The organism is Streptomyces sp. NBC_00259, from assembly GCF_036181745.1.
Classification (GTDB): Bacteria; Actinomycetota; Actinomycetes; order Streptomycetales; family Streptomycetaceae; genus Streptomyces; species Streptomyces pratisoli.
On sequence record NZ_CP108080.1, the window covers coordinates 3433815 to 3490268 of the forward strand.

General features: G+C 72.1%; 52 protein-coding genes and 2 pseudogenes (2 of these 54 running past the window's edge). 26 read left to right on the forward strand and 28 right to left on the reverse strand.

Features of this window, described 5'->3' with window-relative positions; translation table 11 throughout:
• Together OG766_RS15230 and OG766_RS15235 are read left to right on the forward strand one after the other, a co-directional pair.
• Positions 1–80, forward strand: the 3' portion of a protein-coding gene (locus OG766_RS15230; RefSeq protein ID WP_328725569.1) for a class I adenylate-forming enzyme family protein. Its footprint begins 1441 nt before the window's first position; only the last 80 of its 1521 coding nucleotides appear in the window; its start codon lies beyond the left edge, outside the window; the stop codon is at positions 78–80.
• A 65-nt stretch (positions 81–145) separates the two neighbouring features.
• Positions 146–568 carry a TOBE domain-containing protein gene (locus tag OG766_RS15235; protein WP_328727480.1) on the forward strand — a complete coding sequence of 141 codons (423 nt, stop codon included), beginning with the start codon at positions 146–148 and terminating at the stop codon, positions 566–568.
• Positions 569–634: 66 nt separating this feature from the next.
• On the opposite strand, the gene OG766_RS15240 is transcribed toward OG766_RS15235, so the two are convergent.
• Together OG766_RS15240 and OG766_RS15245 are read right to left on the reverse strand one after the other, a co-directional pair.
• Positions 635–1879, reverse strand: coding sequence for a maleylpyruvate isomerase N-terminal domain-containing protein (locus OG766_RS15240; protein WP_328725570.1), 1245 nt, complete (start codon positions 1877–1879; stop codon positions 635–637).
• On the reverse strand, positions 1876–2457 hold the full coding sequence (locus OG766_RS15245; RefSeq protein ID WP_266379247.1) for a sigma-70 family RNA polymerase sigma factor: 582 nt from the start codon (positions 2455–2457) through the stop codon (positions 1876–1878). Before OG766_RS15245 ends, OG766_RS15240 begins: the two co-directional genes overlap by 4 nt.
• Before the next feature lie 268 nt (positions 2458–2725).
• Between OG766_RS15245 and OG766_RS15250 the strand changes: the two genes are divergently transcribed.
• Together OG766_RS15250 and OG766_RS15255 are read left to right on the forward strand one after the other, a co-directional pair.
• Complete coding sequence (locus OG766_RS15250; protein WP_266379249.1) at positions 2726–3127, forward strand: STAS domain-containing protein; 402 nt, start codon at positions 2726–2728, stop codon at positions 3125–3127.
• Between the two features lie 38 nt (positions 3128–3165).
• Entirely contained in the window at positions 3166–3687 is a 522-nt protein-coding gene (locus tag OG766_RS15255; RefSeq protein ID WP_328725571.1) for an EF-hand domain-containing protein, read from the forward strand.
• A 151-nt stretch (positions 3688–3838) separates the two neighbouring features.
• Here OG766_RS15255 and OG766_RS15260 read toward each other — a convergent pair whose 3' ends face one another.
• Positions 3839–5116 carry an ABC transporter substrate-binding protein gene (locus tag OG766_RS15260; RefSeq protein WP_266379256.1) on the reverse strand — a complete coding sequence of 426 codons (1278 nt, stop codon included), beginning with the start codon at positions 5114–5116 and terminating at the stop codon, positions 3839–3841.
• A gap of 173 nt (positions 5117–5289) precedes the next feature.
• On the opposite strand from OG766_RS15260, the gene OG766_RS15265 reads away from it, so the two are divergent.
• A complete protein-coding gene (locus OG766_RS15265) occupies positions 5290–5736 on the forward strand; it encodes an SCO4402 family protein (protein WP_266384168.1) in 447 nt (148 codons plus the stop codon).
• Between the two features lie 46 nt (positions 5737–5782).
• Entirely contained in the window at positions 5783–6634 is an 852-nt protein-coding gene (gene purU / locus OG766_RS15270) for a formyltetrahydrofolate deformylase (protein WP_266379259.1), read from the forward strand.
• 91 nt (positions 6635–6725) lie between these two features.
• Here the strand turns inward: purU and OG766_RS15275 are convergent, their stop codons facing one another.
• Positions 6726–8183 (reverse strand): hypothetical protein, encoded by a 1458-nt coding sequence (locus OG766_RS15275; protein ID WP_328725572.1) that lies wholly within the window; start codon positions 8181–8183, stop codon positions 6726–6728.
• A gap of 151 nt (positions 8184–8334) precedes the next feature.
• Positions 8335–9717 carry a transcriptional regulator gene (locus OG766_RS15280; RefSeq protein WP_328725573.1) on the reverse strand — a complete coding sequence of 461 codons (1383 nt, stop codon included), beginning with the start codon at positions 9715–9717 and terminating at the stop codon, positions 8335–8337.
• Positions 9718–9983: 266 nt separating this feature from the next.
• Here OG766_RS15280 and OG766_RS15285 point away from each other — a divergent pair, with 266 nt between their 5' ends.
• The 5 genes from OG766_RS15285 (at position 9984) to OG766_RS15305 (ending at position 15060) form a co-directional block, all read left to right on the forward strand.
• Complete coding sequence (locus tag OG766_RS15285) at positions 9984–10673, forward strand: bifunctional DNA primase/polymerase (protein ID WP_266379265.1); 690 nt, start codon at positions 9984–9986, stop codon at positions 10671–10673.
• Positions 10674–10713: 40 nt separating this feature from the next.
• The gene (locus OG766_RS15290) at positions 10714–11553 is read left to right on the forward strand and encodes an ABC transporter ATP-binding protein (protein WP_266379266.1); all 840 of its coding nucleotides are present in this window, start codon (positions 10714–10716) and stop codon (positions 11551–11553) included.
• On the forward strand, positions 11550–13199 hold the full coding sequence (locus tag OG766_RS15295; protein WP_328725574.1) for a transporter: 1650 nt from the start codon (positions 11550–11552) through the stop codon (positions 13197–13199). Before OG766_RS15290 ends, OG766_RS15295 begins: the two co-directional genes overlap by 4 nt.
• 86 nt (positions 13200–13285) lie before the next feature.
• A complete protein-coding gene (locus OG766_RS15300) occupies positions 13286–14179 on the forward strand; it encodes a hypothetical protein (protein WP_328725575.1) in 894 nt (297 codons plus the stop codon).
• 440 nt (positions 14180–14619) lie between these two features.
• On the forward strand, positions 14620–15060 hold the full coding sequence (locus tag OG766_RS15305; protein WP_328725576.1) for a subtilase-type protease inhibitor: 441 nt from the start codon (positions 14620–14622) through the stop codon (positions 15058–15060).
• Positions 15061–15296: 236 nt separating this feature from the next.
• On the opposite strand, the gene OG766_RS15310 is transcribed toward OG766_RS15305, so the two are convergent.
• A complete protein-coding gene (locus OG766_RS15310; protein WP_266379276.1) occupies positions 15297–16160 on the reverse strand; it encodes an alpha/beta fold hydrolase in 864 nt (287 codons plus the stop codon).
• A 521-nt stretch (positions 16161–16681) separates the two neighbouring features.
• Positions 16682–17374, reverse strand: coding sequence for a metal-dependent transcriptional regulator (locus OG766_RS15315; RefSeq protein ID WP_266379278.1), 693 nt, complete (start codon positions 17372–17374; stop codon positions 16682–16684).
• A 151-nt stretch (positions 17375–17525) separates the two neighbouring features.
• Between OG766_RS15315 and OG766_RS15320 the strand changes: the two genes are divergently transcribed.
• The gene (locus OG766_RS15320) at positions 17526–18281 is read left to right on the forward strand and encodes an SIS domain-containing protein (RefSeq protein WP_266379281.1); all 756 of its coding nucleotides are present in this window, start codon (positions 17526–17528) and stop codon (positions 18279–18281) included.
• Positions 18282–18358: 77 nt separating this feature from the next.
• Here OG766_RS15320 and OG766_RS15325 read toward each other — a convergent pair whose 3' ends face one another.
• Complete coding sequence (locus tag OG766_RS15325; protein WP_328725577.1) at positions 18359–19720, reverse strand: PAS domain-containing protein; 1362 nt, start codon at positions 19718–19720, stop codon at positions 18359–18361.
• Positions 19721–20159: 439 nt separating this feature from the next.
• The gene (gene pdxH / locus OG766_RS15330; protein WP_266384171.1) at positions 20160–20792 is read right to left on the reverse strand and encodes a pyridoxamine 5'-phosphate oxidase; all 633 of its coding nucleotides are present in this window, start codon (positions 20790–20792) and stop codon (positions 20160–20162) included.
• A gap of 291 nt (positions 20793–21083) precedes the next feature.
• On the opposite strand from pdxH, the gene OG766_RS15335 reads away from it, so the two are divergent.
• Positions 21084–22187: a citrate synthase 2 gene (locus OG766_RS15335; RefSeq protein WP_266379287.1), complete on the forward strand. Its 1104-nt coding sequence runs from the start codon at positions 21084–21086 to the stop codon at positions 22185–22187.
• Between the two features lie 27 nt (positions 22188–22214).
• Here OG766_RS15335 and OG766_RS15340 read toward each other — a convergent pair whose 3' ends face one another.
• From OG766_RS15340 to OG766_RS15380, 9 genes are all read right to left on the reverse strand, one after another.
• Positions 22215–23246: an isopenicillin N synthase family dioxygenase gene (locus OG766_RS15340; RefSeq protein WP_266379289.1), complete on the reverse strand. Its 1032-nt coding sequence runs from the start codon at positions 23244–23246 to the stop codon at positions 22215–22217.
• 251 nt (positions 23247–23497) lie between these two features.
• A complete protein-coding gene (locus tag OG766_RS15345; protein WP_266379291.1) occupies positions 23498–24076 on the reverse strand; it encodes a TetR/AcrR family transcriptional regulator in 579 nt (192 codons plus the stop codon).
• Complete coding sequence (locus OG766_RS15350) at positions 24064–24792, reverse strand: enoyl-CoA hydratase family protein (RefSeq protein ID WP_423247183.1); 729 nt, start codon at positions 24790–24792, stop codon at positions 24064–24066. The genes OG766_RS15345 and OG766_RS15350 overlap by 13 nt, the downstream gene beginning before the upstream one ends.
• A gap of 2 nt (positions 24793–24794) precedes the next feature.
• Entirely contained in the window at positions 24795–26414 is a 1620-nt protein-coding gene (locus OG766_RS15355; RefSeq protein ID WP_328725579.1) for a 4-coumarate--CoA ligase family protein, read from the reverse strand.
• A 60-nt stretch (positions 26415–26474) separates the two neighbouring features.
• Complete coding sequence (locus tag OG766_RS15360) at positions 26475–27608, reverse strand: acyl-CoA dehydrogenase family protein (protein WP_266379300.1); 1134 nt, start codon at positions 27606–27608, stop codon at positions 26475–26477.
• Positions 27605–29554 carry an acetyl/propionyl/methylcrotonyl-CoA carboxylase subunit alpha gene (locus OG766_RS15365; protein ID WP_266379303.1) on the reverse strand — a complete coding sequence of 650 codons (1950 nt, stop codon included), beginning with the start codon at positions 29552–29554 and terminating at the stop codon, positions 27605–27607. The genes OG766_RS15360 and OG766_RS15365 overlap by 4 nt, the downstream gene beginning before the upstream one ends.
• A gap of 10 nt (positions 29555–29564) precedes the next feature.
• Complete coding sequence (locus OG766_RS15370; protein ID WP_266379305.1) at positions 29565–31166, reverse strand: acyl-CoA carboxylase subunit beta; 1602 nt, start codon at positions 31164–31166, stop codon at positions 29565–29567.
• Between the two features lie 183 nt (positions 31167–31349).
• Complete coding sequence (locus tag OG766_RS15375) at positions 31350–33029, reverse strand: acyclic terpene utilization AtuA family protein (RefSeq protein ID WP_328727481.1); 1680 nt, start codon at positions 33027–33029, stop codon at positions 31350–31352.
• Positions 33030–33031: 2 nt separating this feature from the next.
• Positions 33032–33820, reverse strand: a complete 789-nt coding sequence (locus OG766_RS15380) for a TIGR03084 family metal-binding protein (RefSeq protein ID WP_266379308.1) — start codon at positions 33818–33820, stop codon at positions 33032–33034.
• A 704-nt stretch (positions 33821–34524) separates the two neighbouring features.
• Here OG766_RS15380 and OG766_RS15385 point away from each other — a divergent pair.
• Positions 34525–35304 (forward strand): SDR family NAD(P)-dependent oxidoreductase, encoded by a 780-nt coding sequence (locus OG766_RS15385; RefSeq protein WP_328725580.1) that lies wholly within the window; start codon positions 34525–34527, stop codon positions 35302–35304.
• A gap of 59 nt (positions 35305–35363) precedes the next feature.
• Here the strand turns inward: OG766_RS15385 and OG766_RS15390 are convergent, their stop codons facing one another.
• Entirely contained in the window at positions 35364–36299 is a 936-nt protein-coding gene (locus OG766_RS15390) for an EamA family transporter (protein ID WP_328725581.1), read from the reverse strand.
• A gap of 234 nt (positions 36300–36533) precedes the next feature.
• Between OG766_RS15390 and OG766_RS15395 the strand changes: the two genes are divergently transcribed.
• The 3 genes from OG766_RS15395 (at position 36534) to OG766_RS15405 (ending at position 38951) form a co-directional block, all read left to right on the forward strand.
• Entirely contained in the window at positions 36534–37391 is an 858-nt protein-coding gene (locus tag OG766_RS15395; RefSeq protein WP_266379314.1) for a LysR family transcriptional regulator, read from the forward strand.
• A 63-nt stretch (positions 37392–37454) separates the two neighbouring features.
• A complete protein-coding gene (locus OG766_RS15400; RefSeq protein ID WP_266379317.1) occupies positions 37455–38264 on the forward strand; it encodes an HAD family hydrolase in 810 nt (269 codons plus the stop codon).
• 216 nt (positions 38265–38480) lie between these two features.
• Positions 38481–38951, forward strand: coding sequence for a hypothetical protein (locus OG766_RS15405; RefSeq protein WP_266379321.1), 471 nt, complete (start codon positions 38481–38483; stop codon positions 38949–38951).
• A gap of 70 nt (positions 38952–39021) precedes the next feature.
• Here the strand turns inward: OG766_RS15405 and OG766_RS15410 are convergent, their stop codons facing one another.
• From OG766_RS15410 to OG766_RS15420, 3 genes are all read right to left on the reverse strand, one after another.
• Entirely contained in the window at positions 39022–39621 is a 600-nt protein-coding gene (locus OG766_RS15410; RefSeq protein WP_328725582.1) for a Uma2 family endonuclease, read from the reverse strand.
• A 233-nt stretch (positions 39622–39854) separates the two neighbouring features.
• Positions 39855–40634 carry a GntR family transcriptional regulator gene (locus OG766_RS15415; protein ID WP_266379326.1) on the reverse strand — a complete coding sequence of 260 codons (780 nt, stop codon included), beginning with the start codon at positions 40632–40634 and terminating at the stop codon, positions 39855–39857.
• On the reverse strand, positions 40631–41173 hold the full coding sequence (locus OG766_RS15420; protein ID WP_266379330.1) for a GntR family transcriptional regulator: 543 nt from the start codon (positions 41171–41173) through the stop codon (positions 40631–40633). The genes OG766_RS15415 and OG766_RS15420 overlap by 4 nt, the downstream gene beginning before the upstream one ends.
• A 162-nt stretch (positions 41174–41335) precedes the next feature.
• Here OG766_RS15420 and OG766_RS15425 point away from each other — a divergent pair, with 162 nt between their 5' ends.
• A complete protein-coding gene (locus OG766_RS15425) occupies positions 41336–41830 on the forward strand; it encodes an ATP-binding protein (protein ID WP_323137285.1) in 495 nt (164 codons plus the stop codon).
• On the opposite strand, the pseudogene OG766_RS15430 reads toward OG766_RS15425, so the two are convergent.
• Positions 41722–42236: pseudogene (locus OG766_RS15430) on the reverse strand (HAD-IA family hydrolase); the annotation flags it as partial. The gene OG766_RS15425 and the pseudogene OG766_RS15430 overlap by 109 nt on opposite strands.
• 116 nt (positions 42237–42352) lie before the next feature.
• On the reverse strand, positions 42353–45235 hold the full coding sequence (locus OG766_RS15435) for an FAD-binding and (Fe-S)-binding domain-containing protein (protein WP_328725583.1): 2883 nt from the start codon (positions 45233–45235) through the stop codon (positions 42353–42355).
• 132 nt (positions 45236–45367) lie between these two features.
• Here OG766_RS15435 and serC point away from each other — a divergent pair, with 132 nt between their 5' ends.
• Together serC and OG766_RS15445 are read left to right on the forward strand one after the other, a co-directional pair.
• Entirely contained in the window at positions 45368–46486 is a 1119-nt protein-coding gene (gene serC / locus OG766_RS15440) for a phosphoserine transaminase (protein WP_266379336.1), read from the forward strand.
• Positions 46487–46850: 364 nt separating this feature from the next.
• Positions 46851–47513, forward strand: a complete 663-nt coding sequence (locus OG766_RS15445; protein WP_266379339.1) for a DUF4360 domain-containing protein — start codon at positions 46851–46853, stop codon at positions 47511–47513.
• A gap of 442 nt (positions 47514–47955) precedes the next feature.
• Here OG766_RS15445 and OG766_RS15450 read toward each other — a convergent pair whose 3' ends face one another.
• Both OG766_RS15450 and OG766_RS15455 read right to left on the reverse strand, forming a co-directional pair.
• The gene (locus OG766_RS15450) at positions 47956–49047 is read right to left on the reverse strand and encodes an IS630 family transposase (protein ID WP_328725084.1); all 1092 of its coding nucleotides are present in this window, start codon (positions 49045–49047) and stop codon (positions 47956–47958) included.
• Between the two features lie 43 nt (positions 49048–49090).
• Positions 49091–50119 carry a WD40 repeat domain-containing protein gene (locus tag OG766_RS15455; protein WP_328725584.1) on the reverse strand — a complete coding sequence of 343 codons (1029 nt, stop codon included), beginning with the start codon at positions 50117–50119 and terminating at the stop codon, positions 49091–49093.
• A 70-nt stretch (positions 50120–50189) separates the two neighbouring features.
• On the opposite strand from OG766_RS15455, the gene OG766_RS15460 reads away from it, so the two are divergent.
• The 6 genes and pseudogenes from OG766_RS15460 (at position 50190) to OG766_RS15485 (ending at position 55105) form a co-directional block, all read left to right on the forward strand.
• A complete protein-coding gene (locus tag OG766_RS15460; protein ID WP_266379344.1) occupies positions 50190–50876 on the forward strand; it encodes a GDSL-type esterase/lipase family protein in 687 nt (228 codons plus the stop codon).
• A 207-nt stretch (positions 50877–51083) separates the two neighbouring features.
• The gene (locus OG766_RS15465) at positions 51084–51287 is read left to right on the forward strand and encodes an antitoxin (RefSeq protein WP_266379345.1); all 204 of its coding nucleotides are present in this window, start codon (positions 51084–51086) and stop codon (positions 51285–51287) included.
• 53 nt (positions 51288–51340) lie between these two features.
• A complete protein-coding gene (locus tag OG766_RS15470) occupies positions 51341–51781 on the forward strand; it encodes a CBS domain-containing protein (protein WP_266379348.1) in 441 nt (146 codons plus the stop codon).
• Positions 51782–51911: 130 nt separating this feature from the next.
• Complete coding sequence (locus tag OG766_RS15475) at positions 51912–53513, forward strand: DUF1254 domain-containing protein (RefSeq protein WP_328725585.1); 1602 nt, start codon at positions 51912–51914, stop codon at positions 53511–53513.
• Between the two features lie 109 nt (positions 53514–53622).
• A pseudogene (locus tag OG766_RS15480) lies at positions 53623–54060 on the forward strand (NUDIX hydrolase); the annotation flags it as partial.
• 55 nt (positions 54061–54115) lie between these two features.
• On the forward strand, positions 54116–55105 hold the full coding sequence (locus OG766_RS15485) for an aldo/keto reductase (RefSeq protein WP_266379353.1): 990 nt from the start codon (positions 54116–54118) through the stop codon (positions 55103–55105).
• A gap of 283 nt (positions 55106–55388) precedes the next feature.
• Here OG766_RS15485 and thpR read toward each other — a convergent pair whose 3' ends face one another.
• Both thpR and OG766_RS15495 read right to left on the reverse strand, forming a co-directional pair.
• On the reverse strand, positions 55389–55964 hold the full coding sequence (gene thpR / locus OG766_RS15490; RefSeq protein ID WP_266379356.1) for an RNA 2',3'-cyclic phosphodiesterase: 576 nt from the start codon (positions 55962–55964) through the stop codon (positions 55389–55391).
• 241 nt (positions 55965–56205) lie between these two features.
• Positions 56206–56454, reverse strand: the 3' end of a protein-coding gene (locus OG766_RS15495; protein ID WP_328725586.1) for an MFS transporter. It continues 1131 nt past the right edge of the window; 249 of the gene's 1380 nt are visible here — the last part of the coding sequence; its start codon lies off the right edge, out of view; it ends in the stop codon at positions 56206–56208.

Sequence of the window (56454 nt, forward strand, 5' to 3'; positions counted from 1 at the left end):
GTAACGACACACTGCGCAAGGTGCTCAAGTACAAGCTGCGCGAACGGTTCACTGGGGCGGACACGACATCCATGGCGTGAACGCCGCCCATGACGGGAACGGTGCCCACGTCGTGACCGGCATCCCCGACATGAACGGCACGACCATGAGCCTCAGCATCCGCAACCAGCTGTCCGGCACCGTGATCGCGGTCTCCACCGGACCGGCCATGGCGACGGTGAAGATCCGCCTCGACAGCGGCCGGGAACTCACCGCGGCCGTGACCGCCGAAGCCGTCGCCGATCTGGGCATCTTCCCGGGCGGCACGGTGAACGCCCTGATGAAGGCCAGCGAGGTGGCGCTCGCCACCGCTCCCGTGGACGGCCTCAGCATCCGCAACCAGCTGCCCGGCACGGTGACATCGGTGACCCCGGGCGCCGCGATCGCGGTGGTCCGGGTCGCGATCGAGGGCGGCATCACCCTGACCTCCGCGATCACCAAGGAGGCGGTGGACGAACTCGGCCTCGCGGCGGGAAGTCCCGTGGTCGCCCTGATCAAGGCGACGGAGATCTCGCTGTCCACGTCGTGAGCCGCTCCCCCGGGAGCCGGTGGCCGTGCCCTCCCCGCGCGCCGCACACGGGGCCCCGGGGACGTGTCAGAGACGGGAGAGGGACGCCGCCGCGGAAAGGACGTCGCGGATGGCCTCGCGGTCGCCGTCCTGACCCGCGGCGGCTTCGGCCGGTGGGACGTGCCCGGCCACGAGCTGGCAGAACTCGACGCTGTCGAGGGCGACTTGGGCCACGGTGTGGTCGGGGTCGCCGACCGCCGCGGGCGAGTCCAGGGCGATGTACCAGTTGCCGCCGCCCGCGCCCTCGACCTCCAGGTGGAGCGTGCGGCCGGGCGAGCCCGCCGTGACCAGGTGGCGGGCCGGGGCCGCGAGACCCGCGCGGCGGCGGGCGGCCAGAGCGGCGGGGAGCAGCCGGGCCGCGAGGTCGATCATGTGGTGCAGATGGGACGCGCTCGGCGGATCGTACGGATAGGCCACCGCGTTCGCGATGTCGTCCGCGTGCACCCAGCACTCGAAGGCCCGGTCGAGCATCGAGTCCCGCAGCGGCAGCGCGAACTCCCCGTACGACACCGACAGCTCCGACACTCCACGCCCGGCGAACGACACGGTCCGCACGAGCGCATGGCTCTGCTGACGCCAGGGCTCGCGCACCCTCCGCGTCGGCGGCCGGTAGCCCGAGCGCCAGTAGCGTTCCGTGCGCTCGGCCGGGGACGTCGGCGCGTCGGAGCCCGCAGGATCGTCCAGGCCGAGGGCCGAGGCGACGAGCCCGTCCACGGTCATGAGGTGGCCGATCACTCCGGCGACCGTGGTCTTGCGGTTGACCGCCTCCTCGCCGGCGAACCACTTCAGCCGTACCGGCGCGTGCCACTCCGAGTCCCCGATGTCCCGCAGCAGCGCGTCGAGCCGGGCCGTCTCCGCGTCGTACGCGGTCGCCCAGGCGGGTACGGGGATACGGGCGGGCCGCCGGCCCAGACAGTTCTCCAGGACCCGGGACCGCAGCAGCGGATCCAGGTCGAGATCCCGGTCGGTGTGCAGCAGCGCGACCGCGTCACGCAGTCGCAGCGCCTCCTCCGCACAGGGTGCGCACCCGGTGAGATGGTCCTCCACGGCCGCCGTCTCCTCCGCGGAGCACGCGGCCAGCGCCCATGCGCCGAGCAGCGACTTCAGCACGCCGTGCGGCACGGGCTCGGCGGGCACGGGAGGCGGCGACGGCAGCACGTCCGGCGGCGCGAGGTCGTCCCCCGCCGCACGCGGTCCGGGTATGCGCGGTGCGGCGTCCGGCCTGTCGTCCGGTCCCTCCGGGCCGTGGCCGCCGCCCTGCGGCCCGTTCACCGGCCGCGCCGGGGTCCGGGCGGCGACGAGCCGTCGAGCGGGCGGGTGTTGGCCGTGGACAGCAGCTGCAGCCCGAGCCGCAGCCTGCGGCGGGCCTCGTCCTCGGTGACCCCGAGGTCGGCCGCGGTCTGCCGGTAGTCCCTGCGCTGGTGGTAGGCCAGCTCCAGCGCGGCGCGCAGCGGCGCCGGCATCGACGTCACGATGTAGTCGGCGCGGGCCGCGACCGAGGCGCGGCGCAGCTTCTGCTCCAGCTCCTCCGCGGTGCCCTCGCCGCTCTCAGCGGCCGCCGCCCGCTCCTGTTCGCGCAGCCGGTGCAGGGCCTGGCGGTTGGTGAGCCGGGCCATCCAGGAGCGCATCGAGCCGTCCTTCGGGTCGTAGGCGTCCGGGTTCTCCCAGACATAGCCGAACACCTCACGGGTGACCTGGTCGGCCGCGGAGTCGTCGTCCAGCACACGATGGGCCTGGCTGTGCACGAGCGAGGCGAACCGGTCGTACAGCTCACCGAGCGCGGCGGCCTCGCCCCTCGCCAACCGCTGCTGCATCCTGCGGTCCCAGCGAGGTGGTGTGTCCTTCGCCATCCGGCGGCCCCCAGCCTTCTGCCCGTCCCGTCGATCTCTGTCTGCTGTCTGCTGCCTACCCTGCCCGTCGTCCACTCGAATGTCATGCGATGCGGCCGAAACGCACGCCCCTTTGTGGCAAGTGCACCCCTGGGAAGCGCTGCGGTGGTAGTGGGTTTCATCGTGGTGGAGCGGGGCAGCAGCGGCGGAAGGAACGAGAAGTTCCGGTACTTCCGGGTCGGGAGACGACCACGTCCGGATCGGGACCGCTGCGACGAGAGGGCCGCGCGTGATGCTCAAGGTGGAACAGACCGAGCAGGCCGCCTGGACCATACTCCACATACGGGGCGAGCTGGATCTGGTCAGCTCCCCGGAAGTACGCCGTCGTGTCCATGACGCCGTCGCCACCGGCCGGCGCGACCTGGTGCTCGACCTCTCCGAAGTGGTCTTCTGCGACTCCAGCGGCGTGGGCGTGCTGATCGCGTCGCGCAGGCTGCTGCGCTCCTGCCGCGGACGGCTGAGACTGGTCCTGCCCGCCCGGGGCGAGGAGGCGGGCCCCGGGCGCCCCGGAGGCGCGGACGGCTCGCACGTGAACCGCGTACTGGCCGCCCTGGGAGTGCGTCGGCTGTTCGAGGTGTACGAGGACGCCGACGCCGCGACCGGGGACGAGGCCCGGCCCCTCTCCGCGTAACGGGCGCACGAACGGCTCCGACGTCGTACGCTCCCCGCATGGACAGCGCAGAATACGAGCGCAAGATCGCCCACCGATTCGCCGAGTTCGACCAGGACGGCAACGGTTACATCGATCGCGCGGACTTCAGCACGGCGGCCGCGACGCTCCTCGCCGAATTCGGCACGACCGCACGCTCCGACAAGGGGCAGGCCCTCTACTCGGGCGCGGAGGCGTTCTGGCAGGGCATGGCGGGAATCGCCGACGTGGACGGCGACCAGCGGGTCACGCGCCAGGAATTCATCACGGGCGCGGTGAAGCGGCTGCGCGACAACCCCCAACGCTTCGCGGAGATCGCCCGTCCCTTCCTCCACGCGGTCGTCGCCATCGCCGACGAGGACGGCGCCGGGGTCACCCAGGCCGGCGCCGCGCGGGTGCTCCGCGTCCTCGGCGTCGAGTCGGAGCGGTGCGCGATGGTGGCCGCCGCGCTGGACGCGGACGGCGACGACAGGATCAGCGAGGACGAGATCCTCGCCGCGTTCGCCGCGTACTACGTGACCGGGGAGCCCGACACCCCCTGACCCCCGATCTCCGGGCCCCGGTCGTGCGCTGTGAGTAAGGACACCCGGCGCGGGACCGGGGCCCCCGTCATGCCCCTCGTGCCCCTCGTGCCACCGGAGCCGGAGCCGGCGCCGCGCCATCGGGCCTCCCGTCGGGCCGTCGGGGCATCCGTCAGGCCATCGGGGCATCCGACATCGTGCGGGCCACGTCGACGAAGCCCGGCCGCTCGGCGACCAGGCGGCCGTCACGGACGACCTGGAACGTCACCTTGGGGTTGACGACCCGGGGGAAGCCCGGGACACCCAGCATGTCCTCGAAGCGCCAGCGGAGCGCGGGGGTGAGGCCGCCGGTGTCGACGCGGACACCGGTGTCGAGGGCGTGGGCGATCGCGCCGGGAGTGACCGAGTCGCGGTCCAGCGCCTCGATGACCTTCGTCAGCACGGTGTACGCGATCCACGTGGTCTGCACACCCGCGTCGGCCGGGTCGATCCGGTTGTCCCCGAACGCGTGGTTCCGGATCACCTCCCGCATCGTGCCCCAGCGGGCGTCGCCCGCCTCCGGGTACCAGCCGGTCATGAACGCGCCCTCGAAGGGCCCGCCCGCACCGCCCGTCCTGTCGATCAGCGGCTGGCCGACGGAGCTCAGGACGGAGGAGATCCGCACGTCGCTGTCGTCCTGGGGCAACCGGCGGAACGAGTCGAAGAAGTTCGCCGTGCGCTCGCCGAGCACCGCCGTGACGCAGCCCTTCTCCGAGCCGGCCTCGTCCCGCGCCTCGGCGGCCTCCTCCAGGTACTCGGAGGCGTCCTCCGCGGCCTTCACGTCGGTGGACGGCCGCCCCTTGCCCGACAGCAGACCGGTGTTGAGCAGCACCGGGAGATCATCGCCCGCGACCGTGTCGGGCCGCACCAGCGACACCTTGCGGCAGCCGGCCGCCAGCTGCCGGCCGTTGCCCGCGAGAAGCGCCGCCTGGCCGCCGTTGACGGGGTAGGAGAGATAGCTGGTGAACTCCTCCTCGGAGACGCCGTAGCCGCCGATGTACGGGATGCCCGCGGCCTCCAGCGGCGCCATGAAGGCACGGCCGTTCTGGCTGTACGAGCCGACGACCGCGGCGACCTCCTCCTTGACCGCGCGCCGGGCGCAGGCCGCGGCTCCCGCGGTCGTGTTGCGCTCGTTGCAGGTCAGGACGCGCAGCTCGTGGCCGTCGATGCCGCCCTTCTCGTTGACGTACTTGGCGTACGCCTGGGCCATGGCGGGCATACCGGGCATGTTCGTCGCGCGGGTCTCGTCGGGCGCGAAGGTCATCACCGTGACCGGCGCGCGGGAGCCCCCCGAATCGCCGGGGAGCATGCCGCAGCCGGCCAGCGAGGCCCCGACCGCCGCCATACACGCGGCGAGGACGGTCGCGGTTCGGTAGGGGCGGGGAGTGGAGGAGCGTCGCCAACCGGTCATGTCCCTGCACAATTCCGCCTCATGGGTAACGCTGGAATGGCCCTGGCTCAACAAAGAGTGACGGCAAGGTGAATTGCAGGGGGCGAAGATCCGCCAAATGTGGGGAACGTACGATCGACGCCGTGCAAGCAACGTCGATGAAGTCTTCCCGCCGCGGTGGTCGCTCCTCCACCATGGGCGACATGCCCCTGAACGACATGCCCTGGTGGCGCTGGCGCAGCAATGTGCGCTCGGCGCTGCACATGTTTTCCGATCCCGTCTTCCACCAGGAGATCTGGCTGGCGGGCCACGAGGGATACGGCGACATCACCGACGCCGTCTACCGGCTCGTCGAGGACACCTGGCTGGACAACTGGTCCGCCGAGAAGTACGTGGGAACGATCTTCCGCGACTCGGGAGAGGCCGCTCTCGTCGACGTGGCCGTCCTGCGGGTGCTGAGGATCATGCACCAGGTGGGCGCGGACGCACCGGTCTCGGCCTACATGGAGCACCACGGATGGCCCGAGGCGGTACGGGCCGCGCGCGACGCCCACGTACAGCTGGCGGCGAACGACGGGGAGGACCCGGACACGCCGCCGCGCACCCTCGAGGTACTGCGGATCATGACGCGGTCCGCCTGACGGACTCACCTCCGTGCGCACCCGTGGGGTGTGGCACCCTACGAAGATGACCGACCAGTACGTCCTCACGCTCTCCTGCCCGGACAAACAGGGCATCGTGCACGCCGTGTCCAGTTACCTCTTCATCACCGGCTGCAACATCGAGGACAGCCAGCAGTTCGGGGACCGGGACACGGGCCTGTTCTTCATGCGGGTGCACTTCTCGGCGGAGACGCCGGTGACCGTGGACAAGCTGCGGGCCAGCTTCGCCGCGGTGGGCGACTCGTTCGCGATGGACTGGCAGATCCATCTCGCCGAAGAGCGCATGCGGGTCGTGCTGATGGTCAGCAAATTCGGTCACTGCCTGAACGATCTGCTGTTCCGGTTCAGGATCGGGGCACTGCCGGTGGACATCGCGGCGGTGGTCTCCAACCACACGGACTTCGCGGAACTCGTCGCCTCCTACGACATTCCGTTCCGCCACATTCCGGTCACCAAGGACGGCAAGGCGGACGCGGAGGCGGAGCTGCTCGAGCTGGTTCGCGAGGAGGACGTCGAGCTCGTCGTGCTCGCGCGCTACATGCAGGTCCTCTCCGACGACCTGTGCAAGCAGCTGAGCGGCCGGATCATCAACATCCACCACTCCTTCCTGCCGAGCTTCAAGGGCGCGAAGCCCTACCACCAGGCGCATGCGCGCGGTGTGAAGCTGATCGGCGCGACGGCGCACTATGTGACGGCCGATCTCGACGAGGGCCCGATCATCGAGCAGGAGGTCGAGCGGGTGGGCCACGAGGTGACCCCCGAGCAACTGGTGGCGGTCGGCCGCGACGTGGAGTGCCAGGCCCTGGCCCGCGCGGTGAAGTGGCACGCGGAGCACCGGATCCTGCTGAACGGCCGCCGCACGGTGGTCTTCGCGTAGATAGGCCCGGTGCGGCCGGTCCCCCGGTACGCCCCGACCCGATGAGCTCCGACCCTGCGCGCACCGGGCGGCGCGCGCCAGGGCGGTCGGCTCAGAGTTGTTCCGCGCGGCGTTCCGTGAGGCCGTACTTGGTGGCGATCTTGTTCCAGAGACCGGACGCCTCGCGCTTCGCCTTCGTCGCCTCGCCGCTCTGGCGGTTGCCCTGCGCCGCCTGGCCCGTGTTGCGGGCCTTGCCACCGGGGCAGCCCTTCTTGTCCTTGACCTGGCCGGCCCACGCCGCGTAGTGGTCGTCGGCGGATGCCGAGGCCTCCCACGCCTTCTTCAGGGACGCCGTGAGCGCCTCGTTGTCCGGGAGCTTGTCCACGGACAGGCCGCCCAGACGCGTCACGAGACCGCGCCGCTGCTCCGCCGCGCCGCGCAGATCCGTCGCCGCCTGGTCCAGGTTCTTGCAGGACTTGATCGACTCCACGGAGCGGATCACCGCGGAACGGCTGTCGTTGCTGTCCGCGAGCAGCTTGTCGAGCTCCTCGGCCTGCGGCTTCGCCGGGTCCGCGGCCTCCGACGAGCCGGGCGCGGGCGAAGTCGCCGCCGCGACGCCCGTGTTGTCGTTCTCGCCCTTGTCGTCGTCACCGCCGAACATCAGCGCGCTCGCACCGAGTCCGACCACGGCGCAGCCGACGACGACCGCGGCGATCAGCGGGAGCCGCGAGGAACGGCGCGGCGCGGGGCCGGAGTCGTAGGACTGCGCAGGAGCGTCGTAGGACTGCTGCTGCGGCGTGAAGCCCTGCGCGGGACCGTACGACTGCTGCGGCGGAGCGCCGTACGGCTGCTGCTGCTGAGGGGCCCCGTACGCCTGCTGCTGCGGAGCGCCCTGATCCTGCACGGGCGGGAGGTACTGCGTCGCCTCCGCCGGGCCCTCGCTGCGGAAGAGGTTGTCGAACTCGGCCGGCGGCTGCCGGTCGCCCGGCGCGCCGGGCCTGATTCCGTACGGGGCACCGGGCGGCGGGGTGGGGACCTGCTGCTGCGGAGCGCTCTGCTGCTGCACCGGCGGGAGGTACTGCGTCGCGTCCGCCGCACCGGCCGGGTCGCCGGCGGCCCCCGGCCGGACCCCGAGGAACTGCGTCGACTCCGCGGGGTTCTCCGGCGGCAGCGCCCCGGCGGCGGGCGGGACGGGGGCGATGTACTGCGTGGCGTCGGCGTCGGGTCCCGCGCCGGCCGCCCCGGGGTACTGCCCCGGCTGCCCGTAGGTCTGCCCGTACGCCTGCGCTGGCATCTGCGGCTGGTGAGCGGCCTGCGGGTGCTGAGCCGCCCGCGGAGGCAGCGGCTGCGCGTACGCCCCCGCGCCCGGCACCTCCTCCTGCGGCAACGGCTGTGCGCCCTGCCCGGGCCCCCAGGGCGCACCCCACGGAGTCCCACCCGCCGGAGCGACCTGCTCACCGCTGACTCCGGGTATCCAGGGCTCACTGCCGTCCGCGGGCAGCACGACACCTTCGTGCGCGGGCCGCGCGGCGGGAAGCCGCGACTCGTCACCCTGTCCGCTGTGCGTCACCGGGACTCCTACGTCTGGACCTACGGAATCGTCGGCTCACGCTACCGGGTGTCTCAGGGCGTCCGCACACGCGTGTGGTACCCGTAACAAGAACGCACGCCAAGACGCTGTTTACGGACCAAGATCCCAAGTGGCCCGTGGCCAGGGACTTTCATGCCGCGTGCGTCTGCAGCCTCGCCCCGAACTCCCGTACCGCCGGCTCCGAACCGTACGGCTCCAGCCGCTGCTGCAGATCGTCGAGATACTCCACGCCCCGGCTCGAGCGCAGCGTCCCCAGCAGCTCCGCCGCCCGGGTGCCCGTCCGGCAGGCCGCCTCGACCTCGCGCTGCTGGACCTGGGCCGTCGCCAGCAGGACGAGGCCGATGGCGCGTCGCCTGGCGCGGGATTCGGGGTGGCCTTCGAGGGACTCGGTGGCGCGACGGGCCGCCTGCTCCGCCTGTCCCAGGTCGCGATGGCAGTGGGCCAGCTCGTCGGACAGATAGGCATGGTCGAAATGTGCGATCCAGTCGGGATCGTCCCCCGAGTCCGGATCGGCCCGGTCCAGCGCGCCGATCGCCCTGCCCATGGCCTCCTCACAGACACGGGCATCGCCCAGCAGCGCGTGCCCCCGGGCCTCCGCCGCGTGGAACATCGCCTCCGCCCGCGGGGTGACCTGCCCGCGCGCACCCTCCTGCGCGGCCCGCGCGAGCTGCGCGATCTCCCGCGGATTTCCCAGCTGCGCGGCGAGATGGCTCATCGAGGCGGCCAGGACATAGCCCCCGTACGCCCGGTCGCCCGCCGCCTGGGCGAGCCGCAGCGCCTGGATGTAGTAGCGCTGGGCGAGCCCGGGGTGTCCCGTGTCCACCGCCATGTAGCCCGCCAGCTCCGTCAGCCGCGCAGCGGCCGCGAAGAGCTGCCGGCCCACCGGCTCCCGGTACGAGCCGGAAAGCAGCCCGGACACCACGCTGTTGAGGTAGTGGACGACGACCGGCCGTACGTGCCCGGCACCGAAGCGGTGGTCGAGGCGCGTGAGCGCCTTCGTCATCGCCCGTACCGCCTCGACGTCCGACACCCCCACCCGCGCCCCCGCCTGCCGGGCCACCTGCGCGTCCGCGCCGGTGATCAACCAGTCGCGGCTGGGCTCGACGAGCGCCGACGCGGCGACCGTCGAGCCGGTCAGGAAGTCCCGCCTGCCCACGTCGCTGCGCCACAGCTCACAGACCTGCTCGATCGCGCCGAGCACGGTCGGCGCGAACTGCAGCCCGACGCCGGACGCCAGGTTCTTGCCGTTGGCCATGCCGATCTCGTCGATGCTGACCGTGCGCCCGAGCTTGCGGCCCAGCGCCTCGGCGATGATCCCGGGTGCCCGGCCGCGCGGCTGCTGCCCGCGCAGCCAGCGCGCCACCGACGTCTTGTCGTACCGCAGGTCCAGGCCGCGCTCCGCCCCGACCATGTTGACCCTCCGGGCCAGACCGGCGTTGGAACAGCCCGCCTCCTGGATGAGCCCCTGCAGCCTCTCGTTCGGCTGACGTGCGACGAGTGGCCTCGCTGCCATGACTACCCCCTGTAGCGGACCGCACCGGTCGCGATCTCCGTGGTGATCTTCAATTGATCACTTCCCGGCGTTATCCGGAGAATGCCGATGAGCTCGGACGATTACGGGTGAATGCCGCTCACCCGCAACTGGTTACCCGCCCATCGGGCCCGGCCCGCACGCGCGCCCCCGGCCGTGCACCCATGCGCCCCACGTGCGGGATCGATGCGCCACGGCCCGGTCCCGTGCGCCCGTAACCCGTGGTGGCGGCGGGAGTTGTGTTTATCGTGGAAGACACCATCGAAGAGTCGATCGGCCGCACGGAAGTCGCGAGGATCCCCGAGCAGCGCGGCGGACAACTGCTGGACAGCGCCCTGCGGTACGTGGAGGAGCGCCACTGGGACGTGTTCCCCGGCACCTGGCTGGAGGCCGCCGAAGGCTCCGAGCGGTGCTCCTGCGGCGCCTTCGGATGCGATGCGCCGGGGGCGCACGCCGCCCGGCCGGACTGGGCGAACCAGGCGACGGGCAGCGCCGTCGGCGCGCGCCGGCTGTGGGGCAAGCACCCGAAGGCCTCGATCCTGCTGCCCACGGGCCGGACGTTCGACGCGCTGGACGTCCCGGAGTCCGCCGGCTTCCTCGCGCTGGCCCGGATGGAGCGGATGGACATGGCGCTCGGTCCGGTGATCCGCACCCCGGGACGGCGCATGCTGTTCCTCGTCCTGCCGGGCGCGGCGCAGAAGACGCCCGATCTGGTGCGGAAGCTGGGCTGGATGCCCAGCTCGCTCGATCTGGTGGCGCGCGGCGAGGGCCACTACGTGGCGGCGCCGCCGACCCGCGTCGGCGGCCAGGGCGCGGTGCAGTGGGCGCGCAAGCCGACGCCCGCGAACCGCTGGCTCCCGGACGCGGAGGAGCTGATCAGCCCGCTCGCATACGCCTGCGGACGTGAGGCCGCCGACGAGCGGGCGCGCCGATCGTAGTGTTGGACCCGTACAACGGGGACGACGGAAGGCGGACGGCATGCCCGACCAGGCAGCGGACCGGACAGTGGAACAGACGGGGGACGGGACGGACGGCGCGCCGGGAGCGACGCCGCCCGCTGTCCGCGTGGAAGGGCTCTGGAAGCGGTTCGGCGAACAGATCGCGGTGGCGGGTGTCGATCTCACCCTGCCCGCGGGCAAGTTCATCGGGCTGGTCGGTCCGAACGGCGCGGGCAAGACGACGACGCTGTCGATGGTGACCGGACTGCTCCGCCCCGACCAGGGGCGGATCCAGGTCGCCGGTCACGACGTCTGGAAGGACCCGGTCGAGGTCAAGGCGAGGATCGGCGTCCTGCCCGAGGGCCTGCGGCTCTTCGAACGGCTCTCGGGGCGTGAACTCCTCGCGTACACCGGCCGGTTGCGCGGACTGCCGGGCGAAGAGGTCGACAAGCGGGCCGCGCAGCTCCTGGACGTCCTGGACCTGGCGGGCGCCCAGCACAAACTGGTCGTCGACTACTCGACGGGCATGCGCAAGAAGATCGGCCTGGCGGCGGCGCTGCTGCACAATCCGCAGGTGCTGTTCCTGGACGAGCCGTTCGAGGGCGTCGACCCGGTGTCGGCGCAGACCATCCGCGGCGTCCTGGAGCGGTACACGACGTCCGGCGCGACCGTCGTGTTCTCCAGCCATGTGATGGAGCTGGTGGAGTCGCTGTGCGACTGGGTCGCCGTGATGGCGGCCGGCCGGATCCGGGCCCAGGGCACGCTCGCGGAGGTACGGGGCTCGGCCTCGTCCCTGCAGAACGCCTTCCTGGAGCTGGTCGGCGCGAACGGCAGGGACACCGGGAACTCGCTGGACTGGCTCGGCGGCGGTTCGCGATGACGACCGCGACGACCTCCACGACCTCCGCGGCCGGGGCGCCCACGGCGACCGGCTCGGCCGGCTCCCTGACCCCCGTCTTCGTACGGCTGAAGCTGACGCTGCTGGCCAACGGGCTGCGGCAGTCATCGGGCCGTACCGCCGCGTTCGTCACCTCCGCGGTGCTGGCGCTGCTGCTCGCCGCGGGACAGCTCGTCGGCTTCGTCCTGCTGCGCGGCACGGAGCACGCGGCGCCGCTGGTGGTGCTGCTGACCGGGGTGCTGGCGCTGGGCTGGGCGTTCATGCCGCTGTTCTTCCCGAGCGGCGACGAGACGCTCGACCCGACCCGGCTGGTGATGCTGCCGCTGCGACCGGGGCCGCTGGTGTCGGCGCTGCTGGTGGCCTCGCTGGTGGGGCTCGGCCCGCTGTTCACGCTCTGTCTGGCGGTCGGCGGCGCGCTGGCACTGGCGCACGGGGCGGCGGCCGTGCTGGTCGCGGTGGTGGCCGTGCCGCTGGCCCTGCTGGTGTGCGTGGCGCTGGCCCGGGCGGTCGCGGCCGCCAACATCCGGCTGCTGACCAGTCGCAAGGGCCGCGACCTGGCCGTGCTGAGCGGTCTGGTGATCGCGGTGGGCATCCAGTTCGTCAACTTCGGCGTGCAGCGCCTCGGTCAGGCGGGCGGGCTCTCGGCGCTGGAGCCTGCCGCGTCGGTGGTCCGCTGGATCCCGCCGGCGTCGGCGATCGGCGCCGTCGACTCGGCGAGCACGGGCTCCTACGGGGCGGCCGTCGTCCAGCTCGCACTGTCCGCGGCGGCCCTGGCCGGGCTGCTGTACGCGTGGCAGCGCAGCCTCACGCGGCTGATGACGGCCCCGGACGGCTCGACGCTCGCGGCGGCCTCGGAGCCGACCCGCCGCGGGACGTCCACCGGTCTGCACCGGCTGCTGCCCGGAGGCCGTACGGGAACGGTCATGCAGCGCAGCCTGCGCTACGTCTGGCGCGATCCGAAGACGAAGACGGCGTGGGTGACGGCTCTGGTCATCGGCCTGATCGTGCCGCTGTTCAACGCGCTGCAGGGCAGCGGCTCGATCTACTTCGCCTGCTTCGCGTCGGGCATGCTCGGCATCCAGATGTACAACCAGTTCGGTCAGGACACCTCCGCGTTCTGGATGGTCGCGCAGACGATCGCGACGCCCCGGGACGCGTATCTCGAACTGCGGGCCCGCGCACTGGCGCTGCTGCTGATCACGCTTCCGTACACGGTGCTGGTCACGGTCGCCACGGCGGCGGTCCTCGGCGACTGGAGGGCACTTCCGGAAGCGCTCGGGATCGCCGTGGGGCTGCTGGGCGCGATGCTCGCGACGGGCGCGGTGGCGTCGGCGCGCTTCCCGTACTCGATCCCGCAGGACAGCGCGTACAAGAACGTCGCCCCGGGGCAGGGCGGTCTCGCCTGGATCTCCATCTTCGGCGGGATGATCGCCTCCGCGCTGCTGTGCGCCCCGCTGATAGCGCTCACGATCTGGCTGAATGCCACCAACTCGGAGTCCGCGCTGTGGAGTCTGCTGCCGCTGGGCGTCCTGTACGGCGGGGCGGTGGCCTGGGGCGGGCTGCGGGTGGCGGCTCCGCAGACGTCGGCGCGGCTGCCGGAGATCCTGACGGCGGTCAGCAAGGGGTGAGGGCCCGGGAGTTGAGCGGCGAGGGGTGAGGACCCCTGATCCGTACGGTGCGGGGCGCGTTCATGCCATGACGTACCGTACGGATCATGTCCACGCCTCCTCCGCCTCACGGGCACCCGCAGCACCAGGGATACCCGCCTCAACAGCCTTACGGTGCCCCGCCGCAGCCCTACGGTGCGCCGCAGGGACAGCCGGGCACGGGCCCCTACGGTGCGCCGCCGCAACAGCCGAACCCGTACGGCTCGCCGCAAGGGCAGCCGACCCCGTACGGTGCGCCGCAGGGGCAGCCGTGGCCGCAGCAGCAGGGCGGTTGGGGCGCGCCACCGCCGGTGCCGCCGAAGAAGTCGTTCTGGTCCGGCCCCAAGGCCGGGATCATCGGCGCGTCCATCGCCGTCGGGCTCCTGGCGCTCAGCTGGGCCGGGAACAACCTCGGCGGCGGTTCCGGGTCCTACCCGGAGGCGACGCACAAGGTCACGCTTCCGAAGACACTGCTGGACGGCAGGTACACGCTCGCGCAGGACCTGTCCGAGCAGGGCGAGTCCGCGCTCGCCGGGACCAGCGAGGCCGACATCCGCGACGCCAAGGCGGTCGTCGGCCAGTACACGTCCGTCGACGCGGACGGGGCCGGGGTGCTGGTCCTCTCGGGGATGTACGGGCGGATCAAGAACCCGGACTCGGTCCGGAACAGCATGCTGAAGGGCGCGGCAGAGGCCGACGGCGCGACGGTCGCGGTACCGCCGAAGGACATCGAGGTCGCCGGGTCCGACGTCACGGTCAGCTGCGAGGTGGTGACCACCGCGTCGGCCGGCGGCGAGAAGACCCCGTTCGCGATGTGCGCCTGGGCGGACGACAACACCGGGGTCTCCGTCGCCGAGGTGACGCCGAAGTCCGCGGCGCAGAGTCCGGAGTCGATCGACCTCGAAGCGGCGGCCGCGAACGCGCTGAAGGTGCGGGACGAGATCAGGAAGCCGATCGCCTGAGCCGGCAGCCCCCGCTTGTGGAGGCTGCGTGCAGACAGCCCGGCGAGAACAGCAGGGCCGGCACCGGAGCTGGATCACTCCGGTGCCGGCCCTTCGCTGTACACGAAGGCGTACAAGGGAAGTTGCACCGGGCCGGACGTGCCTCGCCGCGGCGAGGCACCGCTTTCCGGTCGAAGGGCCGTGCGAGCCAGTACTCAAAGGTGCAACCAGTTCCTGATCGTCGCAGGTCAGCGTTTGGTTTCGGGTTGGACCAATGATCGTTGTCCATATAGCGGACAGCACCTCACGCGCCTCCCGCACCCTTCCGAGCAGCCCGAACGACCATTCGATCGGCACGCCGTGAACGTATGCGGCCGGAAACAGGTGATGGATGTGCGATCACTGTACGCATCAGCAAGACTCCCGACCGCAACCGCACACACCGTAGAAGGGGTTCACCCATGCGTTACATCCTCAACACACTCGGCGCGACGGCCTCCGCGGCGGCGCTCGTCCTCGGCGGGACCGTCGCGGGCGTCGCACACGCCGACGCCGCACAGCCCACCGGGCTGTACGCGCCGTCCGCCCTGGTGCTGGCGGTCGCCAAGGGCGACGCGACGGCCACGGCGACGGTCGAGCGTGCGGTGACCCTGAGCTGTGCCCCGGCGCCGGGCGGCAGCCACCCCGCGCCCGGTGCGGCGTGCGAGGAAGTGTCCGCGGTGAACGGCGAGTTCGGCCGGCTGGCCGGTACCCCCACCCGTCCCTGTACCCGGCAGTGGGACCCCGTCACGATCACCGCCACCGGGGTGTGGCAGGGCAAGCACGTCGACTGGTCGGCCACGTACGGCAACGCGTGCGAGATGCGGGAGAGCCTGACCGGGGCCACGGTCTTCGACTTCTGAGCACATCGACTCCGAGTCCACCGCCTCTGAGCGGGTCACCTCTGAGCCGGTCTCCCGAGCCGGTCACCTCTGAGCCGGTCCCTCCCGAGCGGGTCTCCTCCCGGCCCGTCTCTTTCCCGCCCCTCAGCCGCGGCGGACCGGGGCGACACGACGGCGGTCCCGGTCCGCCGCATGGCCGGCCTCCTGCGCCGGCACCCCCTGGACCGGATGGCCACCTCCCCGGCCATCCGGTCCCGTCATGCCGTCAGCACGCCTTCCAGGAAGGGCTCGATGGCCGCGCGCCAGGCCTCCGGCCGGTCGTAGTGGACGAGATGACCGGCGTCGGCCACCTCCGCGTACTGACCGCGGGGGAGGACGCGGACCATCTCCTGCGCCTCCGCGCGGCCCAGCTCTCCGTCCAGGCCGCGCACGACGAGCGTGGGGCACCGGACCTGGGCGAGCGAGTCCCAGTGGGCGTCATGCACCCAGGTCTCACGGGACGTCAGCATCTGGCGGCGGGAGAAGGCCGGACGCCAGCCGTCCGCGCGCTCGGCCATCACCTCGGCGAAGAACTCACCGCGCGCGGGGTTGGGCCGCTCCACCCAGGGGTCGTCCTCGCCGAACCACTTGCGCACGTCCGCGAGGGTCGCGAAGGGGAGGGGCCAGGCACGGAACCAGTCCTCCCACTCCCGCTGGGAGGCCGCCCCGAGCGCGGAGGCCCGCATGTCGCAGATGACCAGGGCCTGGACGAGGTCGGGGCGCTCGGCGGCGAGCTGCCAGGCGGTGAGGGCGCCCATGGAGTGGCCGATGAGGATGGCGGGGGCCAGGCCCAGCTGTTCGACCGCGGCCGCGGCGTCCGACACATACGCCTCGCGGGTGAACGAGCCGTCGGCCGGCCTCTCGCTGCGGCCGTGGCCGCGCTGGTCGAGCGCGACCGCGCGGTGCCGCTCGGCGAGCCAGCGGGCCGTGGCAGCCCAGTGCGAGGCCCGGCCCATCAGCCCGTGGAGCAGTAACACGCCCGGAGCGCGGTCCGTCTCTCCACACCCTTTGGGCGGGTCCGCGAACTCCCAGGCAGCGAGGCGTACGCCGGCTGCTCCGGTCACGTCGATGCGCCGCACCATGGTCCAGGCACCCCCTTCTGTCCCCCGTGGATCTCCGAGCTCTCCTAGGCGGTCGAGCCCCGCCAGACTATCGAACCCCTATTCGAAAACTGGGGTCCGACGAGCAACACCCCTCGTTCGAGTGACCACTCTCAAGGATTGACGGCCGTCGCCGAGGGGAGATCTTCAGCGGGAGGCGGGCCGCTCGGGGAAACCGGTCCGAGGGGATTGACCCTGAGAGCTCGGGGCTCCGGGTCAGCAAAGGGGAGGACAGGCCCCGGCGCCCTTGGGCGCCGGGGCCCTCCGCGTTCGTCCGGCGCATGCTCCGCCCCCTCACCGATCCGGGTCATATGCCTCAGCCACAGCGTGGCACGCGAATCGCCCGGGCGCTGCCATTCCGGCCGGAAAGCGCGTACTGAAACGGCCCGGAGGCGAACGACGAAGCGCGCCCGTACCGCGAGTGCGGTACGGGCGCGCGAGGAAAGCTTCCGCGAGAAGATCCCGCGGTCGTCAGGTGTCGTCAGGTGTCGTCGGGTCAGGAGTCAGCGCTTCGCCACGAAGACGTGGGAGGCGACATCCGCCTCCAGCTCCGCGGCCTCGCCACTGCTGCCCACCAGCACACCGCCGGCCGACTCGGTCACGCTCACCACGGAGCCGGGCTGCACACCCGCGCGCCGCAGCGTGTACATCAGCTGGGCGTCCGTCTGGATGGGCTCGCCGATCCGCCGGACGACCACGGTCTTGCCCTCCGGGCCCGCGTCGAGGTCGGCGAGGCTGACCATGCTGTCGTCCAGGAACGCCTCGGCCTCCGCCTTCTCGCCCAGCTCCTCCAGGCCCGGGATCGGATTCCCGTACGGCGACTCGGTCGGGTGGCGCAGCAGCTCCAGCACGCGCCGCTCCACCGCCTCGCTCATCACGTGCTCCCAGCGGCAGGCCTCGGCGTGGACCTGCTCCCACTCCAGACCGATGACGTCGACGAGGAGGCACTCGGCGAGCCGGTGCTTGCGCATCACGCGCGTCGCCAGCCTGCGGCCCTCCTCCGTCAGCTCCAGATGACGGTCGCCCGCGACCGTGACCAGGCCGTCGCGCTCCATGCGCGCGACGGTCTGGCTGACCGTGGGACCGCTCTGGTCGAGCCGCTCCGCGATACGGGCGCGCATCGGGACAACGCCTTCCTCTTCCAGCTCGAGGATGGTGCGGAGATACATCTCCGTGGTGTCGATCAGTCCGGACATACGTGCCCCTCGAAGAAGTCGTGCGCTGGCCCTGACTCAATTCTGACGCATCGCGCCGACAACCGGGCCCCGCCGTCTCAAACCCCGTATTGACAGAGCAATGGTCCAGACCGCAACGTGATCCGCGACACGACGAGAAGGGGCGACCGCAATGGGCGAGAACAAGCTGGCGGGTCAGTTCTTCGACGCCGCGATCGGCCTGCTGGAGCGCGTACGCGACGAGGAAGCGGCGAACATCGCGGCGGCCGGCGCCGCCATCGCGGACACCGTCGCCGCGGGCGGCCGGCTCTTCGCGTTCGGGGCGGGCCACTCCTCGCTCGCCGCCCAGGACGTCGTCTACCGGGCGGGCGGGCTCGCACTGATGAACCTGCTCGCCGTGCCGGGTGTCGTCGGCGTCGACGTCATGCCGGCCACCCTCGGCTCCGCGCTGGAGCGCGTCGACGGCCTCGCGAGCGCCGTCCTGGACTCCAGCCCCGCCCGGGCCGGTGACGTACTGATCATCATCTCCCTCTCCGGCCGCAACGCCCTGCCCGTCGAGATGGCCATGAACGCACGGGCCCTCGGCCTGAAGGTCATCGGCGTCACGTCGGTGGCGTACGCGACGGAGACACGGTCCCGGCACGCCTCCGGCACCTACCTCAAGGACCACTGCGACATCGTCCTCGACTCCAAGATCGCGATCGGCGACGCGGAACTGACCGCCGAGGGCATCGAGGCGCCCTTCGCGCCGGCCTCGACCGTCGTCACCAGCGCGCTGATGCAGGCGACGGTCGCCGCGGCCGCGGGCGACCTCGCCGAACGCGGGATCGAGCCGCCGATGCTGCGGTCCGGCAACGTGGACGGCGGCCATGAATGGAACGGCCGTGTGATGACGGAGTACGCGGACCGCATCTTCTACCGCCGCTGACCCGTCCGGTCCGGTCGGATCCCGGTCCCGGTCCCGGTCGGATCCCAGTCCCGATCCCGGTTCCGTCCGCTACTCCCCTACTCCCCCTCCACCCCCGCCAGGTCCAGCGCCGACGCCACGCGGGTCGCGACGGTCTCCGCATAGGCCGCGTCCGGACGTTCGAACGCGGGCCGGTGCGAGGACCGCAGGAAGGTGAGGACGCCGAGGGTGCGGCCGCGGCTGCGGAGCACCGTGCAGAGGGCGTGGACCGTGCCCGCCGGCCACTGGCGCTCCGCGGCCCATGCGCCGCTGCCGCTCCTGGTGCCGCCCGCACTGGCGCGGACCGAGCCGACGCGATCCATCGCCTGCAGCGCGGGATGACCCTGGGGATACCGCAGCGGAATCCCCGTCCCGGCCACGCGTGCGACGGGCCCCGGCGCACCGGAGGGCGTCGCCGCCGCCCGCAGCAGCCGCTTGCCGCGCTCCGTGACCACGTCGACCAGCGCGTGGTCGGCGAATCCGGCCAGCGCGAAGTCCACCTGGGCCGTCGCCGCCTCCATCGGGTCCTCGCACTCGGCCGCCGCCCGTGCCGCCCGGTGCAGCTGGCTGAACCGGAACCGCAGCCGGTCCGCCTCCTGCTCCGCGAGCTTCGCCTCGGTCACGTCCTGGAAGAGCCAGCCGACACCCAGCGGCACCGGCTCCTCCGCCAGCGGCGACGCGAGCCGGAGGAACCCGCTGCGCCAGCATCTGCGCCGCTCGCCCTCGTCCGTCCGCACCGTCACCCACAGCTCGACGAGGGCGCCCGGAGCACCGTCCGCGAGCACGTGGTGCAGCGCGCCTTCCAGCTCCTGCACGCCCTGCACGATCAGCTCGCCGAGCGGCCGCCCGAGCAGCGTCGTCCGCCCGCCGGAGCCCAGCATCCGGGCCGCCTGCCCGTTGACGACGGCCGGCCGCAGATCCACGTCGACCATGACGACACCCCACGAGGCGTCCTCGAACAGCGCCTCGCTGAGCGCGATCGACCGCTCCAGGTCGATCTGCGCATGCACCTCGCTGAACGCGCAGTACACCCCGGCCGGCTTCCCGTCCGCCCCGCGCACCCCGGCCGACTGCGTACGTACGAGCACCCGCCCGCCGTCCTTGCGCAGCAGCGCGAACTCGTGCACCTGCCGTCCCGGGGCCCGCATGGCGGCCATCAGCCGCCCCCGCACCTCGTCCGCGTCGGCGGTCCGCACCGCCCACCCGGCGAACCCGCGCCGCCCGACGGCCTCCTCGGGCGACCAGCCGAGAATCCGCTCGGCCTCCCGGTTCCAGTGGGTGATCACCCCGTCCGCGTCGAACGCGCACAACGCGGCGTCCATCCCGTCCAGCAGCGCCGCGAGCAGATCCGAACCGGGTCCGTCCCGCTCCGGCTCGTCCGGACCCAGCGCGCTGGTGGTCTCGCTCCTGGAAGCACTCATCCTGGCACCCCCTGCAGGACGTGTCCTCGACCCGTGCCGCCCTCCGCGCGAGCGGCCCCCCGATCATTCAACTGGAACGTGATGCAGGACACACTGATTTCGCGGAAATCGTTGCGTGCGAAAAAAGGGGTTGAGCCCGCACGAAGAGGTTCCTAGTGTGTGACCCACGTTGGAAAGGAGGTGGTTCGGAAGTGATTTCTTACCGGACAGGCGAGGTGGCTGCGGGCTGACGGCCCGTCGTCGCACTCTGTGCGCCTCGGCAGGCCGTCTGCCGAAATCCAAGCAGTCACCGACCCGCGGGCTCGCCGGTACGTCCGGCCGGCTTCCTCCTCGGAGGAAACCAGAGCCCGCGGGTTTCTGCGTGTCCCGGACGGTTTCCGCGTGATCCGGCGGCGTGCTCCGGCAGCTTTCCGCGTACGTCGCAGGCCGACCGCCGCGGTCAGGGCGCCAGACGCTCGACCCGCCAGCCCGTGGGCTCCCCTGCCGTGCGCACGTACCGCAGCCGGTCGTGCAGCCGGTTCTCGTGGCCCTGCCAGAACTCGACCGTCTCCGGGGTGACCCGGTATCCGCCCCACTCCGGCGGCGCCGGCACCTGCTCGCCCGCCGGGTAGCGGGCGGCGAGTTCCTCGTAGCGGCGCAGCAGCTCCGCGCGGGAGGGGATGACGGAGGACTGGGGGCTGGCCCAGGCGCCGAGCTGGGAGCCGTGGGGACGGGTACGGAAGTAGCCGGCCGTCTCGTCGCGGCCCACGCGGGCCGCCGTGCCGGTGACGATGACCTGGCGGGTCAGCGGGTGCCAGGGGAAGAGCAGCGAGACATGGGGGTTGGCGTCGATCTCGCGGCCCTTGCGCGAGGCGTGGTTCGTGTAGAAGACGAAGCCGCGGTCGTCGAAGTGCTTGAGCAGCACGGTCCGGGACGAGGGGCGGCCGTCGGGCGTGGCCGTGGAGACGATCATGGCGTTCGGCTCGTGGAGGTGGCCGGCCGCGGCGTCCTTGAACCAGTGGACGAACTGCTCCATCGGCTCGGCGGGCAGGTCCGCCTCGTCGAGGGGCGTCGAGCGGTAGTACTCGCGCATGGCGGCGGGGTCGAGGGCGTCGGTCACGTGAGTCATCCTGCCCTAGCGGCAGTGTGACCGGTCGGCGAGTGTGCCCGGCACCGAGTGCCGCCAATCCTGTGCGACCGGATCGGCGGACTGTGCCGGATGTCACGCTTCCCCCGCATCATCGGAACCCGCCAAAATCGGCGCTGGGCCGCTGTGGCCTCCCTACGACGCGGAGAGGGTGACCTCCCTCCGCTCGGGGCATCACCGGAGTGGTGACCCACCCGGGCCGAAGCTTGTCTCGCACACATCATGAGGAGCCGCCTGATGTCCGACTTCGTACCCGGACTAGAGGGAGTCGTCGCGTTCGAGACCGAGATCGCCGAACCCGACAGGGAGGGCGGCGCGCTCCGCTACCGCGGCGTCGACATCGAGGATCTCGTCGGTCACGTCTCGTTCGGGAACGTGTGGGGCCTGCTGGTCGACGGGGCGTTCAACCCCGGCCTTCCGGCCGCCGAGCCGTTTCCGATCCCGGTCCACTCCGGTGACATCCGCGTCGACGTGCAGTCGGCGCTGGCGATGCTCGCCCCGGTGTGGGGCCTGAAGCCGCTCCTCGACATCGACGAGGCCCAGGCGCGCGACGATCTCGCGCGGGCCGCCGTGATGGCGCTGTCGTACGTGGCACAGAGTGCCCGCGGGCAGGGTCTGCCGATGGTGCCGCAGCGGGAGATCGACAAGGCGCAGTCGGTCGTGGAGCGGTTCATGATCCGCTGGCGTGGTGAGCCGGACCCGAAGCACGTGAAGGCCGTCGACGCGTACTGGACGTCGGCCGCGGAGCACGGCATGAACGCCTCGACGTTCACCGCCCGGGTCATCGCCTCGACCGGCGCCGACGTGGCGGCCGCGCTCTCCGGTGCCGTCGGCGCGATGTCCGGTCCGCTGCACGGCGGCGCACCGTCCCGGGTCCTCGGCATGATCGAGGAGATCGAGCGGACGGGTGACGCCGTCGCCTATGTGAAGAAGGCCCTGGACAAGGGCGAGCGGCTGATGGGCTTCGGCCACCGGGTGTACCGGGCCGAGGACCCGCGTGCCCGTGTGCTGCGGCGCACCGCGAAGGAGCTGGCCGCGCCGCGCTACGAGATCGCGGAGGCGCTGGAGACGGCCGCGCTGGAGGAGCTGCACAACCGCCGCCCGGACCGGGTCCTGGCGACGAACGTGGAGTTCTGGGCGGCGATCATGCTGGACTTCGCCGAGGTCCCGGCCCACATGTTCACGTCGATGTTCACGTGCGCCCGTACGGCCGGCTGGTCGGCGCACATCCTGGAGCAGAAGCGCACCGGGCGGCTGGTGCGTCCCTCCGCCCGCTACATCGGTCCCGGCTCGCGCGACCCGCGCGAGATCGAGGGGTACGCCGACATCACCGCCCGCTGAGGCGCCTCGCAGCGCCCCGGGTCCGGGTCAGGCCGCCCGCTCCACGAGTTCCGCGTGGTGGCGGGCGGCGACCTGCGGGTGGGCCCGCAGCTTGCCCTTGAGCTCGTTGCGCCCGTACTCCGCGAACAGCGGGTTGGCGGGGTCGGCGGTGACACCGGGCGCGCCCGCCGCGTACGGGAACGGCAGCGGGGCGACACGCGCGTCCAGACGCGGGTTGAAGAAGAACGGCACCGAATACCGCTCGGTGGCGCCGGGCGGGCTGACCACGCGGTGGTTGGTGGCGAGCAGATAGCCGTTGGTGGCGACTTCGAGGAGTTCGCCGAGGTTGACGACGAACGCGCCGGGCAGCGGCGGTACGTCGTGGAAGGCGCCGTCCTCGCGCTGCACCTGGAGGCCGCCGATCCGGTCCTGGTGGAGCAGGGTCAGGAAGCCGTAGTCCTTGTGGGCGCCGACTCCCTGGTCCGCGCCGTCCCCCGCGCTGCCGGGGTAGCGCACCAGTTTGAGGTGCAGATGCGCCCGGTCGCCGAAGATGTCGTCGTAGAAGTCCGGCGGGGCGCCGATCGCCGCGAGGAGTTCGTGGAGCAGCTTGTGGGCGACCGCGCTGAGCCGGTCGATCCAGTCGAGCGCGGCGGCGCGCAGCCCGGGAAGGGCTGCCGGCCACTGGTTGGGGCCCTCCAGCCACCAGTAGGCGGGCTGGCCGGGGCCCGGTATGTGCGCGGGCCGCTCGGCGCCGATGTCGAGCTGGTCGCGCCAGTCCCGGCTGCCGCCGGTGTGCTCGTCGCCGATGCGCGTGTAGCCACGGAAGTGCGGTGAGTTGATGTTGTCGATGGCGAGCCGGTCGGCCTCGGGCAGGGCGAAGAAGTCGCGCATCGCCGTCATGAGCGCATCGGTCTCGTCCTGGGACACACCGTGGCCGGTCAGCTGGAAGAAGCCGACGTCATGGGCGGCGCTGTGGAGCCGGGCGTGCAGCTCGCCGCGCGCGGCGGGGCCGCGGTCGGCGGCGGAGAGGTCGATGACCGGAAGCTGCGAGAAGTTCGAGTGAGACGTCGAGAGAGACATGGGTGCGTCCGCTGAGTCGTGCCCCGGTCGCCGGTCCCGGTGATGACCGGGTACGCGTGCTGTCGGCGTCCGCCGTGGTGGGGCGGGGGCCGGAGGACCGGGTGGGGGTGGAAGGGGGGCTTGCGTCGGGGGTCAGCGGTGAGCCCGACAGCCCATGCTCGTGACGCGGAGGAAGTCCACGTGGCGGCGTCGTACGAGCGGAAGCATGCGGCAAGAATACGCCGGGGGTGCGACGGACGGGGTGACCCGGGTCACCCCAGCACCTCGTGCAGCAGCCGCCCCCACTGCGCCACCACCCGTTTCCGTCGTGCCGCGTCGTCCGTCAGCAGGTTCGCCAGGCCCAGCCCCCGCGCCATGTCCAGCAGGCCCTGGACCGTTTCCCGTACCCCCGGCTCCGACTCGTCCGCTCCTAGGAGCTCCACCGCTATCCGGTGGGTCTCACGGCCGACGCGGCCCTCCAGTTCGGTGACGCGGGCCCGCAGCTGTTCCTCGTTGGAGGCGGCGACCCACAGATGGAGGGCGGCGCGGAAGAGGGGGCCGGTGTAGAGGTCGACGAGGGCCTCCAGCACGGCCGCCCGGTTCTGGACGGGGAGGGCGCGCAGGGCCGAGGAGCGTTCCTCGGCGACGTACTCGACCGCCGCGGTGAACAGGTCCTCCCGGGTCGGGAAGTGGTGCTGTGCCGCGCCCCGCGAGACCCCGGCCCGCTCGGCGACCACCGAGACGGTCGAGCCCGCCCAGCCGCGCTCGGCGAGGCAGGCCACCGCGGCCTGCAGGAGCCGCTGCCGGGTGGCCCGGCTGCGGTCCTGCTTCGGGGCGGTCACAACAGCCATGCAGGATCCCGTCGTTCGAGGAAGGCGGTCATCCCCTCGCGCGCCTCCGCCGAGGCGAAGAGCGACGCCGAGCGCTGCACGAGATCCTCCGCGTCGCGGTCGAAGGTCTCCCGCACCCTAGCCGTGAGCAGCTGTTTCGTCGCGTCCAGGGCCTGTGGTGAGGCCTTCCGGAACCCGTCGAGCACCGGCGCGAGGACCGCGTCCACGTCGTCGCCGACGGCCGTCACCAGTCCGATACGGGCGGCCTCCGCGGCGTCGAAGCGCTCCCCGCTCAGGTAGTAGCGGGCCGCGGCGCGCGGCTCCAGGCGGGGCAGCAGCGGCAGGGAGATGACGGCCGGGGCGACCCCGATCCGTACCTCCGTGAACGCGAAGTCGGACCCGGCCGAGGCGGCCGCGACGTCGCAGGCGCCGACGAGGCCGAGCCCGCCGGCCCGAGCGTGGCCCGTCACCCGCGCCACCACCGGCTTCGGCAGTTCGACGATCTGCCGGAGCAGCGCGACGAAGGTGTACGGGTTCGGCGGCTCCTTCAGGTCGGCGCCGGCGCTGAAGGTGCCGCCGGTGTGGGTGAGGACGACGGCCCGTACGGCCGGGTCCTTGCCGCACGCGGTCACCGCGTCGGCCAGCTCACCGACGAGCCGCGCCGACAGGGCGTTGCGGTTCGCCGGCGAGTCCAGGGTCAGCGTCGTGATGCCGCGCTCGGACGCCGTTTTGATCAGTGTCACGTGGTCTCCTTCTCCCGGTCCTCCCGGCCTGCCCGGTCCTCCCGGTCGCGCAGTTCGCGGCGCAGGATCTTCCCCGACGCCGCCCGTGGGACCCCGCCGATGAACTCGACGCGGCGGACCTTCTTGTACGGGGCGACGCGCTCGGCCACGTAGGCGAGGACGTCGTCGCCGGTCAGCCCGGTCGCCGCCGGCTGCCGTACGACGTACGCCTTCGGGACCTCGTTGCCGTCCTCGTCGTACACCCCGATCACCGCGGCGTCCGCGATGCCCTCGTGGGTGAGGAGCAGGGCCTCCAGCTCGGCCGGGGCGACCTGGAAGCCCTTGTACTTGATGAGTTCCTTGACCCGGTCGACGACGAACAGCCAGCCGTCCTCGTCGACGCGGCCGATGTCTCCGGTGTGCACCCATCCGTCGGCGTCGATCATGTCGGCGGTGGCCTCGGGGCGGCCGAGGTAGCCCTTCATCACCTGCGGCCCCCGGATGGCGATCTCGCCCTCCTCGCCCGGCGCCACGTCCTGGCCGGGGTCGTCGAGGGACAGGATCCGCATCTCGGTGTTCGGCAGCAGCTTGCCGACGGCCCCGGCGGGCGGGTTCGGCGCGGACAGCGGCACGACATGGGTGCCGGGCGACAGCTCGGTCATGCCGTACGCCTGCCGGACCGGCGGCAGCCCCAGCCGGGCCGAGCAGGCCCGGGCGAGCTGCGCGTCGAGCGGGGCGGCGGCGCTGACGATGTACTCCAGCGACGACAGGTCGTACTGCGCGACCGCCGGGTGCTTGGCGAGCGCGAGGACGATCGGCGGGGCGACGTACAGGCCGTTGATGCGGTGCTTCTCTATCGCCGCCAGGAACTGCTCCAGGTCGAACCGGGGCAGGACGACGACGGTGGCGCCCTTGCGCAGCGGGGCGTTCATCAGGGCGGTGAGGCCGTATATGTGGAAGAACGGCAGCACCGCGAGGATGCGGTCGCCCGGGCCCATCGGGATGAACGGCTCCAGCTGCGCCAGGTTGGTGGCGATGGACCGGTGGGTGAGCATGACGCCCTTGGGGATGCCCGTGGTCCCCGAGGAGTACGGGAGGGCGGCGACGTCCTCGTCCGGGTCGATGGCGAGCACGGGTTCCGGTGCGGCGGAGCCGAGCATGGTGCGGATCGAGCGGTGCCCGTCCGCCTCGTCGCAGACGAAGATCTCCTCGATGCCGCCCACGAGTTCCGCGGCGCGGCGGGCCGCCTCGAGGAGCGGGGAGACGGTGACGATCCAGCGGGCGGAGGAGTCCGAGAGCTGCTTGGCGAACTCCTCCGCCGTGGCGAGCGGATGGACGGTCGTGACCGACGCCCCGGCGCGCGTGGCGCCGTAGAAGACGGCCGGGTAGGCGACCGAGTTGGGGCTGTGCAGGGCGAGGACGTCGCCCTTGCGCACGCCGGTGTCGGCGAACGCGGCGGCGAGCCGGCGGTGGAACGTGTCGAGCTGCGCGTACGTGATCGTCGTGGCGCCGGTCCTGTCGGTCCCGTCGATCAGGGCGACGGCGTCGCCGTACTCGGCCGCCCCGCCCAGGACCGCGTCGTGGATGGGGACGGAGAGGGACGGGACATCCGCGTACTCGCTGTGGTGCATCACCATGACAGCCCCTTCACGGTCGAGTCGTGCTCGCCAGAGTCGTGCTCGCCAGAATCGCCCCTGTCAGTACGACTTGGGGAGACCCAGGGACTGGTGGGATACGAAGTTGAGGATCATCTCCCGGCTGACCGGGGCGATCCGGGCGACGCGGGCCGCGGTGATCAGCGAGGCCAGGCCGTACTCACGGGTGAGGCCGTTGCCGCCGAGCGTGTGGACGGCCTGGTCGACGGCCTTCACACAGGCCTCGCCGGCCGCGTACTTGGCCATGTTGGCGGCCTCCCCTGCGCCCAGGTCGTCGCCCGCGTCGTACAGCGCCGCGGCCTTCTGCATCATCAGCCGGGCGAGTTCCAGCTCTATGTGGGACTGCGCGAGAGGGTGGGCGATGGCCTGGTGGGCGCCGATGGGGGCCTTCCAGACCTGCCGTTCCTTCGCGTACTCCACGGCGCGGGCCAGCGCGTAGCGCCCCATGCCGATCGCGAAGGCCGCGGTCATGATCCGCTCCGGGTTCAGCCCGGCGAAGAGCTGGAGGAGGCCCGCGTCCTGGTCACCGACGAGCGCGTCCTCGGGCAGTTCCACGTCGTCGAGGACCAGCTCGAACTGCTTCTCCTGCGCCTGCAGTTCCATGTCGATGCCCGAGCGGGTGAAGCCGGGGGTGTCGCGCGGGACGATGAAGAGGCACGGCTTGAGCCTGCCGGTCCTGGCGTCCTCGGTGCGGCCGACGATGAGGGTCGCGTCGGCGATGTCGACGCCGGAGATGAAGACCTTGCGGCCCGTGAGGATCCAGCCGTCCCGCGTGCGCCGCGCGGTGGTGGTGATCCGGTGCGAATTCGAGCCGGCGTCGGGCTCGGTGATGCCGAAGGCCATGGTGCGGCTGCCGTCGGCGAGACCGGGCAGCCACGTCCGCCGCTGCTCCTCGGTGCCGAAGCGGGCGATGACGGTGCCGCAGATGGCGGGCGAGACGACCATCATGAGCAGCGGGCAGCCGGCGGCCCCGAGCTCCTCCAGGACGATGGACAGCTCGGCCATGCCGCCGCCTCCGCCGCCGTGCTCCTCCGGGAGGTTGACGCCGAGGTACCCCAGCTTGGCGGCCTCCGCCCACAGCGTCTCGCGGTCGTAGCCGCGGCCGTGCCGCTGCCCGAGCGCGGAGACGGCGGCGCGCAGTGCGGTGTGCTCTTCGCTCTCGATGATCGTGGTCATGATGCGGGCTCCTCCTGTACGGCGGCCTCTGCGGCTTGTACGGCTGGCACGGCTTGTACGACGGCGAGAAGGGCGCCGACCTCGACCTGGCGGCCGGGGGCGGCGTGGAGCGCGGTGAGCGTGCCGGAGGCGGGAGCGGAGATCCGGTGCTCCATCTTCATCGCCTCCAGCCAGATGAGGGGTTGTCCGGCGGTGACCGTCGCGCCGGGCGCCAGACCGTCGGCGACGCGGACGACGGTGCCGGGCATGGGCGCGAGCAGCGAGCCGGGTTCACGCTGGGCGGTGGGGTCGGGGAAGCGGGGCAGCACGGTCAGGGCGGTGTTCCCGACGTACACGCGGTCACCGTGGCGCGTGACGGGGAACTCGCGTTCCACACCGTCCACTTCGAGCCGTACGGCGTGCGGGGCGAACCGGACGACCCGTACAGCGGGAAGGTCCTCGACCTCCATGCCGCCGCCGCGGGTGGGCCGGTAGCGCACCTCGTACTCGCCGTCCCGGCCGGCGTAGCGCTTCACCTGCGGCTGCGAGGGGAGGTTGCGCCAGCCGCCGACGCCCGCGCCGGTGCGCGCCGCGGCGTCGGCGAGGGCGGCCGCGACCGCCGCGACGTCCTCGTCGCCCCCGGCGGCGGTCAGCTCCGGCAGATGCCGGTCGAAGAAGCCGGTGTCCATCCGCGCGGTGACGAACTCGGGGTGCCGCAGGGACCGTACGAGCAGCTCCCGGTTGGTCACGGGCCCGTGCACGCGCCCCCGCCCCAGATCCGCCGCGAGCCGCCGCACGGCCTCCTCCCGCGTGGGCGCCCATACGACGACCTTCGCGATCATCGCGTCGTAGTGCACCCCGATCCGGTCCCCCTCGGCGTACCCGGCGTCGACCCGGGTCCGGGGAACCCCGTCGCCCGCGTTCGACGGCGGGCCGGTGGGGAAGGACAGCGCGTGCAGCGGGCCCGTCTGGGGGGACCAGGCCCGTGCCGGGTCCTCGGCGTAGAGGCGCGCCTCCACGGCGTGGCCCCGGGCAGGCGGCGGGTCGCCTGGAAGGCGGGCTCCCTCGGCGACCTGGAGCTGGAGGGCCACGAGGTCGACGCCGAACACTTCCTCGGTGACGGGGTGCTCGACCTGGAGGCGGGTGTTCATCTCCAGGAAGTGGGCCCGCTCGCCGACGACCAGGAACTCGACCGTGCCCGCGCCGCGGTAGTCCGTCGCGCGGGCCGCGCGGACCGCCATCTCCTCCAGCGTGGCGGTGAGTTCCGGGCCGAGCCCCGGAGCCGGCGCCTCCTCGACGACCTTCTGGTGGCGGCGCTGAAGGGAGCAGTCGCGGGTGCCGAGCGCCCACACGGTGCCGTGCGCGTCGGCGAGGATCTGCACCTCGACATGGCGGCCGCCTTCGACGTACGGCTCGACGAAGACCTCACCGTCCCCGAAGGCGCTCAGCGCCTCGGCCCGCGCCGCCTCCACCTCCCCTTCCAGGTCGGCCAGTTCGCGTACGACGCGCATACCGCGCCCGCCGCCGCCCGCCGCCGCCTTGACCAGGACCGGCAGGTCGTCCTCGCCGAGCCCGTCCACGGCGAGCGGCGCGATCCCCATGAGTTCCTTGGCGCGCGTCTTGGACGCCATGGCCTCGATGGCCTCCGGGGGCGGGCCGATCCACACCAGGCCCGCGTCGATCACCTCGCGGGCGAAGCCGGCGTTCTCGGAGAGGAATCCGTAGCCGGGGTGGACGGCGTCCGCGCCCGCGGCGAGCGCCGCCTTCACGATCAGGTCGCCGCGCAGATACGTCTCGGCAGGGGTCGCGCCCGGAAGGCGTACGGCCGCGTCGGCCTCCCGTACGTGCAGCGCTCCCGCGTCCGGGTCCGAGTACACCGCGACGGTCGCGACGCCCAGCTCACGGCAGGTGCGGAAGACCCGGCAGGCGATCTCGCCCCGGTTCGCGACAAGAACTGACTGGATCACGATCAGGACCTCACATCCGGAAGACGCCGAAGCCGCCGCGCGCGCCCTCGACCGGTGCCGTGTGGATCGCCGACAGGCACAGCCCGAGGACGGTGCGGGTGTCGCGCGGGTCGATGACGCCGTCGTCGTAGAGCCGCCCGGAAAGGAACATCGGCAGCGACTCCGTCTCGATCTGCTGCTCGACCATCGCGCGCAGACCGGCGTCGGCCTCGTCGTCGTACGGCTGCCCCTTCGCCGCGGCGGACGCGCGGGCCACGATCGACAGCACCCCCGCGAGCTGCTGGGGTCCCATGACGGCGGACTTGGCGCTGGGCCAGGCGAAGAGGAAACGCGGGTCGTACGCCCGCCCGCACATGCCGTAGTGCCCGGCGCCGTACGACGCGCCCATGAGGACGGACAGGTGCGGGACCTTCGAGTTCGACACCGCGTTGATCATCATCGCGCCGTGCTTGATGATGCCGCCCTGCTCGTACTCCTTGCCGACCATGTAGCCGGTGGTGTTGTGGAGGAAGACCAGGGGGATGTCCCGCTGGTTGGCGAGCTGGATGAACTGCGCGGCCTTCTGCGACTCGGCGCTGAACAGCACGCCCTGCGCATTGGCGAGGACCCCGACGGGACGGCCGTGCAGCCGCGCCCAGCCGGTGACCAGGCTCGTCCCGTACAGCGGCTTGAACTCGTCGAAGTCCGAGCCGTCGACGATCCGGGCGATGACCTCGCGCGGGTCGAAGGGGGTCTTCAGGTCCTCGGGGACGATGCCGAGGAGCTCGTCCTCGTCGTACTTCGGGGCCTCGGCCGGGACGGACGGCCCGGGGTGCGCCTTGCGGTGGTTGAGCCGCGCGACGATACGGCGGGCGTGGCGGACGGCGTCGTGCTCGTCGACGGCGTAGTGGTCGGCGAGCCCGGACGTACGGGCGTGCATCTCGGCGCCGCCGAGGGACTCGTCGTCGCTCTCCTCGCCGGTGGCCATCTTCACCAGCGGCGGTCCGCCGAGGAAGACCTTCGACTGCTCCTTGATCATGACCGTGTGGTCCGACATGCCGGGGACGTACGCACCGCCGGCGGTGGAGTTGCCGAAGACGACGGCGATGGTCGGGATGCCGGCGGCGGAGAGCCGGGTGAGGTCGCGGAAGAGGGCCCCGCCCGGGATGAAGATCTCCTTCTGGGAGGGGAGGTCGGCGCCGCCGGACTCGACGAGGCTGATGACGGGGAGGCGGTTGGCGAACGCGATCTCGTTCGCGCGCAGCGCCTTCTTCAGGGTCCAGGGGTTGCTGGCTCCGCCGCGTACGGTCGGGTCGTTGGCCGTGATCAGGCACTCGACGCCCTCGACCGTGCCGATGCCGGTGACGAGGGAGGCCCCGACGGGATAGTCGCTCCCCCAGGCGGCGAGCGGCGACAGCTCCAGGAACGGTGTGTCCGGATCGAGAAGGAGCTCGATGCGCTCACGGGCGAGCAGCTTGCCCCGCTTCCGGTGCCGGGCCGTGTACTTCTCGCCGCCGCCGGCGAGTGCCTTGGCGTGCTCGGCGTCGAGCGCGTCCAGCTTGGCGAGCATCGCGGTGCGGTGGGCGGTGTAGTCGGGGGACGTGGTGTCGAGCGCTGTGGCGAGAACGGTCATGGGGCCGGGTCACCTCCGGTGCGGGTGCGGGGCGTGCGCGCGTACGGATGGGTGTGGGCGGTGGGCGCGTACGGATGGGCGCAGAGGGTGCGCGCGTACGGACGGGCGCGGAGGGTGCGCGCGTACGGACGGGCGCGAGGGGTGGCGCCCGTCGCGCGGGGCCTTCTCCCTCCCCCCGCGCCGTCACAGCAGCACCTCCGGCACATCCACGTACCGGGCGCGCAACCACTCGCCCACCGCCTTCGCCTGCGGGTCGAAGCGGGCCTGGGCGGCGACGCCCTCCCCCAGCAGTCCGTGGACGACGAAGTTCAGCGCCCGCAGATTGGGCAGCACGTGCCGTACGACACGCAAGTCCGCGGTCTCCGGGAGAAGTTCACGGAAGCGGTCCACCGTCAGCTCGTGCGCCAGCCACCGCCACGCCTCGTCCGTGCGCACCCACACGCCGACGTTCGCGTCGCCGCCCTTGTCACCGCTGCGGGCGCCCGCGACGAGGCCGAGCGGGACGCGGCGCACCTGACCGCCGCCGGGGAGCGGCTCGGGCAGGTCCGGGTCGGGAGCCGGCTCCAGGGCGCGGGTGTGCGCGGCCGCCGGTACCGTCTCGCGCCGCCCGTCCGGCAGCACGGCGACGTGCTCCACCGTGGTCGCGTCCACGTACTCCGTCCCGAAGACGCCGTACGGCGTTCCCTTCCCCGGCGGGGCGGTGACGTGGAAGCCCGGGTAGCTGCCGAGTGCCGCCTCGATCGCGGCGCCGCTGACGACGCGGCCCACGGCCTCCGCGTCCGGATCCCGCACCACCAGCCGCAGCAGCGCGCTCGCGGTCTCCTCGGTGTCCGCGTCGGGGCGGTCGGTACGGGCCAGGTCCCAGCGGACCTCCCCGGGCCGGGACTTGGCCCGGACGAAGGCGTCCTCGATCTGGTCGCGGACGAGCCGCGCCTTGGCGTCGATGTCGAGTCCGGTGAGGACGAACACGACTTCGTTGCGCCATCCGCCGAGACGGTTCAGGCCGGTCTTGAGGGTGGGCGGCGGGGCCTCGCCTCGTACGCCGTCGACACGGACGCGGTCGGGGCCGTCCTGGGTGAGGCGTACGGAGTCGAGGCGCGCGGTGACGTCGGGTCCCGCGTACCGGGCACCGCCCGTCTCGTACAGCAGCTGGGCGGTCACCGTACCGACGTCGACGACTCCGCCGGTGCCGTCGTGCTTGGTGATGACGCTGGAGCCGTCGGCGTGCAGTTCGGCGACGGGGAAGCCGGGGCGCCGCACGTCATGTCCGGTGAAGAAGGAGTAGTTGCCGCCCGTCGCCTGTGCCCCGCACTCCAGGACGTGCCCGGCGACGACCGCGCCGGCGAGCGCGTCGTGCTCCTCGGGCCCCCAGCCGAAGTGCCACTGCGCGGGCCCGGTGACGAGCGCGGCGTCCGTGACGCGTCCGGTGACGACGACGTCGGCCCCGGCGCGCAGGCACGCGGCGATGCCGGCGCCGCCGAGGTAGGCGTTCGCGGCGAGCGTGCCGGGGAAGCGGGCGGAGAGGTCGTCGCCCTCGACGTGTGCGACCCGTACGGGTACGCCGACACGGGCCGCGAGTTCGCGTACGGCGTCGGCGAGTCCGGCCGGGTTGAGTCCGCCGGCGTTGGCGACGATCCGCACGCCGCGCTCGTGGGCGAGCCCGAGGCTCTCCTCCAGCTGACGCAGGAAGGTCTTGGCGTAGCCCAGGCGCGGGTCCTTCATCCGGTCGCGGCCGAGGATGAGCATGGTGAGCTCGGCGAGATAGTCCCCGGTGAGGACGTCGAGTTCGCCGCCGGTGAGCATCTCGCTCATCGCGTCGAACCGGTCGCCGTAGAAGCCGGACGCGTTGCCGATGCGCAGCATGCTCACGCCTCCTTGGGCGGGCGCCCGGGACCGGCGGGGCCCGCGAATGCCTGGGCGATGTCCAGCCAGCGGTCGGCCTCGGCACCCTCGGCGCGTACGGCGAGGTCGTCGCGGTGCGCGCGCTGGGTCACCAGCAGACAGAAGTCCAGCGCGGGGCCGGTGACCCTCTCGGCCGCGTCCTCGGGCCCGTACGCCCACAGCTCGCCGTCGGGGCCGGTGAGTTCGACCCGGAACTCCTGCTTCGGCGGTTCGATCCCGCGCACGGTGTAGGCGTAGCCGCGGGCCCGTACACCGATGTGCGCGACGTGCCGCAGCCGGGCGGTCGGTTCCCGTACGACGCCGAGCGCGTCGGCGACGTCCTGGCCGTGCGCCCAGGTCTCCATGAGCCGGGCGGTGGCCATCGACGTGGCGCTCATGGGCGGCCCGTACCAGGGGAAACGGGACCCGGCGGGCGCGTCGCCCAGGGCCTGCCGGAGCCCGTCGCGACCGGCTCGCCAGTGGGCGAGCAGCTCGCGGGGCGGCCGGCGGGCGCCGGCCTCGGCGGCACGGTCGACGAACGTGTCGGGTGCGACGAGGGCCTTCTCGACCTCCTCGGCGAACGCTCCGGGGTTGGTGACGGCGAGCAGCGCGACCTCGTCGGTCCAGGCGAGATGGGCGATCTGGTGGGCGACGGTCCAGCCGGCCGCGGGTGTCGCGGTCTCCCACTGCTCGTCACTCAACTCGCCGACGAGGCGGTCGAGTTCCTCGCTCTCTGCGCGCAGGTCGTCAATGACGACCGCGGGGTCGGGCACGGTGCGCTCCCTCCGGGACACGGCGTGGTGCCCCGGAGCATGGCAGCGCGAACAGAAACAAGCAAGCGTGCTTGCTTTGGTTTTTGGGGTGAGGTGGGGAGGGGCGGGGTGCGGAGGGGGCGCGGAGGGCTGCGGAAGGGGGCGGGGCGGGGCGGGCTGCCGAAGGTGTCCGGGCGCCCTGCCGAAGGAGGCCGGGCGAGCCGCCGTCCGGCGTCGGGGTGCTCTGCCGAAGGTGTCCGGGGCGGTCTGCGAAGTGGGCGCGGCGCTCTGCCTCCGAGGTCCGGGCGCGCTGCCGAAGGTGTCCGCGCGGGCTGCCGTCCGGCGTCGGGGACCCGTTGCCCGAGCCCGGTCGCTGCGCCGAAGGTGTCCGGGCGCGCTGCCGTCCGGCGTCAAGCGCGATCGGCCGTCCGCCCTCGGGCGCGCGGACGCCAAGATCCGCGCGCACCGTCGTCAGGTGTCAGGCATCGCGGACACCAGGATCGGCGCACACCGTCCTCCGTCGCCCGGCATCGCGGACACCAGGATCGGCACACACCGGCGTCAGGCCAGTCCGCGGTGCGGCGTTGGGGCTCCGCCGTCCGGTCGACACACGGTCCGGACACGAGGAGGCTCCGCCGCCCGGCCGGCCCACGGCTCCCGCCCCGACGCCGCGCCCCCGGGGGCCGGGCGGGCTGACGCCGAGGTGCGGCGTCTAGGGTGCGGGCATGACATCGCAGGCATACCTCTCCGAGCTGTTCTCGCTGGACGGCCGGGTCGCCGTGGTGACCGGCGGCAGTTCCGGCATCGGACGGGCCATCGCCGGGGCCCTTGCCCGGGCCGGGGCGAGTGTCGTGATCGTGGCGCGCAAGGAGGCGCAACTGGCCGCCACGGTGGGCGAGCTGACCGCCGAGGGCTGCCGGGCGGCCTGGGTGAGCGGCGACCTGAGCACCCGCGACGGCGTGCGGGCGGCGGCCGAGGAGGCGGCCGGGGTGTTCGGGGAGCCCGACATCCTCGTCAACTGCGCCGGGGTCAATCTGCGGCCGCCGATGGGCGAGTTGGGCGAAGAGGTGTGGGACACCACGATGGCGGTGAACCTGGAGGCGCCCTACCTGCTGGGCCAGCGGTTCGGGCCCGGCATGGCCGAGCGCGGCTTCGGACGGATCATCCACATCACCTCCCAGCAGGCGCATCGCGCGTTCGTCCAGAGCGGCGCCTACGGGGTCTCCAAGGGAGCGCTGGAGTCACTGGCCCGTTCACAGGCCGAGGCGTGGTCGCCTCATGGCGTCACGTGCAACACGCTGGTGCCGGGGTTCGTGATGACGCCGCTCAACGAGCGGCTGTCCTCCGACGCCGAGAAGGTCGCGGCGCTGGCCGCGCGCACGCTGGTCGGCCGGAACGGACTGGCCGAGGACTTCGCGGGCGCGGCGGTCTTCCTCGCCGGCCGCGCCTCCGCCTACGTCACCGGACAGTCGATCTTCGTCGACGGCGGGTTCTCCGTCCACTGAGGCCGGGCGCCGCCCCTGTCGCGAGGTCCCACCCCCTACGGCCGGGGCTGCCGGCGAGGTCACTTGCGCCGGGCGCGGCCCACCTGTGTCCGTACCGCACCCATGCTCGCCGCCACGACCAGCGCGATCGCCAGCGCGTCGGCCGCGGAGAGCGCCTGGTGCAGCACGAGGAATCCGGCCGTCGCGGCGATCGCGGGCTCCAGGCTCATCAGCACGGCGAAGGTGGAGGCGGGCAGCCGGCGCAGGGCGAGCAGTTCCAGCGTGTACGGCAGCACGGACGACATCAGCGCGACCGCGAGGCCGAGTCCGATCGTGGACGGGACGAGCAGCTTGTCGCCCGCCTCGACGATGCCGAACGGCAGGCTGATCACCGCCCCCACCACCATGGCGAGGGCGAGGCCGTCGGCCTGCGGGAAGCGGCGGCCGGTACGCGCGCTGAAGACGATGTACGTGGCCCACATCGCGCCCGCGCCGAGGGCGAACGCCGCGCCGACGGGGTCGAGCCGGTCGAAGCTGCCGCCGCTGAGCAGGACGACACCGCCGAGGGCGAGGCCCGCCCAGACCACGTTGATCAGCCGTCGCGAGACGATCACGGAGAGCGCGAGCGGGCCGAGGACTTCGAGGGTGACGGCGGCGCCGAGCGGGATTCGGTCGGCGGCCTGGTAGAAGAGCATGTTCATTCCGGCCATGGCGGCGCCGAACGCGACGACGGTGCCCCAGTCGGCGCGGGAGTGGCCACGGAGCCGGGGCCGGCAGATCACCAGGAGCACGACGGCTGCGAGCACGAGCCGCAGGGTGACGACGCCGAGCGCTCCCGCGCGGGGCATCAGCAGCACGGCGACGGCGGCGCCGAACTGTACGGAGAGGCCGCCGGCGACGACCAGCGCGACGGGCCCGAGTGCGCCGCGCCCGCGACCGGCACCGGGGTCCAGGGCGCCTGCTGCTTCGGGCAGGGCGACGGCGGAGGCGGCCGCCTGCTCCGCGCCCGCGCTCACTCTCCCACCCACGTCCACACCCACACCCACACCCACACCCACACCCACACCAGCGCTCGCGTTCGCGTTCGCGCCACGGGTCCCGCCCACCGCTCCACCTTCGTTCACCCGAATGAACCTTCAGTTCAAAATACTGCACTGGAGGTCATCGGTCCACTTCCTTCCACCCTCCACGCTACGGAAGCCCGCGCCGTCCGTGAAATGCCTAGTGGGCTGCGGTTATGCTTCGAACGCATGAGCATCGAGCTGCGCCACCTCCGCTGCTTCCTCGCCATCGCGGAGGAACGGAGCCTGACCAGGGCCGCCGCCGCGCTGCACCTCACCCAGCCCGCCGTCTCCCGCTCGCTCGCCGCATTGGAACGCCACCTCGGCGTGCGTCTCGCCGACCGCTCCACCCACCACCTGGACCTCACCCCCGAGGGCCGGGCCTTCCGCGACCGGGCCGCGGCGGCCGTCGCCGCCTTCGACGACGCCCTCGACCCCGCCCGCCTGCACCACCGGCCCCTGCGGCTCGGGCACGCCTGGTCCGCCTTCGGCGCGTACACCACGCCCCTGCTCCGCCGCTGGCAGGAGGAGCATCCGGACACTCCGCTGGAGCTCCTCCGCATCGACGACCGCACGGCGGGCCTGGCGCGCGGCGAGGTCGACGCCGCCGTACTGCGCGGCACGGTCGACACTCCGGGCCTGGTGACCGCGCTCCTGTTCACGGAACCCCGCGTCGCGGCGGTCACCTCCGACGGCCCGCTGGCGGACCGCGCCGCCCTGACCCTCGACGACCTGGCCTCGGGCCCGATCGTCCTCAACACCGTCTCGGGCCTGACGACGCTCGACCTCTGGCCGCCGGGATCGCGCCCGGCGACGACACTCACCGTCGGCAACACCGACGACTGGCTCACGGCGATCGCCGCCGGCCGCGGCGCGGGGGCGTCCGCAGCCTCCACCGCGGAGATGCACCCCCACCCGGGCGTCACCTACCGCCTCCTGACCGACGCCCCGCCCGTCCCGGTCCTGCTCGCCTGGCGTGCGACAGCTCCCCACCCGGCGCTCGGCGCGCTGGTGGCGCTCGCGCGCGAACTCAGCGGCGGGGACTGACCCCACGACCGCGACCCGAGCCGCGCTCCTGGAACTGTCGGACCCGGGACCTAACATGTGCCGATGCAGCGCCCCCGGCTCATCGCCACCGACCTCGACGGGACCCTCCTGCGCAGGGACGGCACCCTCTCGGCCCGCACCGTGCGCGCCCTGCGGACCGCCGTCGACGCCGGCGCGGAAGTGGTCGTGGTCACCGCCCGTCCGCCGCGGTTCCTCGACGTGCTCGCCGCCGCGACCGGCCTGACCGGGACCGCGGTGTGCAGCAACGGCGCGCTGGTGTACGACATCGCGGCACGCACCGTCACCCGGTCCCTCGCCCTGCCGCTGTCCACCGCCCGCGAGGTGGCCACCGCGCTGTCGGCCGCCGCCCCGGGCCTGGGATTCGCCGTCGAGACGGGCCACACGTTCCTGTACGAGCCGTCCTACCGGCTGCTCCTGTCCGGCAACGCCCGCTCCGAGCTGGCCGTCGCGTCACTGACGGACCTGTGGCTCTCGGACGTGCCCATCGTGCAGTTGCTCGCCCACTCGGTCCGGTTCGAGGCGGACATGCTGCTCGCCCTCGCGGAGAACTCCGTCGGCGGGGCGGCGCAGTTCACCCACTCCGGCGGCCGCGGCCTGCTGGAGATCAGCGCACCGGGCGTCACCAAGGCCGCCACGCTCTCCGCCCTGTGCGCCGATCGCGGCATCACGGCCCAAGAGGTCGTCGCCTTCGGCGACATGCCCAACGACCTGACCATCCTGCGGTGGGCCGGCACCGCCTACGCCATGGGCAACGCCCACCCGTCCGTCCTGTCGGCCGTCCCCCACCACACGACCTCCAACGAGGACGACGGCGTGGCCCGCATCCTGGAGCGCCTCTTCGACGGCGACTGAGCCCGCCGACGGTATCGCGCCGCCGGCCGCCGATCCGACGGCGCCTCAGCCGCCGCCATCGGTACGGCGCTACGACCTCGTACGGCGCCCCGGGAACCACTTGTCGGACACCCGGCGTCTGCGGTACAAACGCGCGACACCAGGGACGAGATTCGGCCACTCCTGTGCCCGAACGTCCCTTGATTTGACGTGAACACAACTATGTGGGGGGTTGTCATGCAAGGACGCTGGGAGAAGCTGAAGCAGAGATCCGGCATCAGCCTGTTCATCATCGCCGTGGGGCTCGGGCTCTTCTTCTTCGTCGGGAGCGGCTCGCAGAAGCCGACCGGCTGGGGCGCCGCCTACGCGTTCGGCACGCCGGCCACCGTGGACCTGGCCAGTTCCTGCCGTATCGAGACCATCGGAGGCGGCAAGGGCACGGGCAAGTGCGAGGGCGTGAAGTGGACGGCCGGCGGGCGGTCGGGGACCGGCACGCTGTACGCGTTCGAGGACGACATCAAGCGCTCCGCGGACGGCGACCTCACCTTCGCCGGCGAGGCGAAGGCACTCGGTGACCGCGCCTACGGCCGCCCCGAGTCCTGGATGGTGGTCTTCCACCTGGCGGTACTCGGCGTGGCGTGCCTCGGCGTGCTCGCCCTGCTCGGCAGCCTCGTCGCGGCGGCCCTGCCGACGCGACGCCGGGCCTGACCCCTCCAACCGGCCCCGGCCACGGGTCCGGAGACAGTGGGGGCCGCCGACCGGAGCGGCCCCCACTCCCTCAGTCGCGGGGGAAGTCGGCGGTGTCGAGGGTGAGGCCGAGGGGTGTGGTGGTGAGGTCGACCGACCCGCCGAAGGCCACGGTCGTTTCGATGACGTAGTCGCCGTCCTTGGGCTGGGTATAGACGTGGCACTTGCCGACGTACGGGTCCGCGACCAGGTAGACCGGCACCTCGGCCCTGGCATAGGCGGTCTTCTTGGGGCCGTAGTCGTTCACGGCGGTACCCTTCGAGATCACCTCCGCGATGAACTCGACGTCCTGGTGGCCCCAGCGGCCCTCGCCGTTCCTCACCGCGCCGTCGCGAAACTTCGCCACGTCCGGGCACAGCCCGTTCAGTTGGCCGGGGAAGTCGATCCGTACGTCCGATGTGACCTTCGCACTCATGCCGAATCTGTCCTCCAGGGCCCGGACGATGCGGCGGATGATTTCCCAGTACGTGTCCCGCTGCGGCGACATGTAGACGGTCCCCTCGACGATCTCGACCCTGTATCCCTCGGGGACGGGCATCCGCTCAAGCGCCTCGAACATCGCGTCCAGGATTCGCTCGTTGTCGCTGTCAGCCATGGCCATGTCGATCCTGTCGGTCTCTACGACGGTCATCGTGGCGCTCCTCCCCGGCTGCCGGTCGTCGCACGCAGCCGCGCGGTACAACGATACGTACGGCCCCCACGAAACGCCCGCGGCGCGAGCGGTGCGAATATGCCCAAGGCACGGACCGTGCAGGGTGCGGGGCGGGTGCGCCACCCCCGCTCGCTCAAGCCCTCCTCCACCGCCTCCGCCGAGACGTCGGCCGGCGACGGGGCGGTCCAGCCGGGGCGGCACGATGACGTCCGTCAGCCGGGCGTGAACTCGTAGCGCAGCTCGTAGAGATGGCCGGCCTTGACCATGACCGTCGCCTCGATGGGGCGTTCATCGTCGCTGTACACAACGCGCAGCGTGCGAAGCACGGGAAGGTTCCCGGGCAGAGCGAGGGAAGCACGCTGTTCCTGGGTAGGGACTCGCGCCGAGACGTGGTCCACACTCATCCGCGGCGGAAAGCCGAGTTCGGCCAGGAGCACGGGACTTCCGCCCTGGATCCTGCGTCGATCCATGAGAGGCGTGCCCTGCGCGATACCCAGCGGGTAGTACGCGGCCACGAGTTCCGCGGGTTCGTCGTCGAGCGTGAGGAGTTGACGGCGAAGCACCGCTGTGGATCCGTCGTCGAGTCCGAGGGCCGCCCTCACATCCGCGGGCGGAACGATCTCGGCGACTTCGAGAAGCGTGCTGCGCGCCCGCACGCCGTTCCGCTGCGCCTCGGCAAGCCATCGGTACGGGTCGCCGGCGCGGGCGGGAGCCATGTACGCGGCCGGTCGCAGGGTCCGTTGCCGGTGTTCACGTACGGTCACGGCCGCCCCGGCGCGCCCCACGACCAGCCCCTCGTCCTTGAGGAGCTGGAGCGCCTTCTGAACCGTCGCACTGGACGCATCGAACCGCGCCTTGAGCTGGACGGTCGAAGGAAGGCCGGCGCCCGGCGCCAGGTCGCCGCCCATGATCTCGTCCCGCAGATCGGCGGCGATCCGCTCGTGCAGGGGACGTCGGTCGAACGCTTCGGCGTCGGTGCGAGGCACGGTCATCCGATCCTGATCTCGTAGCGCAGGCGCTGACGATGGGCGGGCATGGTCATCAGATCGGCCTGAATCGGTCGATCGTCCCCATCGAGCGTGAGCCGGGTCAGTTCCAGCACGGGCTCGTCCGAGGGGATGCCGAGCGTTTCGCACTCCTCGGCCCGGGGGACCCGGGCCGTCACGTCCTCACGTACACGAACACCGACGTGGCCGAGTTCGGCGAGCAGCGTGACCGCCCCGCCACGGATCTTGGCCGTCCCCGCCAGCCGGGTGCCGCGGGCGATCTCCGTCGGGTAGTACGTGTCCGTCAACTCGCACGGTTCACCATCCAGTTCGATGATGCGCCGACGCACGACCACAGGCGCCCCCTCGGTCGTCCCGAAGAGCTCCGCGATCACTTGCGGGGCAGGCACCTCCCCGGCGTGGACGATGCGTTGGGTCCCCCGTCGCCCCTGAGCCGCAGCCTCGTCACTCCACGCGTTACCCCGTCCCTGCACGCGCGGCGTGAGATAGGGCAGCGAGGTGCTGACCCAGTCGCTGCTGCTCATGACGTCCTCCAAGCCGGCCGGCGAACTTCGGGCTGTGCACTACTGCGTACCGCAGGCGACTCACTCTAAGTCCCGCCCCTGGGCGCACCTTGCTGCTTTTCGTGAATAGCAGTACGGTCCTCGCGATCGTACAACCCTGCTCGCACAAGGCGGTGGTTCCCTGTGTCCCTCTCACAGCAACGACGATTCCCGAGGTCCGCTCGATCCGTCGGTGCGGCCCGATCCTTCGCCCTCGACGTACTCGCGCAATGGGGCATCACAGACCGGCACGACGACGTACAGCTCTGCGTGTCCGAACTCGCCACCAACGCGCTGCAGCACGGGGTCCCAGCCGGGCGGGAGTTCTGCGTCGGAATCGAGGTCGATGGTGCTCTGTTACGCGTTCACGTACGCGACAGCGGTGACGGCCGGCCCGAAGTGCAGTCCCCCGGGTCGGACGAGTGCACCGGGCGTGGTCTGCGCATCGTCGCCGAACTGGCCGATGACTTCGGCGTCACGGAGCATGTCGTCGGCAAGACCGTTTGGCTGGAGTTGAAGATCGCGGCACCTCACGACCGACCCGCTGCCTCCAGCAGCTTCGGCAGTTCACGCATGTCGTCGAACACGACCGTGCCGGGCCCTTCCAGCCGGGACGCCGGGGGCAGGCCGCCGCAGTAGCCGAAGGAGCGCATTCCCGCGACGCGGGCCGCCTGAACGCCGCAACGGCTGTCCTCGACGACCGCGCACCGGGCCGGGTCCACACCCATGGAGCGTGCGGCGTGCAGGAAGAGGTCGGGTGCCGGCTTGCCGTTGCGCACGTCGGCGGCGCTGAAGACGCGGCCCTCGAAACGCTCGCTCAGCGCGGTGAGCTTCAGTTGTGCCGGATGCTTTCGTGCTCGCCGTTCGAGGCCACGCAGAACGGCGCGGTGAGACGGTCCAAAGCCTCGCTGATCCCGTCGACGGCGGTCAGTTCCGCGGTGAGCGCCTGCCGGTACAGGTGCTCGTAGTCCCGCTGCCAGTCCTTGTCCAGGCGCCGCCCGAGCCGCTCCTCCACGGGGCGACGGTCGTCCCTGGTCGACCGACCTTCCGGACGGCTCTGTTCGCACCCTGGGCTCGGCGCGCGCGGCCTGGGCGCCGTAGGCCCACGAGCCACGCTGAGGCGCGGCCCGAGGTGCCGCAGCCACGTCACGCGTCAGGATCTCAGTCACCCAGCCCCTCCGCCAGGACCTCCGCCAAGTGCCGCCCCCGTCGCCCCGTCAGCTGTTCCAGTTGCGTGCGGCAGGAGTACCCGTCGGCCAGCAGTACGGCGTCGTCGCCCGCCGCCCGTACCGATGGGAGCAGTTGGTCCTCCGCGCAGGCCACCGACACCTCGTAGTGGCCGCGTTCGAAGCCGAAGTTGCCCGCCAGGCCGCAGCAGCCGCCGCTCAGGGTGCCGGTCAGGCCGGCGCTTTCGCGCAGGCGGGCTTCCGCGGCATCGCCCAGCACCGCGTGCTGGTGGCAGTGGGTCTGGCCGGCGACGGGGCGGTCCAGCCGAGGCGGGCGCCAGTCCGGGGCGCACTGTTCGAGGCCCTGGGCGAAGGTGCGGACCGACGCCGACAGGCGGTCCGCGCGCGGGTCGTCGCCGAGGAGTTCGGGGAGGTCCGACTTCAGGGCCGCCGCACAGCTGGGTTCCAGGACGATCACGGGAACGCCCAGGTCCAGCAGCGGCTCCATCGTGTCCAGGGTGCGGCGCAGCACCGCGCGGGCCCGGTCGAGCTGGCCCGTCGAGACATACGTGAGGCCGCAGCAGACCCGGCCCTGCGGCAGCGCGATGCTCATTCCCGCCGCTTCCATCACCGTCACCGCCGCCACGCCGGCCTCGGGCGTGAGGTGGTCGGTGAAGGTGTCGGGCCACAGCACGGCCGTACGGTCCTTCGTGAAGACCTGCGTACGGGCGGCCATGTGCCGCCGCAGCCGGCGCCGCAACGTGACCGGCGCGATCCGCGGGACGTCCCGCTCGGGGGCGATGCCCGCCGCGCGCTTCGCGAGCCACGCCAACGGCCGGACCCGGGCGGCCGCGTTCAGCACCCCGGCGAGCGGCGCGGCCAGACGCAGCCACTGCGGCAGCCGGCCCATCGCGTAGTGGGACGCCGGCCGCATGCGCCCCGCGTAGTGGTGGTGCAGGAACTCCGCCTTGTACGTGGCCATGTCGACGCCGACCGGGCAGTCGCTGCGACAGCCCTTGCAGGACAGGCACAGGTCGAGTGCGTCGCGGACCTCCTCCGAGCGCCAGCCGTCGGTCACCACCTCGCCTGCCAGCATCTCGTGCAGCAGCCGGGCACGGCCGCGCGTCGAGTGCTGCTCCTCGCCGGTCGCGCGGAACGACGGACACATCACGCCCTGCCCGGAACTCGGTCCCTCCACCCGGCACTTGGCGACCCCGACACACCGCCGCACGGCCGCCGAGAAGTCCCCGCCGTCGTGCGGGTACCCGAAGGAGACGTCCACCGGCCGCCTCGGCAGCACCTCGAAGCGCAGGTTCTCGTCGAGCCGCGCCGGGCGGGCCAGTACACCCGGGTTCAGCCCACCCGCCGGGTCCCAGAGGTCCTTGAACCGGGCGAAGAGGGCGACCAGTTCGTCCCCGTACATCCTCGGCAGCAGCTCCGCCCGCGCCAGCCCGTCCCCGTGCTCGCCCGACAGCGAGCCGCCGTGCGCGACGACCAGCCCGGCGACCTCCTCCGAGAAGGAACGGAAGCGTCGTACGCCCGCCTCGCTCAGCAGGTCGAAGTCGATACGGACATGGATGCACCCGTCGCCGAAGTGCCCGTACGGCGTCCCGCGCAGCCCGTGCTCGGCGAGCAACGCCCGGAAGTCCCGCAGATACGCGCCGAGGCGCGCCGGGGGCACCGCGCAGTCCTCCCAGCCCGGCCAGGCCTCTCCCCCGGAGCCTGCGCCCTGGCCGGGGGGAGCACCCCCACCGTCCGGCATCCGGGTCGCGGTGCCGGCCGCGTCCTCCCGGATCCGCCACAGCGCCCGCTGCCCGGCCGGGTCGGTGACCACGGTCCCGTCGAGCGCGTCCGCGCCGGTGACGATCTCCTGCGCCCGCGCCCGGGCCTCGCCGCTCGTCGCCCCGCCCGTCTCGACGAACAACCACGCACCGCCGCGCGGCAGTCCCCGGCCCACGGCGTCCGGGACGAGGTCCTCCGCCATGCCCTCGACCGTCAGCGGCCGGTAGGGCAGCAGACCGGCGGCGGCCTCCGCGGCCGCGCTCTCGTCCGCGTACCCCAGGACGGCGAGGGCCCGCGCGGGCGGTGACTCCACCAGCCGCACGGTCGCCTCCGTCAGTACCGCCAGCGTGCCCTCGCCGCCGCAGAAGGCGCGGGCGAGGTCCACCCCGTTCTCCGGCAGCAGCGCGTCGAGCGCGTATCCCGAGATCCGGCGGGGAAGGCCCTGCGGGAAGCCGGTGCGCAGCGGCGCCAGACTGCCGTCGACGAGCTCGCGCAGCCCGGCCGGCGCCCCGGACCACCCCTGCCCCAGCCGCAGTTCCGCGCCGCCGTACGTCACCACCGACAGTTCACGCACGTTGTCCGCGGTCGTTCCCCATGCCACGGAATGCGCGCCGCACGCGTTGTTGCCGATCATCCCGCCGAGCGTGCAGCGGCTGTGCGTGGACGGGTCCGGCCCGAACGTCAGGCCGTACGCCCCCGCCGCATCCCGCAACCGGTCCAGCACCGCGCCCGGCTGGACGACCGCCGTGCGCGCGTCCGGGTCCACGGAGAGCACGGCCCGCATATGGCGGGTGAAGTCGAGGACGACCCCGACGCCCGTCGCCTGCCCGGCGATCGACGTCCCCGCGCCCCGCGGCACCACCGGGACGCCGTGTCTGCGGCAGACGTCGAGCACCGCCGCCACGTCCGCCGCGTCGCGCGGTGCGACGACCCCGTCGGGCACCCGCCGGTAGTTGGACGCGTCCATGGTCATCAACGCGCGGGCCGCGGCCCCGAAGTCCACCTCGCCCCGGACCTCCGCCCGCAGCGCCCGCTCCAGCGCCTCGCGCTCCTTGCGTTCAGCCGTCCTGCGATCAGCCGTCCTGCGATCAGCCATGGGCCCAGCGTGCCCCACCTCGATCGGGTGACGCGTGGACGGCACGGAAAAGGCGTCCCGATCAGTGATCGCTTGTCTCATCCGCCGGACAACGGGCCCGGTGACCTGGCGAAAACGACTAGGCTCCGGCTCGTGGCCGATATTCAGATTCCCGCTGACATCAAGCCCGCCGACGGTCGTTTCGGCGCCGGACCCTCCAAGGTGCGTACGGAGGCGCTCGACGCCCTGGCCGCCACCGGTGCGTCTCTGCTCGGTACCTCCCACCGCCAGGCCCCGGTCAAGAACCTGGTCGGCGCGGTGCGCGACGGCGTGCGCGAGCTGTTCTCCCTCCCCGAGGGTTACGAGGTGATCCTCGGCAACGGCGGCTCCACCGCCTTCTGGGACATCGCGACGCACGGGCTCATCGAGAACAAGTCGCAGCACCTGTCCTTCGGCGAGTTCTCGTCGAAGTTCGCGAAGGCGGCCAAGCTCGCCCCGTGGCTGGCCGAGCCGACCGTGATCTCCTCCGACCCGGGTACGCACCCGGAGCCCCGCGCGGAGGCGGGTGTCGACGTCTACGCCCTCACCCACAACGAGACCTCCACCGGTGTCGCCGCCCCCCTGAAGCGGGTCGAGGGAGCCGACGAGGGCGCGCTCGTGCTCGTCGACGCCACGTCCGGCGCCGGCGGCCTTCCGGTCGACATCGCCGAGACCGACGTCTACTACTTCGCGCCGCAGAAGTCCTTCGCCTCGGACGGCGGCCTGTGGATCGGCGTGTTCTCGCCCGCCGCGCTGGAGCGGGCCGCCCGCGTCCACGGCTCCGGCCGTCACGTCCCGGAGTTCTTCAGCCTGCCGACCGCGATCGACAACTCGCTGAAGAACCAGACGTACAACACCCCGGCGCTGTCGACCCTGTTCCTCCTCAACGAGCAGCTGAAGTGGTTCAACGGCCAGGGCGGCCTGGACTGGGCGGTACGCCGCACCGCGACCTCCGCGCGCACCCTGTACGGCTGGGCCGAGGAGTCCAAGTACGCGACGCCGTTCGTCGCAGAACCGGCGCAGCGGTCGCAGGTCATCGGCACGATCGACTTCTCGGACGACATCGACGCGGCGGCGGTCGCGAAGGTGCTGCGGGCGAACGGGATCGTGGACACCGAGCCGTACCGCAAGCTGGGCCGCAACCAGCTGCGGATCGCGATGTTCCCGGCGATCGACCCGGCGGACGTGCAGGCGCTGACGGCCTGCGTGGACTACGTGATCGAGAAGCTGTAGACGTCGGACGTCGAACGACGGTAAGTGGAAGGGCCCGGCGGGGGTATGCCGCCGGGCCCTTTCGCGTGCCGCCGCCCGGCAGCCGGGTTGCGCCGAGGGGTCCCCGGCCGCGCACACGAAGTGACCGTTACGTGGAGGTGGCGTGCAGCTGCCGTGTAGGTACGGCTGATAACCGCCCTATCCGGCGCCGGAGTTGGTCCCTACGATCCAAGCGATCCGCTGCAGTTGGCATGTTCACGCCTCAACAGTTTCCTCGCGGTCGTCCGTCCGGGGCGGGACATGGGATCGGCTGGACCCCCCACGGTTCATGTCACGCAAGGCCACCGAGCACCTCCCTCTCCCTCCATCGAACGGAGTGCGCACCATGTCCCGAACGCCCCATGCCTTACGCGCGAGCGCTGCCCTCACGGCGGTCCTCGCCTCCACGCTCGTCGCCGGCAACACCACCAGCGCGAACGCCGCCATCACCGCACCGCCCGACAAGATCGTCATCGAGGTCGCGACGGTGAACGGTTCGGGCTGCCGTCAGGGCACCGCCGCCGTCGCCGTGTCCCCGGACAACACCGCCTTCACCGTCACCTACAGCGACTACCTCGCCCAGGTCGGCGGGGGCGCGTCACCCACCGACTTCCGCAAGAACTGCCAGCTCAACCTGATCGTCCACGTCCCGAGCGGCTTCACGTACGCCGTCGCCAGCGCGGACTACCGCGGGTACGCGAGCCTGGAGCGCGGCGCCACCGCCATCCAGAAGGCCTCGTACTACTTCCAGGGCTCGCCCGACACCGCCGCCAGGAACCACCCCTTCGCCGGGCCGTACGACAACAACTGGCAGGCCACCGACGAGACCGAGTGGGGCCAGCTGGTCTGGGCGCCCTGCGGGGTGAAGCGGAACTTCAACATCAACACCGAGCTGCGGATCAAGGCGGGTACGTCCAGCGCCTCGAAGACGAGCTTCATCACGATGGACTCGACAGACGGTGAGATCAACACCGTCTACCGCCTGGCGTGGAAGGAGTGCCCGGCGTAGGCGGACCGCCTGCCGTGAAGCGGGGTGGCGCCGGCCGGACTCCCACGGCCGGCGTCCCTCCCACCGGGTGGGCCCGCGCCGCTCGCGGGCCCACCCCTCCACGGACCGTCGACCGGACGGACACGCCTCGGGCCCGCCCCGGGACCGGCCGGGGCGGGGCAGGACCGGCTGCGGAACCGGGCGGGGAGACCGGCCGGGAACGTACTAGGCCGTGTCTGACAAATCCCGCCTGGCGCGCGACGCCCGGCACGCACTCCCCCGTAGCCCTTCGGGCACGGGAGGTGCCCCCACGCTGCGTTGTCGGAGCCATCCAAGTACGTCCAGTACGAGGATGCCCTCCCCCAGCCTTCGGCCGGGGGCACCCCCACCGCCTTGCGATTGCACGCACCGGACGCCGCACGCCCCGCCCTGCGGGCGGACGGCGCTATTTGTCAGACACGACCTAGTCTTCTGAGTCGGGAATTCTGTTCAGATATGAGGCAAGGCGTTCGAGGATCTCGTCGGCTGTCTTGGTCCAGACGTAGGGCTTCGGGTCGGTGTTCCAGGCTGCGATCCAGTTGCGGATGTCCTTCTCCAGGGCTTGGACGGATCTGTGGACGCCTCGCCGTATCTGCTTGTTGGTGAGTTCGGCGAACCATCGCTCGACGAGGTTGAGCCAGGATGAGCCCGTCGGTGTGAAGTGCAGGTGGAACCGGGGATGGGCCAGCAGCCACTTCTTGATGGCGGGTGTCTTGTGGGTGGCGTAGTTGTCGCAGATCAGGTGGACATCCAGGCCGGCGGGCACTTCCTTGTCGAGCTTGACCAGGAACTTCTTGAACTCCTCGGCGCGGTGTCGGCGGTGCAGCGAGCCGATGACTTTGCCGGTGGCGACCTCCAGGGCCGCGAACAGTGTGGTGGTCCCGGAGCGGACGTAGTCGTGGGTCGCCCGCTCGGGAACCCCGGGCATCATCGGCAGCACGGGCTGGGACCTGTCCAGGGCCTGGATCTGCGATTTCTCATCCACGCAGAACACCAACGCCCGCTCGGGCGGGTCCAGGTAAAGCCCCACGACGTCGTGGACCTTGTCGACGAAGTACGGATCGGTTGACAGTTTGAAGGTCTCCGACCGATGCGGCTGCAGTCCGAACGCCCGCCAGATCCGTGACACCGACGACTGCGACAGGCCCACCTCCTTCGCCATCGACCGAGTCGACCAGTGTGTTGCGTTCTTCGGCGTGGACTCCAGTGTTTTCGTGACCACCGCGGCGACCTGCTCGTCCGTCACCGTCCTGGGTCCGCCCGGACGCGGCATGTCACCCAGGCCGGCGATCCGGTACTGCACAAAGCGGGACCGCCAACGGCCCACCGCATGAGGCGTGGAACCCAGCCGGGCCGCCACATCCTTGTTCGAGGCACCCTCGGCACACGCCAGGATGATCCGACACCGCAAGGCCCACGCCTGCGGCGTGGAACGACGCCGCACCCACCCCTCGAGTGCAGCCCGCTCCTCATCCGACAGTCTCAACTCGGCCTTCGGCCGCCCCGTCCGCGCCATGAGGCAAGCCTACATATCTGAACAGAACTCCTGACTCAGCAGACTAGGACCGGCGTCGGCGGGAGCGGAGCACGAGGGCCGCGACCACCACGGCGACGAGCGCTCCCGTCGGCACGGCGAACCCCTTGCCGCCGTCGTCGCCGTCCGGCGCGGCGGAACCCGCCTCCCCGGAACCGGACGGCGACTTCTCGTCCGGCCCCTTCGCGTCGTCCTCGCCGACGCCCCGGCGTACGACCTCGCTCCGGTCACCCTCCGTCCCGAACATCAGCGCCTTGCCGTCCGTCGTGTACGTCACCGACTCGGACTGCCCCTGCAGGGGCGCGCTGACATGGCGGTCGGCGCCGAGCCGTCCGTCGCGCCACACATAGCCGCGCGCGCTGAAGTACGAGCGGAGCACCAGCTCCTTGCCGTCGGGCGAGAACGCGCCGTCCGTCACCCACGGCACCTCCCCGATCCGGCGGAAGACGTTCGTCCCGCCCGTCACCAGCCGCGCCGGGCCCTCGTAGAGCCCGCCGCCGTCCTCGTTCTTGCTGGCGATGTAGACCCGGCCGGTCTTCGGATGGACCATCATCGCCTCGGCGTTCCGCGCTCCGTCCGCGTACCGCACCGTGTACTGGGTGGCGTGGACGGTGACGTCCCGCAGCTTGCGCGGCTCGGGGAAGCGGTAGATCCAGACGTGGTCCCAGCTGCCGTTCGCGTTGTCGCCGATGTCGCCCACGTAGACGTCGCCGTCGGGCCCGACCGAGATGGCCTCCATGTCGCGGGGCCTGCCGACGCCCTGGAGCGTGACCGTCGCGACGGTCTCGCCGGTCCTGGAGTCGATCGCGAAGACGCATGGTGAGTCCTGGTCGTTGTGCGTCCAGTACACGCCCGGGTGGGCACGGCTCGCCGCGAGACCACTGGACTCCGTGATCCGCGGATCCTTGATCGTGAAACCGCCGCCGGCGTCGTCGGCGGCGGACGCGGACGCGGCGGGCGCAGCGGACGCGGTGGATGCGGTGGGTGCGGCGGCCGCCAGGACCACCAGGGAGGCGGCGACGACGGCCGCCCGAGTCGTACGCAACGAACGCATGCCCCCAAGTGTCCATCGTCACGTCACGGGCCGGGGCCCCGCCCGGCGGGGGTCGGCCATCATTACCCCCATGCGTTTCATGTTCGTCGGTGACTCCATGACCATCGGACGCGCCGGCGACTTCACCTGGCGCTACCGGATGTGGCAGCACCTCAACCGCTCCTTCGGCGGCCCGTACCGGATCGTCGGCCCTCGTACCGAGCTGTACGACACCGCCGCCGACGCCCCCGTCTCGACCGTCTACGCCGACCCGGCCTTCCCGGACCGCGCCCGCAAGCACCTGGCGGGCTGGGGCGAGGGCTGGCTGCACATGGCGCCGCTGATCCGGGAGACGGTGACCACGACGAAGGCGGACGTACTGCTCGTCTCGCTGGGCCTGATAGACCTCGGCTTCTACACCAACAGCACGCAGACCGCTCTGAACGCCCGCGCGTTCATCGCCGCGGCCCGCGAGGCGAACCCCCGTGTGCGGGCCGTCCTGATGCCCGTCATCCCCAATGTCCGGGCGCTGTCCGACGCCCCCTTCGCCGCCGAGTGCGACCGCTTCAACGAACTCCTCGCCAAGACGGTCGCGGACCTCGACTCGCCCGTCTCGCCGATACTGCTGGCGTCCACGCCCGAGTCGTACGACATCCACTCCGACACCTACGACGGCACCCACCCGGGCCCCTCCGGGGAACACAAGCTGGCCGCGTCCTTCGCCACCGCGATGCACCAGGCATGGGACCTGGGCGGCCCGTACGAGCCGGCGGCCTAGACACGGCACCCGGCACCGGACCGGGTTCCGCCGCCGCTCCACCTGCCGGTCACGGATCCGTCGATCACCGATCCGCCGGTCACCGATGACCCCGGCGACTCCGTCGCCCGCCGCTCCGCCGTACGGGTGACCACCCGCGCGGATGCGAACCGCGCGAGGTGAGGTGACCCTGGAGGGAGCGGGGGTACACGGCAAGGAGGACTGCCCATGTCCGTGATGGACAAGCTCAAGCAGATGCTGAAGGGCCACGAGGACCAGGCCTCGAAGGGCGTCGACAAGAGCGGAGACATGATCGACGACAGGACCCAGGGCAAGTACAAGGGCCACGTCGACACCGCCCAGGACAAGCTGAAGGACCAGTTCGGCGGAGACCAGCCCGGTCCGGGCCAGAACCCGCCGCCGGCGTCCTGACGCAGGTCCTGTCGGAGCTCCCGACGGAAGTCCTGACGTAACGGAAGGCAACCATGACCGGGAACACCCAGCTCACCGCTCGCGACATCATGACCAGCGGAGTCCAGTGCGTCGGCGCGCACCAGTCGCTGCAGGACGCCGCGAAGATGATGCGCGATCTCAACGTCGGCGCTCTGCCGATCTGCGGCGACAACAACAGGCTCACGGGCCTGATCACCGACCGCGACATCGTCGTCCAGTGCTGCGCCGAAGGCGTCGACCCCGCGACGGTCCAGGCCGGCTCCCTCGCCGGAGAACTGCACTGGATCGACGCGAGCGCGGGCGCCGACCTCGCTCTGTCGACGATGGAGCAGCACCAGGTCAAGCGCCTGCCGGTGATCGACGTACAGCAGGGGCACCAGCTGGTCGGCATGATCACGGAGGCCAATCTCGCCAAGAACCTCACGGACGCACAGATCGCCGAGTTCGCGACCCGGGTGTACGCGAACGCCTAGTCGGCCGTCCGCAATGCCTCGATGCCGTGGGGGTCCCCTGAGGGATCGAAGCACCACGGCATCGTGGTGACGGGCGGGGCGCGCGGCCGCACGGATCCAGGACAGTTCCGAGCAGGAGGGACATGCTGTCATGTCCGAAACTGCGCATGACCGTCCGCTGCGGCGGATGCAGGGCGAAGTCGCCGGGGCCGCGGCCTCGATCGGCCGGGCCGCGACGGCGACGGGACGGGCCGCGGCGCATGCCGTACGCCATCCACAGGCGGTGATGGACCGGGTCCGGCATCTTCCGCAGACGCTGCCCCTGGTCCGGCAGGCCGTGACGCCGATCCTGACCGGGCGGGTCGGGGACTGGCGCGGGGAGTACGCGTACACCCTGGGCGAGCAGGCGTTCGTGTACGGCTTCCCGTACATCTACAACGCCCGGCTGCGCCACCAGTGGGTGACCCGGCCGCGTGACCCGGCGACGGTGCCGTACGCCGCGGTCAACCACTTCTGGCACGCGCAGCGCCTGCTGGACGCCTCGTACCGGGACGGTGGTTGCCCGAACAACGACACCCTGTACTCGACCGCGTGGGTGGACCTCACCGACGAGCCGGTCATCCTCTCGCACCCGGACATGGGTGATCGCTACTTCGCCTTCGAGCTGATGGGCATCACCTCCGACAACTTCGACTACATCGGTCAGCGCACCACGGGATCCGGCGCGGGCCATTTCGCGATCGTCGGCCCGGAGTGGGGCGGAAAGCTCCCGGACGGTGTGCGGCGGGTGGCGACCGCGCCGAGTCCGTGGATCCTGATCCTCGGCAGGACACTCGTCGACGGTGTGGGCGACGTGCCCGCCGTGCAGGCGCTCCAGGCCCGTTACCGGCTCACTCCGCTCAGCTCCTTCGAGAGGGCGGGCAGGGCCGGCAGGCGCGGCAAGGGCGGTGAGGGGGCGGACCTGGCGACCCTCCCGGCGCGCCGTGACGTGCTGGAGCCGGTCGACGTCGAGCAGGACCCGCTCGGGCCGTGGAAGACGCTCAACGCCATGCTGGCCGAGAACCCGCCGCCCGCCCACCACAGGATCCTGCTCCGGCAGTTCGCCGAGGTCGGCATCGGTCCCGGTCTCGATGTCGAGGCCCAGCCGCCGGTGGTCAAGCGGAGCCTGATCCGGGCCGCGGCCGTCGGCGTCTCGATGCTCAAGCAGCAGATGCTCGGCGGCGAGTGGGCACAGGTGGTGAACGGCTGGCGCTATCCACCGCCCGAGATGGGCCGCTTCGGTGACGACTTCCTCAAGCGCGCCGCCGACCAGTCGCTGGCGGGTATCACCGCCAACGACCCCGACGAGGCGGTCTATCTGCTCAACTACGACGACGCGGAAGGGAACAAGCTGTCGGACGGCCACTACGAGCTGCGCTTCGCCCCCGGCGCCCTGCCGCCCGTCGACGCCTTCTGGTCGCTGTCGGCCTACGACGAGGACATGAACCTGATCCCGAACCCGGCCGACCGCTACTCGGTCGGGGACCGTACTCCCGGGCTCACCATGGACCCCGACGGCGGTCTCACCCTCCATCTGCAGCCCACCTCACCGGACGTGGGCCGCGAAGCGAACTGGCTGCCCACGCCGGACAGCGGCACCTGGTTCGTCATCCTGCGCATGTACCGCCCGCACCGCGAGGTGGTGGACGCGACCTGGGAGTGCCCGCCGCTCAACCGCGTGGGCGGAAGAGGCGAGTGGACCGAGGTGGAATGACGGAGTGGCGCGAGGCGGAATGACGCAGTGGCGCGAGGTGAGATGAACGACTGGCCCGAGGTGGAATGAACGAGTGGACCGAGGTCGAATGAATGAGCCTGCCGGGATGCGTACTTCCCGGCGGGCAGCCCGAGTTGCCGTGATCGATCCCGAAGGCGCCGTCTTCCTCTTCCGTTACGACAACCCGGGGGCGGGCGTCCACTGGGCCATGCCCGGCGGCGGGCTGGACGCCGGGGAGACTCCCCGCGAGGGCGCCCTGCGCGAGCTGCGCGAGGAGACCGGCTGGACGGACCTGGAGCCCGGGGAGCTGCTGTGCACCTGGGAGCACGACTTCACCCGCGCCGGCATCCAGGTGCACCAGCACGAGCACATCTACCTGTCCTCCGGTCCCCGCCGCGAACCCCTGGACGGACTCGCCGCCGCACACGCCGACGACGGGATCCTGGGCTGGCGCTGGTGGACGCCGGAGGAACTCGCCGCGTCACCGGACGCGTTGTGGCCGCCCGACCTCGCGGAACTGCTGGCCGGAGTACACACGGACCACTGAAGCCGGCCGAGCCGCTCTTGCCTGGAGTGGACTCGAAGCAGTTGGCTTGGGACACATGAAGTACACGCAGCTCGGACGCACGGGCCTCAAGGTCAGCCGACTCGTCCTCGGCACGATGAACTTCGGTCCGCAGACTGACGAACCCACAAGCCACGCGATCATGGACGCCGCCCTCGACGCGGGTCTGAACTTCGTGGACACGGCCAATGTCTACGGGTGGGGTGAGAACAAGGGCCGCACCGAGGAGATCATCGGCACCTGGTTCGCCCAGGGCGGCGGCCGCCGGGACAAGACCGTCCTGGCCACGAAGGTGTACGCGAACATGGCCGGCGACGGCGACCCGTGGCCCAACCACGACAAGCTCTCGGCGCTGAACATCCGGCGGGCCGTGGAGGCCAGCCTCAAGCGGCTGCAGACGGACCACATCGACGTCTACCAGTTCCACCACATCGACCGCAGCACCACCTTCGAGGAGATCTGGCAGGCGGTCGACGTGCTGATCCAGCAGGGGAAGGTGCTGTACGCGGGCTCCTCGAACTTCCCCGGCTACAAGATCGCCCAGGCCAACGAGACGGCGGCCCGGCGCGGGTCCGTCGGCCTGGTCAGCGAGCAGTGCCTGTACAACCTCGCCGAGCGGCGCGCCGAGATGGAGGTCATCCCGGCCGCCCAGGAGTACGGCCTCGGGGTGATCCCCTGGTCCCCGCTGCACGGCGGGCTCCTCGGCGGAGTGATCAAGAAGGAGGTCGAGGGCGGGCGCCGGGCCTCCGGGCGGTCGGCGGACGCGCTGGCCAACAGCTCGGTGCGCGCGCAGGTGCAGGCGTACGAGGACCTCCTCGACAAGCACGGGCTGGAGCCGGGCGAGACGGCGCTCGCGTGGCTGCTGACCCGGCCCGGGGTCACCGGCCCGATCGTCGGACCGCGCACCACCGAGCAGCTGGAGAGCGCGCTGCGCGCCCTGGAGCTGGAGCTGAGCGAGGACGTGCTGACCGGCCTGGACGAGATCTTCCCCGGTCCCGGGCCGTCGCCTGAGGCCTTCGCCTGGTGATCGAGGAGGCCTGATCGGGTAGGCGTGGTCGGGTAGGGGCGTACGACGTACGGTGGCCGTCGCCCCTTCGGCAGGGGCGGCGGCCACCGGCCGGCGCCCTGGGCACGGCCGCCCGGGGCGCTCAGCCTCCGAGCGCCGAGGCCACCGCGACGATGGCGAACATCAGCACGAGCACACCGGCCATGATCCGGTTTCGGGTCTTCGGGTCCACCCGTCGAGCGTAACCGCCCGCTCCGGCTCTCCCGCCCGCGGGTCGCCCCATCCCTCGGCCCCTGTCCCTCGCTCAGTCCGTCGCCGCCCGCCCGAGCGGCCAGCTCCCGACCTCCTCGTAGCGCGGCTGCGCACCGGCCGCGCCGCCGCCGGGGAGGTTGCTGCGGACCAGGAGCAGCCGGGACACGGTCCACGGGGCGCCCTCGAAGGAGTGCAGGGCGTCGGCGTAGGGGCGCAGATCCGTGTCGGTGCGGGTGCGGGCGATGGTCAGATGGGCGTGATAGCTGCGGTGCTCGTCCATGGGGACCCCGGCACGCCGGGCCGCCGCCTCCGCCCGCTCGGCCAGCAGGCGCATGGCGTCGAGCCCGCCGGCGGCGCCCACCCAGAGCGTCCGCCGGCCGAAGTGCCCGCCGCCGTGGAGTCGCAGCGGGAACTCCTCGCTGCGGTGCGCGGCCCGGCCGAGCCGTTCGTGCAGGTCGGGCAGCAGCTTCTCGTCGACCTCGCCCATGAAGGCGAGGGTGAAGTGCCACCCGGGCCGCCCGGTCCAGCGCAACCCGTCCGCGTCCGGCATCCGGTGCACCCGGTCCACGGCATGCCCCAGCTCGCGCAGGGCCTCCTCGGGCGGCATCACGGCGGCGAAGAGTCTCATGCCCCGAGTCTCGCAGCGTTCCCCGCCACCGGTCTCCGGCACGGCGAACACCGGGCCGGTCCGGTCGGAACCGGTCCGCGGAGCCCGGAGCGGACACCGGCGGCGCATCGGGCCGGAGCCGGGCCGGGCAGCCCACGCCGGAGCGGGTATCGGCAGCATCCGGTCGCCGCCCCCGCGGTCCGGTCGCGCCCGGCGGCGGCGGAACCGAGCCGGCGCCGGGCCGGGTGTCGGGCCTCGGCTGTCAGGCCGCGGCTGTCAGGCGCTCGCGGGGGACGACCCGCAGGTGCGGGCGGCCGGGGCGCAGGTCCACCTTCACGCGGAGGCCGCCGACCCGCACCAGGATCAGTCCGATCGCCGCGGCGGCGACGATCGCGACGGCACCGCCCGCCGCGAAGCCGACACGGGCCCCGTACGTGTCCGTGAGCCAGCCGACGATCGGTGCGCCCAGCGGCGTACCGCCGACGAAGACCATCATGTAGAGGCTCATCAC

Bases quoted from the DNA above. Each gene is read 5' to 3' on its own strand.
- OG766_RS15260 (WP_266379256.1), bottom strand. From the start codon at position 5,116: ATGACCGGTTGGCGACGCTCCTCCACTCCCCGCCCCTACCGAACCGCG.
- OG766_RS15445 (WP_266379339.1), top strand. From the start codon at position 46,851: ATGTCCCGAACGCCCCATGCCTTACGCGCGAGCGCTGCCCTCACGGCG.
- OG766_RS15485 (WP_266379353.1), top strand. From the start codon at position 54,116: ATGAAGTACACGCAGCTCGGACGCACGGGCCTCAAGGTCAGCCGACTC.
- OG766_RS15305 (WP_328725576.1), top strand. From the start codon at position 14,620: ATGCGTTACATCCTCAACACACTCGGCGCGACGGCCTCCGCGGCGGCG.
- OG766_RS15255 (WP_328725571.1), top strand. From the start codon at position 3,166: ATGGACAGCGCAGAATACGAGCGCAAGATCGCCCACCGATTCGCCGAG.
- OG766_RS15300 (WP_328725575.1), top strand. From the start codon at position 13,286: ATGTCCACGCCTCCTCCGCCTCACGGGCACCCGCAGCACCAGGGATAC.
- OG766_RS15410 (WP_328725582.1), bottom strand. From the start codon at position 39,621: ATGACCGTCGTAGAGACCGACAGGATCGACATGGCCATGGCTGACAGC.
- pdxH (WP_266384171.1), bottom strand. From the start codon at position 20,792: ATGCGCGAGTACTACCGCTCGACGCCCCTCGACGAGGCGGACCTGCCC.
- OG766_RS15355 (WP_328725579.1), bottom strand. From the start codon at position 26,414: ATGGTGATGCACCACAGCGAGTACGCGGATGTCCCGTCCCTCTCCGTC.
- OG766_RS15310 (WP_266379276.1), bottom strand. From the start codon at position 16,160: ATGGTGCGGCGCATCGACGTGACCGGAGCAGCCGGCGTACGCCTCGCT.
- OG766_RS15385 (WP_328725580.1), top strand. From the start codon at position 34,525: ATGACATCGCAGGCATACCTCTCCGAGCTGTTCTCGCTGGACGGCCGG.
- thpR (WP_266379356.1), bottom strand. From the start codon at position 55,964: ATGAGACTCTTCGCCGCCGTGATGCCGCCCGAGGAGGCCCTGCGCGAG.
- OG766_RS15295 (WP_328725574.1), top strand. From the start codon at position 11,550: ATGACGACCGCGACGACCTCCACGACCTCCGCGGCCGGGGCGCCCACG.
- OG766_RS15475 (WP_328725585.1), top strand. From the start codon at position 51,912: ATGTCCGAAACTGCGCATGACCGTCCGCTGCGGCGGATGCAGGGCGAA.
- OG766_RS15455 (WP_328725584.1), bottom strand. From the start codon at position 50,119: ATGCGTTCGTTGCGTACGACTCGGGCGGCCGTCGTCGCCGCCTCCCTG.
- OG766_RS15375 (WP_328727481.1), bottom strand. From the start codon at position 33,029: ATGCTGCGCATCGGCAACGCGTCCGGCTTCTACGGCGACCGGTTCGAC.
- OG766_RS15370 (WP_266379305.1), bottom strand. From the start codon at position 31,166: ATGACCGTTCTCGCCACAGCGCTCGACACCACGTCCCCCGACTACACC.
- OG766_RS15265 (WP_266384168.1), top strand. From the start codon at position 5,290: ATGGGCGACATGCCCCTGAACGACATGCCCTGGTGGCGCTGGCGCAGC.
- OG766_RS15460 (WP_266379344.1), top strand. From the start codon at position 50,190: ATGCGTTTCATGTTCGTCGGTGACTCCATGACCATCGGACGCGCCGGC.
- OG766_RS15320 (WP_266379281.1), top strand. From the start codon at position 17,526: ATGGGCGAGAACAAGCTGGCGGGTCAGTTCTTCGACGCCGCGATCGGC.
- OG766_RS15400 (WP_266379317.1), top strand. From the start codon at position 37,455: ATGCAGCGCCCCCGGCTCATCGCCACCGACCTCGACGGGACCCTCCTG.
- OG766_RS15395 (WP_266379314.1), top strand. From the start codon at position 36,534: ATGAGCATCGAGCTGCGCCACCTCCGCTGCTTCCTCGCCATCGCGGAG.
- OG766_RS15345 (WP_266379291.1), bottom strand. From the start codon at position 24,076: ATGGCTGTTGTGACCGCCCCGAAGCAGGACCGCAGCCGGGCCACCCGG.
- OG766_RS15235 (WP_328727480.1), top strand. From the start codon at position 146: ATGAGCCTCAGCATCCGCAACCAGCTGTCCGGCACCGTGATCGCGGTC.
- OG766_RS15290 (WP_266379266.1), top strand. From the start codon at position 10,714: ATGCCCGACCAGGCAGCGGACCGGACAGTGGAACAGACGGGGGACGGG.
- OG766_RS15315 (WP_266379278.1), bottom strand. From the start codon at position 17,374: ATGTCCGGACTGATCGACACCACGGAGATGTATCTCCGCACCATCCTC.
- OG766_RS15415 (WP_266379326.1), bottom strand. From the start codon at position 40,634: ATGACCGTGCCTCGCACCGACGCCGAAGCGTTCGACCGACGTCCCCTG.
- OG766_RS15470 (WP_266379348.1), top strand. From the start codon at position 51,341: ATGACCGGGAACACCCAGCTCACCGCTCGCGACATCATGACCAGCGGA.
- OG766_RS15340 (WP_266379289.1), bottom strand. From the start codon at position 23,246: ATGTCTCTCTCGACGTCTCACTCGAACTTCTCGCAGCTTCCGGTCATC.
- OG766_RS15280 (WP_328725573.1), bottom strand. From the start codon at position 9,717: ATGGCAGCGAGGCCACTCGTCGCACGTCAGCCGAACGAGAGGCTGCAG.
- OG766_RS15245 (WP_266379247.1), bottom strand. From the start codon at position 2,457: ATGGCGAAGGACACACCACCTCGCTGGGACCGCAGGATGCAGCAGCGG.
- OG766_RS15450 (WP_328725084.1), bottom strand. From the start codon at position 49,047: ATGGCGCGGACGGGGCGGCCGAAGGCCGAGTTGAGACTGTCGGATGAG.
- OG766_RS15435 (WP_328725583.1), bottom strand. From the start codon at position 45,235: ATGGCTGATCGCAGGACGGCTGATCGCAGGACGGCTGAACGCAAGGAG.
- OG766_RS15465 (WP_266379345.1), top strand. From the start codon at position 51,084: ATGTCCGTGATGGACAAGCTCAAGCAGATGCTGAAGGGCCACGAGGAC.
- OG766_RS15325 (WP_328725577.1), bottom strand. From the start codon at position 19,720: ATGAGTGCTTCCAGGAGCGAGACCACCAGCGCGCTGGGTCCGGACGAG.
- purU (WP_266379259.1), top strand. From the start codon at position 5,783: ATGACCGACCAGTACGTCCTCACGCTCTCCTGCCCGGACAAACAGGGC.
- OG766_RS15335 (WP_266379287.1), top strand. From the start codon at position 21,084: ATGTCCGACTTCGTACCCGGACTAGAGGGAGTCGTCGCGTTCGAGACC.
- OG766_RS15405 (WP_266379321.1), top strand. From the start codon at position 38,481: ATGCAAGGACGCTGGGAGAAGCTGAAGCAGAGATCCGGCATCAGCCTG.
- OG766_RS15360 (WP_266379300.1), bottom strand. From the start codon at position 27,608: ATGACCACGATCATCGAGAGCGAAGAGCACACCGCACTGCGCGCCGCC.
- OG766_RS15420 (WP_266379330.1), bottom strand. From the start codon at position 41,173: ATGAGCAGCAGCGACTGGGTCAGCACCTCGCTGCCCTATCTCACGCCG.